Annotated in this window: 46 protein-coding genes and 3 tRNA genes (1 of these 49 running past the window's edge); 36 read left to right on the plus strand and 13 right to left on the minus strand. The window is 60.2% G+C overall.

Going from position 1 to position 57,671, the window contains the following annotated elements; translation table 11 throughout:
- The first annotated feature begins 68 nt into the window (after nucleotides 1–68).
- The 18 genes from RSF91_RS08120 (at nucleotide 69) to recD (ending at nucleotide 27,630) form a co-directional block, all read left to right on the plus strand.
- Nucleotides 69–144: transfer RNA gene (locus RSF91_RS08120), tRNA-Trp, on the plus strand.
- A gap of 88 nt (nucleotides 145–232) precedes the next feature.
- Nucleotides 233–616: a preprotein translocase subunit SecE gene (secE, locus tag RSF91_RS08125; protein ID WP_332567947.1), complete on the plus strand. Its 384-nt coding sequence runs from the start codon at nucleotides 233–235 to the stop codon at nucleotides 614–616.
- Entirely contained in the window at nucleotides 616–1,203 is a 588-nt protein-coding gene (gene nusG / locus RSF91_RS08130) for a transcription termination/antitermination protein NusG (RefSeq protein ID WP_099739920.1), read from the plus strand. Before secE ends, nusG begins: the two co-directional genes overlap by 1 nt.
- A 125-nt stretch (nucleotides 1,204–1,328) precedes the next feature.
- Nucleotides 1,329–1,760 carry a 50S ribosomal protein L11 gene (gene rplK / locus RSF91_RS08135; protein ID WP_012202438.1) on the plus strand — a complete coding sequence of 144 codons (432 nt, stop codon included), beginning with the start codon at nucleotides 1,329–1,331 and terminating at the stop codon, nucleotides 1,758–1,760.
- Nucleotides 1,761–2,456 carry a 50S ribosomal protein L1 gene (gene rplA / locus RSF91_RS08140; protein WP_099739921.1) on the plus strand — a complete coding sequence of 232 codons (696 nt, stop codon included), beginning with the start codon at nucleotides 1,761–1,763 and terminating at the stop codon, nucleotides 2,454–2,456. It abuts the gene before it with no gap.
- 226 nt (nucleotides 2,457–2,682) lie between these two features.
- A complete protein-coding gene (gene rplJ, locus RSF91_RS08145) occupies nucleotides 2,683–3,207 on the plus strand; it encodes a 50S ribosomal protein L10 (RefSeq protein WP_099739922.1) in 525 nt (174 codons plus the stop codon).
- Nucleotides 3,208–3,245: 38 nt separating this feature from the next.
- Entirely contained in the window at nucleotides 3,246–3,623 is a 378-nt protein-coding gene (rplL, locus tag RSF91_RS08150; protein WP_099739923.1) for a 50S ribosomal protein L7/L12, read from the plus strand.
- A 276-nt stretch (nucleotides 3,624–3,899) separates the two neighbouring features.
- Entirely contained in the window at nucleotides 3,900–8,012 is a 4,113-nt protein-coding gene (gene rpoB, locus RSF91_RS08155; RefSeq protein ID WP_099739924.1) for a DNA-directed RNA polymerase subunit beta, read from the plus strand.
- Nucleotides 8,013–8,134: 122 nt separating this feature from the next.
- Complete coding sequence (rpoC, locus tag RSF91_RS08160; RefSeq protein WP_099740094.1) at nucleotides 8,135–12,361, plus strand: DNA-directed RNA polymerase subunit beta'; 4,227 nt, start codon at nucleotides 8,135–8,137, stop codon at nucleotides 12,359–12,361.
- 121 nt (nucleotides 12,362–12,482) lie between these two features.
- Nucleotides 12,483–13,868 (plus strand): 16S rRNA (cytosine(967)-C(5))-methyltransferase RsmB, encoded by a 1,386-nt coding sequence (gene rsmB / locus RSF91_RS08165; protein WP_332567948.1) that lies wholly within the window; start codon nucleotides 12,483–12,485, stop codon nucleotides 13,866–13,868.
- A gap of 25 nt (nucleotides 13,869–13,893) precedes the next feature.
- Nucleotides 13,894–14,478, plus strand: coding sequence for a DUF4390 domain-containing protein (locus RSF91_RS08170; protein ID WP_332567949.1), 585 nt, complete (start codon nucleotides 13,894–13,896; stop codon nucleotides 14,476–14,478).
- Entirely contained in the window at nucleotides 14,478–16,802 is a 2,325-nt protein-coding gene (locus tag RSF91_RS08175) for a sensor histidine kinase (RefSeq protein ID WP_332567950.1), read from the plus strand. The genes RSF91_RS08170 and RSF91_RS08175 overlap by 1 nt, the downstream gene beginning before the upstream one ends.
- A gap of 40 nt (nucleotides 16,803–16,842) precedes the next feature.
- The gene (locus tag RSF91_RS08180) at nucleotides 16,843–17,508 is read left to right on the plus strand and encodes a response regulator (protein ID WP_332567951.1); all 666 of its coding nucleotides are present in this window, start codon (nucleotides 16,843–16,845) and stop codon (nucleotides 17,506–17,508) included.
- An 84-nt stretch (nucleotides 17,509–17,592) separates the two neighbouring features.
- Nucleotides 17,593–17,668, plus strand: a tRNA-Phe gene (locus RSF91_RS08185).
- A gap of 168 nt (nucleotides 17,669–17,836) precedes the next feature.
- Nucleotides 17,837–17,912, plus strand: a tRNA-Phe gene (locus tag RSF91_RS08190).
- Nucleotides 17,913–18,188: 276 nt separating this feature from the next.
- Nucleotides 18,189–21,743, plus strand: coding sequence for an exodeoxyribonuclease V subunit gamma (gene recC, locus RSF91_RS08195; RefSeq protein ID WP_332567952.1), 3,555 nt, complete (start codon nucleotides 18,189–18,191; stop codon nucleotides 21,741–21,743).
- Nucleotides 21,740–25,525, plus strand: a complete 3,786-nt coding sequence (gene recB, locus RSF91_RS08200) for an exodeoxyribonuclease V subunit beta (RefSeq protein ID WP_332567953.1) — start codon at nucleotides 21,740–21,742, stop codon at nucleotides 25,523–25,525. The genes recC and recB overlap by 4 nt, the downstream gene beginning before the upstream one ends.
- The gene (recD, locus tag RSF91_RS08205) at nucleotides 25,522–27,630 is read left to right on the plus strand and encodes an exodeoxyribonuclease V subunit alpha (protein WP_332567954.1); all 2,109 of its coding nucleotides are present in this window, start codon (nucleotides 25,522–25,524) and stop codon (nucleotides 27,628–27,630) included. The genes recB and recD overlap by 4 nt, the downstream gene beginning before the upstream one ends.
- 40 nt (nucleotides 27,631–27,670) lie before the next feature.
- Here the strand turns inward: recD and RSF91_RS08210 are convergent, their stop codons facing one another.
- From RSF91_RS08210 to RSF91_RS08220, 3 genes are read right to left on the minus strand one after another with little or no spacing between them, the layout of a single operon-like run.
- Complete coding sequence (locus tag RSF91_RS08210) at nucleotides 27,671–27,904, minus strand: ATP-binding protein (RefSeq protein WP_332567955.1); 234 nt, start codon at nucleotides 27,902–27,904, stop codon at nucleotides 27,671–27,673.
- Between the two features lie 42 nt (nucleotides 27,905–27,946).
- Nucleotides 27,947–28,360, minus strand: coding sequence for a VOC family protein (locus RSF91_RS08215; protein WP_332567956.1), 414 nt, complete (start codon nucleotides 28,358–28,360; stop codon nucleotides 27,947–27,949).
- Nucleotides 28,361–28,403: 43 nt separating this feature from the next.
- Nucleotides 28,404–29,063 (minus strand): glutathione S-transferase, encoded by a 660-nt coding sequence (locus RSF91_RS08220; protein WP_332567957.1) that lies wholly within the window; start codon nucleotides 29,061–29,063, stop codon nucleotides 28,404–28,406.
- Nucleotides 29,064–29,165: 102 nt separating this feature from the next.
- On the opposite strand from RSF91_RS08220, the gene RSF91_RS08225 reads away from it, so the two are divergent.
- The 4 genes from RSF91_RS08225 to RSF91_RS08240 all read left to right on the plus strand — a co-directional run bounded on the left by RSF91_RS08225 (nucleotide 29,166) and on the right by RSF91_RS08240 (nucleotide 32,536).
- Complete coding sequence (locus RSF91_RS08225) at nucleotides 29,166–29,570, plus strand: hypothetical protein (protein WP_332567958.1); 405 nt, start codon at nucleotides 29,166–29,168, stop codon at nucleotides 29,568–29,570.
- 51 nt (nucleotides 29,571–29,621) lie between these two features.
- Complete coding sequence (locus RSF91_RS08230) at nucleotides 29,622–30,143, plus strand: copper chaperone PCu(A)C (RefSeq protein ID WP_332567959.1); 522 nt, start codon at nucleotides 29,622–29,624, stop codon at nucleotides 30,141–30,143.
- Nucleotides 30,144–30,268: 125 nt separating this feature from the next.
- The gene (locus RSF91_RS08235; protein ID WP_332567960.1) at nucleotides 30,269–31,195 is read left to right on the plus strand and encodes a PhaM family polyhydroxyalkanoate granule multifunctional regulatory protein; all 927 of its coding nucleotides are present in this window, start codon (nucleotides 30,269–30,271) and stop codon (nucleotides 31,193–31,195) included.
- A 72-nt stretch (nucleotides 31,196–31,267) separates the two neighbouring features.
- Complete coding sequence (locus RSF91_RS08240) at nucleotides 31,268–32,536, plus strand: FIST signal transduction protein (RefSeq protein WP_332567961.1); 1,269 nt, start codon at nucleotides 31,268–31,270, stop codon at nucleotides 32,534–32,536.
- A 220-nt stretch (nucleotides 32,537–32,756) separates the two neighbouring features.
- Here RSF91_RS08240 and RSF91_RS08245 read toward each other — a convergent pair whose 3' ends face one another.
- The 5 genes from RSF91_RS08245 to RSF91_RS08265 form a co-directional block, all read right to left on the minus strand.
- A complete protein-coding gene (locus RSF91_RS08245) occupies nucleotides 32,757–33,923 on the minus strand; it encodes a CMD domain-containing protein (protein WP_332567962.1) in 1,167 nt (388 codons plus the stop codon).
- A gap of 10 nt (nucleotides 33,924–33,933) precedes the next feature.
- On the minus strand, nucleotides 33,934–35,397 hold the full coding sequence (locus RSF91_RS08250; RefSeq protein WP_332567963.1) for an NAD(P)-binding domain-containing protein: 1,464 nt from the start codon (nucleotides 35,395–35,397) through the stop codon (nucleotides 33,934–33,936).
- A gap of 194 nt (nucleotides 35,398–35,591) precedes the next feature.
- Nucleotides 35,592–36,608, minus strand: a complete 1,017-nt coding sequence (locus tag RSF91_RS08255) for a Bug family tripartite tricarboxylate transporter substrate binding protein (protein ID WP_332567964.1) — start codon at nucleotides 36,606–36,608, stop codon at nucleotides 35,592–35,594.
- A gap of 198 nt (nucleotides 36,609–36,806) precedes the next feature.
- Complete coding sequence (locus tag RSF91_RS08260) at nucleotides 36,807–37,211, minus strand: YXWGXW repeat-containing protein (protein WP_332567965.1); 405 nt, start codon at nucleotides 37,209–37,211, stop codon at nucleotides 36,807–36,809.
- Between the two features lie 206 nt (nucleotides 37,212–37,417).
- Nucleotides 37,418–38,149 (minus strand): helix-turn-helix domain-containing protein, encoded by a 732-nt coding sequence (locus tag RSF91_RS08265; RefSeq protein ID WP_332567966.1) that lies wholly within the window; start codon nucleotides 38,147–38,149, stop codon nucleotides 37,418–37,420.
- Nucleotides 38,150–38,266: 117 nt separating this feature from the next.
- On the opposite strand from RSF91_RS08265, the gene RSF91_RS08270 reads away from it, so the two are divergent.
- Together RSF91_RS08270 and RSF91_RS08275 are read left to right on the plus strand one after the other, a co-directional pair.
- Nucleotides 38,267–39,073 (plus strand): hypothetical protein, encoded by an 807-nt coding sequence (locus RSF91_RS08270; RefSeq protein WP_332567967.1) that lies wholly within the window; start codon nucleotides 38,267–38,269, stop codon nucleotides 39,071–39,073.
- A gap of 113 nt (nucleotides 39,074–39,186) precedes the next feature.
- On the plus strand, nucleotides 39,187–41,154 hold the full coding sequence (locus RSF91_RS08275) for an MFS transporter (protein ID WP_332567968.1): 1,968 nt from the start codon (nucleotides 39,187–39,189) through the stop codon (nucleotides 41,152–41,154).
- Between the two features lie 13 nt (nucleotides 41,155–41,167).
- Here RSF91_RS08275 and RSF91_RS08280 read toward each other — a convergent pair whose 3' ends face one another.
- Nucleotides 41,168–41,932, minus strand: a complete 765-nt coding sequence (locus RSF91_RS08280) for a DUF3047 domain-containing protein (RefSeq protein ID WP_332567969.1) — start codon at nucleotides 41,930–41,932, stop codon at nucleotides 41,168–41,170.
- Nucleotides 41,933–42,106: 174 nt separating this feature from the next.
- On the opposite strand from RSF91_RS08280, the gene RSF91_RS08285 reads away from it, so the two are divergent.
- The 3 genes from RSF91_RS08285 (at nucleotide 42,107) to RSF91_RS08295 (ending at nucleotide 44,713) form a co-directional block, all read left to right on the plus strand.
- A complete protein-coding gene (locus RSF91_RS08285) occupies nucleotides 42,107–42,631 on the plus strand; it encodes a hypothetical protein (RefSeq protein WP_442878826.1) in 525 nt (174 codons plus the stop codon).
- 22 nt (nucleotides 42,632–42,653) lie between these two features.
- Complete coding sequence (locus tag RSF91_RS08290; RefSeq protein ID WP_332567971.1) at nucleotides 42,654–43,511, plus strand: DUF2145 domain-containing protein; 858 nt, start codon at nucleotides 42,654–42,656, stop codon at nucleotides 43,509–43,511.
- Nucleotides 43,512–43,582: 71 nt separating this feature from the next.
- A complete protein-coding gene (locus tag RSF91_RS08295; protein ID WP_332567972.1) occupies nucleotides 43,583–44,713 on the plus strand; it encodes a serine endopeptidase in 1,131 nt (376 codons plus the stop codon).
- 21 nt (nucleotides 44,714–44,734) lie between these two features.
- Here the strand turns inward: RSF91_RS08295 and RSF91_RS08300 are convergent, their stop codons facing one another.
- Nucleotides 44,735–46,129, minus strand: coding sequence for a GGDEF domain-containing protein (locus tag RSF91_RS08300; protein ID WP_332567973.1), 1,395 nt, complete (start codon nucleotides 46,127–46,129; stop codon nucleotides 44,735–44,737).
- A gap of 321 nt (nucleotides 46,130–46,450) precedes the next feature.
- The gene (gene tgt, locus RSF91_RS08305) at nucleotides 46,451–47,623 is read right to left on the minus strand and encodes a tRNA guanosine(34) transglycosylase Tgt (protein ID WP_332567974.1); all 1,173 of its coding nucleotides are present in this window, start codon (nucleotides 47,621–47,623) and stop codon (nucleotides 46,451–46,453) included.
- 121 nt (nucleotides 47,624–47,744) lie between these two features.
- On the opposite strand from tgt, the gene RSF91_RS08310 reads away from it, so the two are divergent.
- Nucleotides 47,745–48,221, plus strand: coding sequence for a universal stress protein (locus RSF91_RS08310; protein ID WP_332567975.1), 477 nt, complete (start codon nucleotides 47,745–47,747; stop codon nucleotides 48,219–48,221).
- Nucleotides 48,222–48,271: 50 nt separating this feature from the next.
- On the opposite strand, the gene RSF91_RS08315 is transcribed toward RSF91_RS08310, so the two are convergent.
- Together RSF91_RS08315 and RSF91_RS08320 are read right to left on the minus strand one after the other, a co-directional pair.
- Nucleotides 48,272–48,694 carry a hypothetical protein gene (locus tag RSF91_RS08315; RefSeq protein ID WP_332568054.1) on the minus strand — a complete coding sequence of 141 codons (423 nt, stop codon included), beginning with the start codon at nucleotides 48,692–48,694 and terminating at the stop codon, nucleotides 48,272–48,274.
- 105 nt (nucleotides 48,695–48,799) lie between these two features.
- Entirely contained in the window at nucleotides 48,800–49,324 is a 525-nt protein-coding gene (locus RSF91_RS08320; RefSeq protein ID WP_442878829.1) for a MarR family winged helix-turn-helix transcriptional regulator, read from the minus strand.
- Between the two features lie 117 nt (nucleotides 49,325–49,441).
- On the opposite strand from RSF91_RS08320, the gene RSF91_RS08325 reads away from it, so the two are divergent.
- The 8 genes from RSF91_RS08325 to RSF91_RS08360 form a co-directional block, all read left to right on the plus strand.
- A complete protein-coding gene (locus RSF91_RS08325; protein WP_332567977.1) occupies nucleotides 49,442–51,754 on the plus strand; it encodes a bifunctional salicylyl-CoA 5-hydroxylase/oxidoreductase in 2,313 nt (770 codons plus the stop codon).
- Nucleotides 51,751–52,521 (plus strand): SDR family NAD(P)-dependent oxidoreductase, encoded by a 771-nt coding sequence (locus tag RSF91_RS08330; protein ID WP_332567978.1) that lies wholly within the window; start codon nucleotides 51,751–51,753, stop codon nucleotides 52,519–52,521. The genes RSF91_RS08325 and RSF91_RS08330 overlap by 4 nt, the downstream gene beginning before the upstream one ends.
- A gap of 22 nt (nucleotides 52,522–52,543) precedes the next feature.
- Nucleotides 52,544–53,398: an enoyl-CoA hydratase family protein gene (locus RSF91_RS08335; RefSeq protein ID WP_332567979.1), complete on the plus strand. Its 855-nt coding sequence runs from the start codon at nucleotides 52,544–52,546 to the stop codon at nucleotides 53,396–53,398.
- Between the two features lies 1 nt (nucleotide 53,399).
- Nucleotides 53,400–54,563 (plus strand): acyl-CoA dehydrogenase family protein, encoded by a 1,164-nt coding sequence (locus RSF91_RS08340; RefSeq protein ID WP_332567980.1) that lies wholly within the window; start codon nucleotides 53,400–53,402, stop codon nucleotides 54,561–54,563.
- 53 nt (nucleotides 54,564–54,616) lie between these two features.
- A complete protein-coding gene (locus RSF91_RS08345) occupies nucleotides 54,617–56,239 on the plus strand; it encodes a benzoate-CoA ligase family protein (protein WP_332567981.1) in 1,623 nt (540 codons plus the stop codon).
- A 76-nt stretch (nucleotides 56,240–56,315) separates the two neighbouring features.
- Complete coding sequence (locus tag RSF91_RS08350) at nucleotides 56,316–56,777, plus strand: acyl-CoA thioesterase (protein WP_332567982.1); 462 nt, start codon at nucleotides 56,316–56,318, stop codon at nucleotides 56,775–56,777.
- Between the two features lie 2 nt (nucleotides 56,778–56,779).
- A complete protein-coding gene (locus RSF91_RS08355) occupies nucleotides 56,780–57,172 on the plus strand; it encodes a RidA family protein (protein ID WP_332567983.1) in 393 nt (130 codons plus the stop codon).
- A 176-nt stretch (nucleotides 57,173–57,348) separates the two neighbouring features.
- Nucleotides 57,349–57,671, plus strand: the 5' end (the start) of a protein-coding gene (locus RSF91_RS08360) for a GDSL-type esterase/lipase family protein (RefSeq protein WP_332567984.1). 349 nt of this gene lie beyond the right edge of the window; the window shows 323 of its 672 coding nt (coding positions 1–323); the start codon lies at nucleotides 57,349–57,351; the stop codon falls past the right edge of the window.

Consider the following 57,671-nt stretch of genomic DNA (forward strand, 5'->3'; position numbering starts at 1 on the left):
CTATCCGCGAAGGTGGTCGTACTGTTGGCGCCGGTGTGGTTGCCAAGATCATTGCATAATAGATTTGTAGGGGTATAGCTCAATTGGCAGAGCGTCGGTCTCCAAAACCGAAGGTTGTAGGTTCGATTCCTACTGCCCCTGCCACCTCTTAATGGTGGAATCAACGAGAGCCCGCCTTTGGCGGGCTTTTGTGTCTTGAAATTGCACAAGTTTTGTGCATTTGAAACGAAATATGGCCACTACTCAGGTTGAAACAGTCAGCTCCATTGCTGACAAAGCAAAAATTGCCGCAGTTGCGGCTTTAGTTGTTGCTTCTATTGCTGGCTTTTATCTGCTGAGCAAGCAAGGTGCACTGGTGCAATGGTCGGCCTTGATCGTTGGTCTGGTGTTGTCTGCATTCGTTTTTCTGATCTCTGAGCCAGGTAAGCGCTTCATCGGCTTCGCCCGTGATGCTTGGCGTGAAGTGAAGAAGGTCGTCTGGCCAACCCGCAAAGAAACGATGCAAATGACTTTGTATGTCTTTGCCTTTGTAGTGGTGATGGCCTTGTTCTTGTGGTTCACCGATAAGACGCTTGAATGGGTCTTGTACGACCTGATTTTGGGCTGGAGGAAGTAATGGCTGATACTGTCGAAACAGATGTGAATGGTGGGGCAGCGGCATCCGCCAATCCCGATCTTCGCTGGTATATCGTCCATGCCTATTCAGGTATGGAGAAGGCTGTCGAGCGTAATATTACCGAGCGCATTGCGCGTTCGGGCATGCAGTCCAAGTTTGGCCGCATTCTGGTGCCTTCTGAAGAAGTGGTGGAAATGCGTAATGGCGTGCGCCGCACTACAGATCGCCGATTGTTCCCAGGCTATGTATTTGTCGAGATGGTCATGGAAGATGACACTTGGCACTTGGTCAAGCACACCAGCAAGGTGACTGGCTTTGTGGGTGGTGCCAAGAATCGTCCTGCGCCCATCTCTGAAGAAGAAATCCGCAAGATCGTCGACCAGATGCAGGAAGGTACTGAAAAGCCGCGTCACAAGGTCGAGTTCATGGTTGGTGAATTGATTCGCGTCAAGGAAGGTCCGTTCGCAGACTTCAATGGCTCGGTTGAAGAAGTCAACTACGAGAAGAATCGTTTGCGCGTATCGGTCACCATCTTTGGCCGAGCAACTCCTGTGGAATTGGAATTCTCTCAAGTTGAGAAAACTTGAGATTCGCAATAGAATCTAGGGCTTCGCGTTTTTTGACTCGACGCGAAGCTTTTTTATAGAGTCAGAAACCTCGGGGAGCTGCTTGCACAGGTTGCAAGTGGCGTTATACCCGTAAGGAGCTCAACATGGCGAAAAAAATCGTCGGCTTCATCAAGCTGCAAGTGCCAGCTGGTAAGGCCAACCCTTCCCCTCCCATCGGTCCTGCGCTGGGTCAGCGTGGCCTCAACATCATGGAATTCTGCAAGGCGTTCAACGCCCAGACCCAAGGTGTCGAGCCAGGTCTGCCTTTGCCTGTGGTGATCACGGCTTTTGCTGATAAGAGCTTCACGTTCATCATCAAGACGCCTCCCGCAACTGTTCTGATCAAGAAGGCTATCAAGCTGGACAAGGGTTCTTCGAATCCTCTGAAGAACAAGGTCGGCAAGATCACACGTGCTCAGCTGGAAGAAATTGCTAACACCAAGCTGAAGGACATGAACGCCGCTGACGTCGACGCTGCTGTGCGTACGCTGGCTGGCTCTGCCCGTTCGATGGGCGTGATTGTGGAGGGCGTGTAAATGGCCAAGTTGACCAAGAAGCAAAAAGCTCTCCAGGGCAAGGTTGATTCCAACAAGCTGTACGCTTTCGCTGACGCTGTGGCGCTGGTGAAGGAAGCTGCAACTGCCAAGTTCGATGAATCCATCGACGTGGCTGTGCAACTGGGCGTGGATGCTAAGAAGTCGGACCAAGTGGTTCGCGGCGCTGTTGTGCTGCCTCACGGTACTGGTAAGACTGCTCGCGTGGCTGTGTTCGCACAAGGCGCCAAGGCTGAAGAAGCCAAGGCTGCTGGCGCTGACGTGGTCGGTATGGACGACCTGGCCGCTATGGTCAAGGCCGGTGACATGCCCTTCGACGTGGTGATCGCTGCTCCTGACGCGATGCGCGTTGTGGGTCAGCTGGGTCAGATCCTGGGCCCACGTGGCCTGATGCCTAACCCCAAGGTTGGCACTGTGACTCCTGACGTCGCTACGGCTGTGAAGAACGCCAAGGCTGGTCAAGTGCAGTTCCGCGTGGACAAGGCCGGTATCATTCACGGCACCATCGGCCGTCGCTCGTTCGACTCCGACAAGCTGCAGGGTAACCTGGCTGCTCTGATCGATGCCCTGAACAAGGCTAAGCCTGCTACCAGCAAGGGTCAGTACCTGCGCAAGGTGGCAGTGTCGTCGACTATGGGTGTGGGCGTTCGCGTCGATACACAATCCATCTCGGCGTAATTGCTAGAAATCGTCAGATGAGCCTAGCTCATCTGGTGTGGTGGGCTGCGAGAGTTGTTGCTCTTGCAGGTCATCCAAGACCGTTGGTGTGATTGGATCACTTAATCACGAAGGCCAACGCAGATGGCGATCCCGCTGCAGATGGAATTCTTTCCTAAACAGTTGGTCGCTGCAACAAGAGCGCGCATGAGGGACTTGTCCTGAGTGTGCATTTAAGGAGTAGACCTTGAGTCTTAATCGCAGTGAGAAAGAAGCGGTCATCAATGAAGTGACCAGCCTCGCCGCTAAAGCTCAAACGCTTGTGATCGCGGAATACCGTGGCATCACGGTCGCCGACATGACCAAACTGCGTGCTGATGCTCGCAGCAAGGGTGTGAGCCTGAGCGTGTTGAAGAACACCCTGGCCCGCCGTGCTGTCGCCGGTAGCGCGTTTGACGTGGTGGCTGACCAGATGACTGGTCCTCTGATCTATGGCTTCTCTGAAGACGCAGTGGCTGCCGCTAAGGTGGTGGCCGACTTCGCGAAGACCAACGACAAGTTGGTGATTCGCGGTGGCGCTTTCGGTGGCAAAGCCCTGGACGTGGACGGTGTGAAGCAACTGGCTAGCATTCCTTCCAAGGAAGTTCTGCTGGCACAAGTGTGCGGCTTGCTTATGTCCCCCATGTCGCGTACAGCCGTTGTGCTGGGCGCTCTGGCGGCAAAGAAGAGCGAAGGCTCTGCCGAAGTGGCAGCCGAAACAGCCGAAGCCTAAGCGCTCGGCAAGTAACCAACAAATTTTAGGAAATCAAAATGGCATTCGATAAAGACGCATTCTTGACCGCCCTGGACAGCATGACTGTTCTGGAACTGAACGACCTGGTCAAGGCTATTGAAGAGAAGTTTGGCGTGTCCGCCGCTGCTATGGCTGCTCCCGCTGCTGGCGGCGCTGCTGGCGGCGCTGCTGCTGCTGAAGAAAAGACTGAGTTCAACGTCATGCTGCTGGAAGCTGGCGCGAACAAGGTTTCCGTGATTAAGGCTGTGCGTGAAATCACTGGCCTGGGTCTGAAGGAAGCTAAGGATCTGGTTGACGGCGCTCCTAAGGCTGTCAAGGAAGCTGTTGCCAAGGCTGACGCTGAAGCTGCTGTGAAGAAGCTGATCGAAGCCGGTGCTAAGGCTGAACTGAAGTAATTCAGTAAAATCAAGGGCTGGAGACTCTTAAAAGGGTCTCCAGCCTTTGGCGCTTGTGGAACGCGCTGAAAGAACACACCAGAAAGCAGGTTTCTTTGGGAGTCTGCTTTTTAGTGTCTTCTGACAATCCGACAGCAGAAGATGCCTTGGTTCGGGCGGTGTGCAACGCATCGCCGTCAGCCATGGTTGGTAGTGGCCAACCGCCAAGCCCGCAGGGTGATCCCCTGTGGGGCAGTCGTCGCAGACCCAGGACTCATGTCTTTGCCCGGAGATCTCATGGCCTATTCTTACACCGAACGCAAGCGAATTCGCAAAAGCTTCGGGAGCCGCGATAGCGTGCTCGAAGTGCCTTATCTGCTGCAGATGCAAAAAGATGCCTATACAGCATTCCTGCAGGCAGATGTAGCCCCCAAAAAACGCACCATTGATGGCCTGCAAGCGGCCTTCAATTCCGCTTTCCCTATCGTCTCTCACAATGGTTTTGTGGAGATGAAGTTTGTCGAGTACAACCTCGCCAAACCCGCTTTCGACGTTCGTGAATGTCAGACCCGTGGTCTGACCTTTGCTTCCGCTGTGCGCGCCAAGGTTCAGCTGATCATTTATGACCGTGAGTCTTCGACATCACAGTCCAAGGTGGTCAAGGAAGTGAAGGAACAAGAGGTCTACATGGGCGAAGTGCCCCTGATGACCGAAAAGGGTTCGTTCATCATCAACGGTACTGAGCGCGTGATCGTGTCTCAGCTGCACCGTTCGCCTGGCGTGTTCTTTGAACACGACAAGGGCAAGACCCATAGCTCGGGCAAGCTGCTGTTCTCGGCACGCATCATCCCTTACCGCGGCTCCTGGTTGGACTTCGAGTTCGATCCCAAGGACTTGCTGTACTTCCGTGTTGACCGTCGTCGCAAGATGCCTGTCTCCATTCTGCTCAAGGCTATTGGCCTGACACCTGAAACCATCCTGGCGACGTTCTTCGTGAACGACAACTTCCGCCTGATGGACAGCGGTGCGCAGATGGAATTTGTGGCTGATCGTCTGAAGGGCGAAGTCGCTCGTTTCGACATCACCGACAAGGCTGGCAAGGTTGTCGTCGCTAAGGACAAGCGCATCACTGCGCGTCACACTCGCGAACTGGAGCAATCTGGCACCAAGTTCGTCAGCGTGCCTGAGGACTTCCTGCTGGGCCGCGTGCTGGCCAAGAACATCGTTGATCCTGACACTGGCGAAATCATTGCCAAGGCCAACGAAGAGTTGACCGAAGCGCTGCTCAAGAAGCTGCGCAGCGCTGGTGTGCAAGATGTTCAGTGCATCTACACCAACGAACTGGACCAAGGCGCTTACATCTCGCAGACTCTGCGTACCGATGAAACCGTGGACGAGTTCGCTGCCCGCGTTGCCATCTACCGCATGATGCGCCCCGGCGAGCCGCCAACCGAAGATGCAGTGCAGGCTCTGTTCCAGCGCCTGTTCTACAACGCTGACACGTACGACCTGTCGCGCGTGGGCCGCATGAAGTTCAACGCCAAGATTGGCCGCGAAGGCGCGACCGGTCCCATGGTGCTGTCCAACGAAGACATCCTGGCTGTGGTCAAGATTCTGGTGGACCTGCGCAATGGCCGCGGCGAAGTCGATGACATCGACCACCTGGGCAACCGCCGCGTGCGTTGCGTGGGCGAACTGGCCGAAAACCAGTACCGCACTGGTCTGGCGCGTATCGAAAAGGCTGTGAAGGAACGTCTGGGTCAGGCTGAGCAAGAGCCCCTGATGCCTCACGACCTGATCAACTCCAAGCCCATCTCGGCTGCTCTGAAGGAGTTCTTCGGTGCGTCGCAGCTGTCGCAGTTCATGGACCAGACCAACCCTCTGGCAGAAATCACGCACAAGCGTCGTGTTTCCGCTCTGGGCCCAGGCGGTCTGACTCGCGAACGTGCAGGCTTTGAAGTGCGTGACGTGCACGTGACCCACTACGGTCGCGTTTGCCCTATCGAAACGCCTGAAGGTCCAAACATTGGTCTGATCAACTCGCTGGCTCTGTACGCCCGCCTGAACGAGTACGGTTTCATTGAAACCCCGTACCGTCGCGTGGTGGATGGCAAGGTCACGATGGACATCGACTACCTGTCGGCCATCGAAGAAGGCAAGTACGTGATCGCCCAGGCGAATGCCGAGCTGGATGCCGCTGGCAATCTGGTGGGTGATCTGGTGTCGGCCCGTGAAAAGGGTGACTCCACACTGGTGTCGGCCGAACGCGTTCAGTACATGGACGTGTCGCCTGCGCAGATCGTGTCGGTGGCTGCTTCGCTGATTCCTTTCCTGGAACACGATGACGCGAACCGTGCCTTGATGGGCGCCAACATGTCGCGTCAGGCCGTGCCTGTGCTGCGCCCTGAAAAGCCCATGGTCGGTACCGGTATCGAGCGCGTTGCTGCGGTTGACTCCGGCACTGTGGTGACGGCCAAGCGTGGCGGTATCGTTGACTACGTCGACGCGACCCGTATCGTGATCCGTGTGAACGACGACGAAGCCGTTGCTGGCGAAGTTGGCGTGGACATCTACAACCTGATCAAGTATCAGCGTTCCAACCAGAACACCAACATTCACCAGCGTCCTATCGTCAGCCGTGGCGATAAGCTGGCCAAGGGTGATGTGCTGGCTGACGGCGCTTCGACCGATCTGGGTGAAATCGCTATCGGCCAGAACATGCTGATCGCGTTCATGCCCTGGAACGGCTACAACTACGAAGACTCGGTGATGATCAACGAGCGCATCGTGGCTGACGATCGCTATACCTCGATCCACATCGAAGAACTCGTTGTGATGGCTCGCGACACCAAGCTGGGTGCCGAAGAAATCACACGCGACATTCCCAACCTGTCCGAGCAGCAACTGAACCGCATGGACGAGTCGGGCATTATCTACGTGGGTGCAGAAGTGCAACCCGGCGATGTGCTGGTGGGCAAGGTCACTCCTAAGGGTGAAACCACGCTGACGCCTGAAGAGAAGCTGCTGCGCGCCATCTTCGGCGAGAAGGCTTCCGACGTGAAGGACACTTCTTTGCGTGTGGATCAGGGCTCTTCGGGCACCGTGATCGACGTGCAAGTGTTCACGCGTGAAGGCATCCAGCGCGACAAGCGTGCTCAGCAAATTATTGATGATGAGCTCAAGCGCTTCCGTCTGGACCTGAACGACCAGCTACGTATTGTTGAGGCTGATGCTTTTGACCGTATCGAGAAGCTGCTGACTGGCCGCGTGGCCAACGGCGGTCCTCAGAAACTGTCCAAGGGTGCCAAGATCGACAAGGCGTATCTGGACGGCGTGGAGAAGTTCCACTGGTTCGATATTCGTCCTGCAGAAGACGATGTGGCCGCTCAGCTGGAGTCCATCAAGAACTCCATCGAGCAGCAGCGTCACACGTTTGATCTGGCGTTCGAAGAAAAGCGCAAGAAGCTCACGCAAGGCGATGAGTTGCCAGCTGGCGTGCTGAAGATGGTCAAGGTGTACCTGGCCGTCAAGCGTCGTCTGCAGCCTGGTGACAAGATGGCCGGTCGTCACGGTAACAAGGGTGTGGTCTCCAAGATCACTCCCGTGGAAGACATGCCTTTCCTGGCTGATGGCTCCACTGCCGACATCGTGCTGAACCCGCTGGGCGTGCCTTCGCGTATGAACATCGGTCAGGTGCTGGAAGTGCACTTGGGCTGGGCCGGCAAGGGTCTGGGCCAGCGCATCGGTGACATGCTGCAAAAGGAAGCCCGTGCTGCTGAAGTGCGCGCCTTCCTGGAAGAGATCTACAACCGCAGCGGTCGCAAGGAAGAGCTGTCTCACCTCGACGACGGCGAAGTCATGTCCATGGCCAAGGAATTGACCACTGGCGTGCCTTTCGCAACCCCTGTGTTTGATGGTGCTTCTGAAGCCGAAATCAAGGACATGCTGCAACTGGCCTATCCTGAGGACGTCGCAAAGGCCAAGGGCCTGACCGAACCCCGCACTCAGGCCTACCTGTATGACGGCCGTACTGGCGAGCGCTTTGAGCGTCCGACCACCATCGGCTACATGCACTACCTGAAGCTGCACCACTTGGTCGACGACAAGATGCACGCCCGCTCCACAGGTCCTTACTCGCTGGTTACGCAGCAACCTCTGGGCGGTAAAGCTCAGTTCGGTGGCCAGCGTTTCGGTGAAATGGAAGTGTGGGCGCTGGAAGCTTACGGCGCCGCATATGTGCTGCAGGAAATGCTGACTGTGAAGTCCGATGACGTGGTGGGTCGTACCAAGGTGTACGAGTCCATCGTCAAGGGCGAGCACTCGATCGAAGCGGGCATGCCCGAATCGTTCAACGTGCTGGTCAAGGAAATCCGCTCTCTGGGCTTGGATATCGAGCTCGAGCGTTCTTAACGCCTATTAAACAGAGAGCTGCAACCGCTTGAAAACAAAGGATTTGCGCTTGGTTCTTTCCTCAAACCAAGGCAAATCCAGCGGTGGCTGCAATGATTTTTGACGAAAAGGGAAAGAGTTACATGAAATCGCTACTCGACCTGTTCAAGCAATTTACGCCTGACGACCATTTTGATGCGATCAAAATTGGTCTGGCTTCTCCCGAAAAGATCCGTTCGTGGTCTTTTGGTGAAGTGAAGAAGCCTGAAACGATTAACTACCGTACCTTCAAGCCTGAGCGTGATGGTCTGTTTTGCGCCAAGATCTTTGGCCCAATCAAGGACTACGAATGCCTGTGCGGTAAGTACAAGCGCCTGAAGCACCGCGGTGTGATCTGTGAGAAGTGCGGCGTTGAAGTCACACAGACCAAGGTTCGCCGTGAACGCATGGGTCACATCGACCTGGCTGCGCCTTGCGCTCACATCTGGTTCCTGAAGTCCCTGCCTTCGCGCCTGGGCCTGGTTCTGGACATGACGCTGCGTGACATCGAGCGCGTGCTGTACTTTGAAGCCTACGTGGTGACCGACCCCGGCATGACTCCGCTGAAGAAGTTCAGCATCATGACCGAGGACGACTACGACGCTAAGCAGATCGAATACGGCTACGACGAATTCACCGCCAAGATGGGCGCTGAAGGCATCAAGGACCTGCTGGAAGGCATCGATATCGACATCGAAATCGAACGCCTGCGCAACGACTTGACCGGCTCTGAAGTCAAGGTCAAGAAGAATGCAAAGCGCCTGAAGCTGCTGGAAGCGTTTAAGAAGTCTGGTATCAAGCCCGGCTGGATGGTGATGGAAGTGCTGCCTGTGCTGCCTCCCGATCTGCGTCCTCTGGTGCCTCTGGACGGCGGTCGCTTTGCGACTTCCGACCTGAACGACCTGTACCGCCGCGTTATTAACCGTAACTCGCGTCTGCGCCGCCTGCTGGAGCTGAAGGCTCCGGAAATCATTGCTCGCAATGAAAAGCGCATGTTGCAAGAAGCGGTTGACTCGCTGCTGGACAACGGTCGTCGCGGTAAGGCTATGACGGGCGCCAACAAGCGTGCCCTGAAGTCCCTGGCCGACATGATCAAGGGTAAGAGCGGTCGTTTCCGTCAGAACTTGCTGGGCAAGCGCGTGGACTACTCCGGTCGTTCCGTGATTACCGTGGGTCCTTACCTCAAGCTGCACCAGTGCGGTCTGCCCAAGCTGATGGCGCTGGAGCTGTTCAAGCCCTTCATCTTTGCGCAGCTCGAGCAGCGCGGCATTGCCACGACCATCAAGGCTGCCAAGAAGGAAGTGGAAGCCGGTACGCCCGTGGTGTGGGACATCCTTGAAGAAGTCATCAAGGAACACCCCATCATGCTCAACCGTGCGCCTACGCTGCACCGTCTGGGTATCCAGGCGTTTGAGCCCATCCTGATCGAAGGCAAGGCCCTGCAACTGCACCCGCTGGTTTGCGCTGCGTTCAACGCCGACTTCGACGGTGACCAGATGGCTGTTCACGTGCCTTTGTCTGTGGAAGCACAGATGGAAGCCCGCGTTCTGATGCTGGCCTCGAACAACGTGCTGTTCCCCGCTTCGGGCGAACCCTCCATCGTTCCTTCTCAGGACGTGGTGCTGGGTCTGTATCACGCCACGCGTGAAAAGATCAACGGCAAGGGCGAAGGCATGGTGTTTGCCGACCTGATGGAGCTGCAACGCGCTCTGGACGCCGGTGAGACCGAACTGCACGCCAAGATCAGCGTTCGCTTGACCGAGTGGAGCAAGAACAAGGAATCGGGCGAATTCGAGCCCGTGACCTCGCTCGTGGAAACCACTGTGGGTCGTGCTCTGATGTCTGAAATCCTGCCCAAGGGCCTGGCTTTCAGCAACATGAACAAGGCGCTGAAGAAGAAGGAAATCTCCAAGCTGATCAATGCCTCCTTCCGCAAGTGCGGTCTGAAGGCAACGGTTGTGTTTGCGGACAAGCTGCTGCAAAACGGTTTCCGTCTGTCCACCCACGCTGGTATCTCGATCTCCATCGATGACATGCTGGTGCCTCCACAAAAGGCCGACATCCTGGCACGCGCCGAAGGCGAAGTGAAGGAAATCGAACAGCAGTACGTTTCGGGTCTGGTGACCTCCGGTGAGCGCTACAACAAGGTTGTGGACATCTGGGGCAAGGCCGGTGACGACGTGTCCAAGGTGATGATGGACCAGCTGAAGGTTGAAAAGACCACTGACCGTCACGGCAACGTGGTGGACCAGGAATCGTTCAACGCCATTTACATGATGGCTGACTCCGGCGCCCGAGGCTCCGCAGCTCAGATTCGTCAGCTGGCCGGTATGCGTGGTCTGATGGCCAAGCCTGATGGCTCGATTATTGAGACGCCTATTACCGCGAACTTCCGCGAAGGCCTCAACGTGCTGCAGTACTTCATCTCCACCCACGGTGCTCGTAAGGGTCTGGCGGATACGGCGTTGAAGACAGCGAACTCGGGTTACCTGACTCGTCGTCTGGTGGACGTGACGCAAGACTTGGTCGTGAACGAACAAGACTGCGGTACCTCCAACGGTTACCTGATGCGCGCCATCGTCGAAGGCGGTGAAGTGATCGAGTCCCTGCGCGACCGCGTGCTGGGCCGTACCACTGCTGAAGAAGTGCTGCATCCAGAAAACCGTTCCGTGCTGCTGCCTGCTGGCACCTTGCTGGACGAAGACCTGCTGGAAGAGCTGGAAACCCATGGCGTGGACGAGATCAAGGTGCGTACCGCTTTGACCTGCGAAACCCGCTTTGGTCTGTGCGCAACCTGCTACGGTCGTGACTTGGGTCGCGGCGGCATGATCAACCTCGGCGAAGCCGTGGGTGTGATTGCTGCTCAGTCCATCGGTGAACCCGGTACACAGCTGACCATGCGTACGTTCCACATTGGTGGTGCGGCTTCGCGTGCGGCTATCGCTTCGAGCGTGGAAGCCAAGTCCAATGGTTCCATCGGCTTCAACAGCACGATGCGCTATGTGTCCAACACCAAGGGCGAGCTGGTGGTGATTTCCCGTTCCGGCGAAATCGTGATCAGCGAAAACGGCCGTGAGCGTGAGCGTCACAAAGTGCCTTATGGCGCCATCCTGACGATCAAGCCTGATGAAGCCATCAAGGCTGGCAAGATCCTGGCTAACTGGGATCCTCTGACTCGACCCATCATTACGGAATACGCCGGTCGCGTGAATTTCGAAAATGTGGAAGAAGGTCTGACGGTTGCCAAGCAGGTCGACGAAGTGACCGGTCTGTCCACTCTGGTGGTGATCGATCCCAAGCGCCGCGGCTCTGCCAAGGTGGTTCGTCCTCAGGTCAAGCTGATCGACGCCAACAACCAGGAAGTCAAGATCCCCGGTACCGATCACTCGGTGACGATTGGCTTCCAGGTTGGCGCGCTGATTCAAGTGCGTGACGGCCAGGAAGTGGGCCCAGGCGAAGTGCTGGCCCGTATCCCTGTTGAAGGTCAGAAGACCCGAGACATTACCGGTGGTCTGCCACGTGTGGCCGAGCTGTTCGAAGCCCGTACGCCTAAGGACAAGGGTACTCTGGCCGAGATGACCGGTACCGTGTCGTTCGGTAAGGAAACCAAGGGCAAGATCCGCCTGCAGATCACTGATCTGGAAGGCAAGGTCTCTGAAGAGCTGGTGCCTAAGGAACGCAACATTCTGGTCCACGAAGGCCAGGTGGTGAACAAGGGCGAATCGATTGTGGACGGCCCAGCCGACCCACAAGACATCCTGCGTTTGCTGGGTATCGAAGAACTGGCTCGTTACATCGTTGACGAAGTGCAGGACGTGTACCGCTTGCAGGGCGTGAAGATTAACGACAAGCACATCGAGGTGATCGTTCGCCAGATGCTGCGTCGCGTGATCATCGAGAACTCTGGCGATACCACCTACATCCAGGGTGAACAGGTCGAGCGTTCCGAGGTGCTCAACACCAACGAAGCCATGCAACGCGAAGGCAAGATCCCTGCTACGTACTCCAACGTGCTGCTGGGTATTACCAAGGCGTCGCTGTCGACCGACTCGTTCATCTCTGCGGCTTCCTTCCAGGAAACCACACGTGTTCTGACCGAAGCTGCCATCATGGGCAAGCGCGACGAACTGCGTGGTCTGAAGGAAAACGTGATCGTGGGTCGTCTGATTCCTGCCGGTACCGGTCTGGCTTACCACCAGGCTCGCAAGGCCAAGGACGAAATGGACGACGCCGAGCGCCGCGCCATTGCCGAGGCTGAAGAAGCTGAGCTGGCCGGTGTTCTGTCCGACGACGCTGAAGTTGCTCCTGCGGGCAACGCATCGGCTGAGTAAGCAAAGCCCTGATCTGAAGCTGACAACGGCTTCAGATCACTGCTGATGCACCGCGCTCCCGCTCTGCCTTGTGCAGACGGGAGCGTTTTTCATTGATTCAAAATTTTCAGGCCTGCATTTCATGACTTCCACGCCGTCCAAACCCAAGAACGCCAGCCAAGGTGCTGCCACGCCCAATGCGCCTGCCCTGTGGCAACAGCTGGATGCGGTGGCCAAGGCCCTGCACGGCATTCTGGGTGGCCAGTCCAGCAAGACCGTGCTGGCACAGGTGCCGCAGCGTTTGCGTCCGGGTGTGCAGGCTTTGCTGTTTCAGGTGCTGCGCAATCTGGGCCGTGCCCAGGCGCTGCAAAAACAGCTGGTGTCGCGTGCGCCCGCACCCAAGGTCAGCGCTTTGCTGAGCACGGCTCTGGCACTGGCATGGGATGAAGCCCATGCGCCTTACCCGCCGTTCACGCTGGTCAATCAGGCCGTTGAAGCCGCCAAGAACGGTGCCGCCCGTGCGCAATCTGGCTTTATCAACGCCTGCTTGCGCCGTTTCTTGCGTGAGCGCGATGAACTGGTCTCGGTCACGGAAAACGATCCGGTTGCGGTGTGGAACCATCCCGCCTGGTGGATTGCACGCCTCAAGAAAGACCATCCTCAGGATTGGCAGGCCATTCTGGCGGCCAATAACGATCAGCCGCCCATGACCTTGCGTGTGAATACGCAAAAATGCACTCCAGCGCAATACCAGTCAGCGCTGGAAGCTATGAATTTGAAGGCGAAGGCCGTTGCTGAATCAGGCCTTCAGCTGGAGCATGCCGCTCCCGTGCAAGAGCTGCCGCACTTTGAAGAAGGCTGGGCCTCGGTACAAGACGGTGCAGCCCAAGCTGCTGCGCCTTTGCTGCTGAACGGACTGGCATTGCCCGAAGGCCGCCCCCTGCGTGTGCTGGACGCCTGTGCCGCCCCCGGTGGCAAGACCGCTCACCTGCTGGAGCACGCCGCGCCCGGCAGCATTGAGGTGACAGCGCTGGAAATTGACCCCGAGCGCGCCCGCCGTATTGGCGAGACGCTGGCTCGTCTGGGTCTGCAAGCCAAGGTGGTGGTGGCCGATGCCTCTAAGCCTCAAGACTGGCTTGAGTCGCAATGCGGTGGCCTGCCTTTTGATGCCATTTTGCTGGATGCGCCATGCACGGCCTCGGGCATTGTTCGCCGCCAGCCCGATGTGCGCTGGTTGCGCCGCGAAAGCGATGTGGCCCAGCTCGCCGCCATCCAGTCCAAGCTGCTCGATACGCTGTGGCCGCTGCTGCAGCCAGGCGGTCGCATGGTCTATTGCACCTGCTCCGTTTTCAAGTCCGAAGGCGATGTGCAGATGCAAGCGTTTCTTACACGCAACACTACTGTGACCAGCTTGCCTGCTCCGGGGCATTTATTGCCCGGTAATTCGGCAAAAGACGGCTCTGTGTCTGACAATCCCTTAGGTGACCACGACGGCTTTTTTTACGCTCTGCTGGAAAAATCGCGCTAACGCTGCGGCGAGGGCTGTGCGCTGTATGGTCTGGGTCTGTCTTACAGCGCTGCTGCTGTGGGGCAGCCTGTCACAGGCACATGCAGATACCGTGGTTCCGGACATCAGCTCCATGCAGGTCACCCGCACTGATGAAGGCGTCTTCCTCTCTGCCACCTTGCAATTCGAGCTGCCCGGTCAAGTGGAAGATGCTCTGCGTCAGGGCATCCCCATGTATTTTGTTGCTGATGCGCAGGTGCAGCGTGAGCGCTGGTACTGGTCTGATCAGCAGCTGGGCGTGGCAACGCGGTACTTCCGCCTCACGCACCAGCCGCTCACACGCCGCTGGCGCCTGCATATCTCCAATACGGCCTTTACCAGCTCCGGAACGGGGCTGGCGCTGGGGCAGACTTATGAACAACTGGAAGACGCTGTGGCTGCCATTCAGCGCATTAATCGCTGGAAGATTCTGGAGCCTGGGCAGCTCAGCTCGACCTCTGGAGTTTCCGTGCAACTGCGCTTTCGAGTCGATCTCTCTTCGCTGCCCAGACCCTTGCAGATAGGCGCTCTGGGCCGCTCGGGCTGGAATTTGCAGCTCTCTCGCACCCAGGCTCTGGAGGCTGCGCCCTGATGGCCGAGTTTCAGCATCTGGATGCGGAAAGCCGCACGGCAACTGCAGGGCGCTGGTCACGCACCACGCGCTGGGCCGTGGGGACGGGCGTGGTCCTGATGGTGGTGGTCGGCGTTTTGCTGCTGTTCTTGCTGACCATGGCGACCAACAACCGCCTGGCTTATGAGCGCAATTACAACTGGCTGTTTGCCGCCAATGTGGTGGCTGCAGGTCTGCTGCTGCTGGTGCTGCTGTGGGGCGGCCTGCGGCTGGCGCTGCGGCTCAAGCGCGGGCGCTTTGGCAGCCGGTTGCTGCTCAAGCTGGCAGGCATCTTCATGCTGGTGGGCTTGCTGCCGGGTTTGCTTATTTATGTGGTGTCTTACCAGTTTGTCTCGCGCTCCATTGAGAGCTGGTTTGATGTCAAGGTTGAAGGTGCACTGTCTGCGGGCGTGAGCCTGGCCAGCTCAACGCTGGATACGGTGGCCAACGATATGGCCAACAACACCCGCACTGCGGGCATGCAGCTGTCCCAGACTTCGGATGCAGGCGCAGCTTTGATGCTGGAACGCATTCGTGACCAGATTGGTGCGACGGATGTGGTGCTTTGGAATGCATCGGGTAAAGCCATTGCCAGCGCCGGTCAATCGCAATTCAGTTTGGCACCCGATCGCCCCACTCCCCAGCAGCTACGCATCTTGCGTGAACAAGGCGGTCAGCGTGCCGTTGCCAGCATCGAAGGGCTGGATGACGCAGGGGATGCGCCCGCCGAAAAAACCGCTATCAATGCCAAGGTGCGCACGCTGGCGCTGGTCCCCAGCTCCACGGTAAATCTGCTGGAAGAGGCTCGTTATCTGCAGGCCATGATCCCGCTGCCAGAGGCACTGGTCATCAATGCACTGGCCGTACAAGACGCTAATCGCGAGTATCAGGAGCGAGCGCTTGCTCGCGCTGGATTGCAGCGCATGTATATCGGCACGCTTACGCTGGCGCTGTTTTTGGCCGTGTTTGGCGCGGTGGTGCTGGCGGTGGTGCTGGGTAATCAACTGGCCAAGCCGTTGCTGCTGCTGGCGCAGGGCATGCGTGATGTGGCGCGCGGTGATTTGCGACCCAAACCAGCGCTGCAAACCGGAGATGAAATTGGTGGGCTAACGCGCTCTTTTGCTGTCATGACGCAGCAGCTGGCCGATGCCCGTTCTGATGCCAACCGCAACTTGCTCCAGCTCGATGCTGCACGCAGCAATCTGCAGACCATTCTGGATAACCTCACATCGGGCGTCATCGTGCTCGATAAAAACTGGCGTATTGTGCTCAGCAATCCGGGTGCCACACGCATTCTGCGAGCGCCTATGGCGGTGTTTCAGGGCAAGCGCCTGCGCGATGTTTCTGGTCTGCAAGACTTTGCCCGCGTGGTGCAGGAGCAGTTCGATATCTTTCTTGGCGATGTCTCTGGCGAGCAGGGCCGTGACCGCTGGCAGCAGGTCTATGAGCTTGATGGCGGCAGCGGCAATGGCGATGTGGTGCACAACACCACAAGCCTCGTCATGCGTGGTGCAGAGCTGCCCGATGACCAGCGCCTGCTGGTGTTTGACGATATTTCAGAAATTGTCTCGGCCCAGCGTGCACAGGCATGGGGCGAAGTGGCCCGCCGCGTCGCCCATGAAATCAAGAATCCGCTGACCCCAATTCAGCTGTCTGCCGAGCGCATGGCCATGAAGCTGACTGACAAGCTCCAGCCCACAGAGCAGGCACTGCTGGCCAAGTCCGTCAAAACCATCGTCGATCAGGTTGCCGCCATGAAGCGGCTGGTCGATGAGTTCCGCGAATACGCGCGACTGCCCGCCGCCAACTTGCAGCCGCTAGACCTGAATGCACTGGTTGCAGATGTTTTGCAGCTCTACGGTGAAGAGAATGCGACGGTGCGTGTGGACGTGTCGCTGGACGAAACCTGCCCTTTGATTCAAGGCGACAGCCAGCAATTGCGCCAAGTCATCCACAATCTTTTGCAAAATGCACAAGATGCGACTGCGCAGAGAGCCCAGGAAACAGGGCAGACTCCGGGCTCCGTCACAATCGAAACCCGCTGGAACGATGCGGCTCAGCGCGTGCGCCTGAGCATCAGCGACAGTGGCACGGGTTTTGCACCTAATATTTTGCAAAGAGCTTTCGAGCCCTACGTCACAACCAAGACTCGCGGAACGGGTCTTGGCTTGGCTGTCGTCAAGAAAATTGCAGATGAACACGGCGCAAGAGTAGACCTGGGTAATCGAGAGGAAGACGGGGTAGTTCAAGGCGCGCGAGTGTCGCTATCATTTGTACCCAACGATCGCACAGAGGCGGACGCTTGATTGCGCCTCTGGACAATGCACAGCAATAGGCTTTAGACACATGGCAAACATACTGGTGGTCGACGACGAACTGGGGATCCGGGATTTGTTGTCGGAAATCCTCAACGACGAAGGTCATAGTGTGGACGTGGCAGAAAACGCCACGCAGGCACGCGTATCCAGAGCAACCCATAACTACGACCTGGTCCTGCTCGACATCTGGATGCCCGATACGGACGGCGTTACTCTGCTTAAAGAGTGGGCGACCGCAGGCCAGCTCACCATGCCCGTCATCATGATGAGTGGCCACGCCACCATTGAAACGGCGGTCGAGGCAACACGCATCGGAGCACTCTCCTTCCTCGAAAAGCCCATCACCATGCAAAAGCTGCTCAAGGCAGTGGAGCAGGGTCTGGCCCGCAGCACAGCAAGCCAGAATGCGGAGGCCGCGTCTTCAAGCAGCAACGGCGCAGTACCTTCAGCCACCGCAAGCATTACCGCACAGGCCGCTGAAGACAACTTGCCCAACTCTCACCAAGGCTTTGACCTGGACCGCCCGCTGCGCGAGGCACGTGATGGTTTTGAAAAGGCCTACTTTGAATTTCACCTGGCGCGCGAAGGTGGCTCCATGACGCGTGTGGCCGAGAAAACAGGTCTTGAGCGTACCCACCTCTATCGCAAACTGCGACAGCTGGGTGTGGACCTCGGTCGCAACCGCCGAGGATAATTTTCAAAAAAATCGCGAGTTTCGATTTGAGGCTGAAAAGTATGCCTATAATCGTGGCTTCAGTACTCAAGGGTGCTGAAAAAAGGCCCGGTAGCTCAGTCGGTAGAGCAGAGGATTGAAAATCCTTGTGTCGGCGGTTCGATTCCGTCCCAGGCCACCAAATTCAAAGCCTCAGTACTGTAAAGTTCTGAGGCTTTTCTGCATCTCAGGCCGGATTTTTCTGCACAAGCGGTGTGATGAGCTGGGTGCACCTGCCCGGGTCGGAATTGAGACCGAAAAATATGCCTATAATCATGGCTTCAGCGAACACATGCGCTGAATAGAAAAAGGCCCGGTAGCTCAGTCGGTAGAGCAGAGGATTGAAAATCCTTGTGTCGGCGGTTCGATTCCGTCCCAGGCCACCAGATTTAAAGCCCCAGATCAGCAATGGTCTGGGGCTTTTCTCATGGCGCGTGCGCTTGTTCTCGATAAGTCACTAGCGCGCTTCGAGTAAGAGCGATATTCAAAAATCAGAGCGCTTATCGCATACGGATAGGCGTATTTTTAGGATATTCGCTGTGTACTCAAGAGCTGACAGGTGCGAGCAGCTTTTCTTTTGATAGCGAATCAGTGACGCCTCCCATCAGTCGGCAGCCGTTAAGCTTGCAGCTTCATCGGCACAGACAAGCACAGGAGCGTGTGTGGCAGCACAGCAGCAATCAATAGCGCCAAGTCACTGGCAGCCGGGCCTGATCGCCCTGCACGGCAATCAAACCGAGGCGCTGGCTGACACGGTCATGGCCTGGCTGGCTGCCCACCCGCTGCAGGCGCTAGAGCCCGAAATCGTGCTGGTGCAGAGCAACGGCATGGCCGAGTGGTTCAAGATGCGCATGGCCGAAGAGCAAGGCGTGTGCGCAGCCGCGCAGGTGGAACTGCCCGCGCGTTTTGTGTGGCGTAGCTACCGGCAGATTCTGGGCAAGCACGAGGTGCCCCGTGAATCGCCGCTGGACAAGACGCCCATGATCTGGCGGCTGATGCGCCTGCTGCCGCTGTGTCTGGAAGAGGCTGAATTCACCCCCATTGCCAATTTTCTGCGCCCTGGTGAGCCGCAGCGTCTGCTGCAGTTGGCCGAAAAACTGGCCGACTTGTTTGACCAGTACCAGATCTACCGCGCTGACTGGCTGGCCGCCTGGGAGCAAGGAGACAACGTACTGCGCACCCCTGGTCGCCCCGATGTACCGGTGCCCGAAGGGCAGTTGTGGCAGCCCTTGCTGTGGCGCAAGGTGCTGGCCGAGCTGAATGACACAGAGCGCGCAGCCACCCGCCCCGCCTTGCTGGCACGCATTCTGGCTGCGCTGCAAAGCGGCCAGCCGCCGGTGACGCCGCTGGCGCGCCGCGTGGTGGTGTTTGGTATGAGTCAGATGCCGCTGTCGCTGATGCAATTTTTGAGCGGCATTGCCCAACACAGTCAGGTGCTGATTGCCGTGCCCAACCCCTGCCGTTTTCACTGGGCCGATGCGATCGATGGGCGTGAGCTGCTGCGTCAGCAGCGTCGCCGCCATGTCAACAAAGGTGGGCAGGACCTGGCGCAGATTCCACTTGAAGCCATGCACGCCCACGCCCACCCGCTGCTGGCTGCCTGGGGCCGCCAGAGCCGCGATTACGTGCGCCAGCTGGATGCCTTCGACACCACCAGCGACACCGCTGTGCAATGGAACTGGCCGCGCGTGGATGTGTATGACGAGGCCGATGCCAGCGATCTGGCGGATGCGCCGCTGCTGGTGCAGGTGCAGCAGCGCATTCGTGACCTGGTCCCCATGTCGGAGCATCCGCCATTGCAGATTGCGGCAGACGACCAGTCCATCGTCTTCCACCAGACCCATGGCCTGGTGCGCGAGCTGGAAGTACTGCACGACCAGTTGCTGCACTGGCTGGCTCAGCCTGCAGCGCCGGGTCAGGCGGCGCTGGCACCGCGCGAAGTCGTGGTGATGCTGCCAGCCATTGAAGAGGCAGCACCCGCTATCCGCGCTGTGTTTGGCCAGTATGGCCGTCACGATGCGCGTCATATCCCCTTCGATATTGCCGACGTGGGTGCGCGCGCCAGCAGCCCGCTGGTGACGGCGCTGCAATGGCTGCTGAAGCTGCCGCAGCAGCGCTGCCGCTTGAGCGAGCTGTGTGACTTGCTGGACGTACCCGCCGTGGCGGCGCGGGTGGGGCTGGACGCCAATGATTTGCCCCAGCTCACGCACTGGATGGCAGGTGCGGGCATTCGCTGGGGGCTCAACCATGCACAGCGTGCGCAGCTGGGTCTGGCCGCTTGTGGAGACCCGAACAGCGCCTGGTTTGGTTTGCGCCGCATGCTGCTGGGCTACGCCAGCGGCCCGGCGGTGGGCGTCGACGGCGAGGCCGGCGTGCAGACCTTTGCGGGCATGGAGCCGTATGACGAAGTGGGTGGCCTGACGGCCGATTTGGCGGGCTCACTGGCCAGCTTGCTGGCGCGCATGCTGCAGTGGTGGCAAGCGGCGGGCGTTGCCGCAGCGCCGGATGTGTGGGCGCAGCGCTTTCGTGCGCTGCTGGACGATTTTTTTGTGGCGCAGACCGATGAAGACCAGGCGCTGGTGTCCGCACTGGATGCGGCTCTGGTCAGCTGGCAGAGCGCCTGCGAGCAAGCCGGGTTTGATGCCGATATTCCGCTGGAAGTGGCGCAAGAAGCCTGGCTGCAAGCGCTGTCTGAGCCAGCGCTCAACCAGCGTTTTCGTGCCGGTGGTGTGACCTTTTGCACGCTGATGCCCATGCGCGCTATTCCGTTTGAGGTGGTCTGCTTGCTGGGCATGAACGACGGGGACTACCCGCGCCGTGCCACGCGCGTGGACTTTGACCTGATGGCGCAACCGGGCCAGCAACGCCCCGGCGACCGCGCGCGCCGCGATGATGACCGCCAGCTGATGCTGGATGCGTTGCTCTCCGCGCGCTGCAGGCTCTACATCAGCTGGGCGGGCCGCCATGTGCGCGACAACAGCGTGCAGCCGCCTTCGGTGCTGGTCTCGCAGCTGCGCGACTATCTGGCGCAGGGCTGGCAAGGCGAGGGTGGTGGCAGCCTGCTCGCCCAGCGCACGCAGCAGCACCCGCTGCAGCCCTTCAGTCGTCGTTATTTTGAGCAAGCCTCGGGTCTCTCGACCTTCGCTCGCGAATGGTATGGAGCCTATGCGCAGAGCGAAGTGCAGGCCGTGCCCGCCGTGCCTGCGTTCGAGCCCGATCCCGAAGTACCGTTGACGCTGGCGCGCCTGACCGATTTTTTGCGCAACCCTGCACGCAGCTTTTTGCGCAATCGCCTGTTGGTGCGCTTTGAGCAAGAAGACGAAGTGGTGGACGACGACGAGCTGTTCACCGTCGACGGGCTGACTGCATACGGCCTGATTCAGCAATTGCAGCAAGGCGTGCGCACGCAGCTGGCCCAAAGCACGCAGGTCGATGTGAGCGCGCAAGTGCACAGCCAGGTGCAGCGCCTGGCCCGTGCAGGCGCGCTGCCGTTGGCTGGGCTGGGTGTGCGTGAGGCCGAGGCCTTGCAGGCGCAGACCACGCCCTCGCTGCTGGCCTGGCAGGCGCAAATGCAACAGTGGCCGCAGGCCGCACCGCGCCAGCGTTTGCGGCTGGAGCAAGGCGGACTGTTGCTGGATGACTGGATCGATGGCCTGCAAGAGCGGGGCGAGGATGCGGCAGGCGATCAGGGCGACCGCTTTGCCCGCTGCTGGCTGGCGCTGGAACCACGTACTTTGCTCAACCGCAAGGGCGAGTTGCAGGCCGCCAAGCTTCTGCCCGTGTATGTGCGCAGCCTGGCGCTGTCCGCCACCGGTCAAGACACGCTGATGGGCGTGGTGGCACGCGACACCATTGTCTGGGTGCAGCCGCTGGAGGCCGAAGAAGCCCGCACCCGCTTGCTGGCGCTGATGGCCTTGTGGCTGGAGGGGCAGAACGCCCCACTGCCACTGCCTTTGAAAAGCGCGATGGCGGCAGGCAAGGATGACTTGCTGGCCGCCACGCAAGCCTATGAAGGCGGCTACATGGTGACGGGTGAACGCGAAGACCCCAGCTGGGCGCGCTGCTACCAGGGCTGGGAAGCGCTGACGGAGGATTTGCGCTTCCATGGGCTGGCCAAGGCTGTTTATGGCCCTCTGCATGACTGGCTGGCCAGTCAAGTGCAAACCGAGGCCCTGCCTGCCGTCACTACGACCGAACACGAAGGAGAGCAGGCATGAGCGCCCATCAATCGAGCGGCCATGTGCTGCAACCGTTGCACTTCCCGCTTTGGGGCTCGCGCTTGATCGAGGCGAGTGCGGGCACGGGCAAGACCTGGACCATTGCAGCGCTCTACTTGCGGTTGGTGCTGGGTCATGGTGAAGCAGAAGGCTTTACCCGACCGCTGATGCCGCCCGATATTCTGGTCATGACCTTCACGCGCGCCGCCACGCGTGAGCTGTCAGACCGTATTCGTGCCCGCTTGATTGAGGCCGTGCAGTGTTTTCGTGGCGAGGCCGAACCGGCTGTGCACGATAGCTTCTTGCGTAACCTGCGCGATGCCTACCCCGAAGGCAAGGCGCGCGACACCGCCGCATGGCGACTCGACATGGCTGCGCAGTGCATGGACGATGCAGCCATTCACACCATCGACGCCTGGTGCCAGCGCATGCTGCGCGAACACGCTTTTGACAGCGGCAACCTGTTTGATGAAGCGCTGGAGGCCGATGAAAGTCAGCGCCAGACCGAGGCCGCGCAGGACTACTGGCGCCAGCAGTGCTACCCGCTGTCTGGCGAGGTGCTGGAAGCTGCGCTGAACGTCTGGCCCGACGTGCACGCGCTGGTCAAAGACATGCAGGCGCTGCTGCGCGAAACCGTGCCAGCTGCTGCAGGTGCGGGCTCACTGGCTGACTGCATTGAGCAGGCGCAAGCACAGCGGACGCAGACGTTGCAAGGCTTAGCCGATGGCTGGGTGGGCAAGGCAGAGCGCCTGCTGCACTGGGTGGAAGCAGAGATGGATGGCCGCGGTGCGCTGTGGGACAAGCGCAAGCTGCAAGCGCGTTACTACACAGACTGGTTCGCCCGCATTACCGCGTGGGCACAAGACCCGCTGAACCAGCCGTTGGAGTTGAGCGATTCCGCCCGCAAGCGCCTGTGCCCCGAAGGCATGGCCGAGGCCTTCAAAGGCTCGACCATGGACTTGCTGCTGCCCACCGAATTTGCGGAGCTGGCGCAGTTGCTGCAAGCGCTGGATTCCTTGCCTGCCACCAGCGTGACGCTGCGCCTGCATGCAGCAGTCCATGTGCAGCAACGCCTGCTGTGGCTCAAGCGCCAGGCCGGTACCTTTGGCTTTGCCGACATGCTGCAGCGGCTGGATGCCGCGCTGGCAGGCGACAACGGCCCGGCCTTGCGCGCCAGCATTCTGGCCCAGTATCCGGTGGCATTGATTGACGAATTTCAAGACACTTCGCCGCTGCAATACCGCTTGTTTGATCAGATTTATCAGACGGCAGACAACAGCCAGGAAAGCGCCTTGCTGCTGATTGGTGACCCCAAGCAATCCATCTATGGTTTTCGCGGTGCGGACATTTACAGCTACCTGCAGGCCCGCACGGCGACCGAAGGCCGGCACTATGTTCTGGACACCAACTTCCGCTCTACACAGGCGCTGGTCGATGCCGTCAACCAGTGGTTTGTGCAGGCCGAAGAGCGGGATGGCGAAGGTGCCTTCATGTTCTGCGCCGGGCAGAGCAATCCGCTGCCGTTCGAGCCCGTCAAAGCCAATGGCCGCAAAGAGCGGCTGATGCAAGGCAGCCAGCCCATGGCCGCGTTGACGGTGGCGTGGGATGAAGGCGCCGAGGAACCCAGAGCCGCACTCAGCAACGACGACATCCGCCGCCGTGGGGCGGAGTTTTGCGCCAGCCAGATCGTGCAGTGGCTGATGGACGAAGGCACGGGCTTTGCCGAAGACGGTCAGCCGCTGCAGCCCATGCGCCCGGCCGATATTGCCGTGCTGGTGCGCACCGGCAAAGAAGCTGCCGCCATGCGCCGCGCACTGGCCAGGCGCAATGTGGCGTCGGTCTATCTGTCCGATCAGGATTCGGTGTTTGCCAGCGACGAAGCGCAGGACTTGTTGCTGTGGTTGCGTGCCGTGGCCACGCCGCTGGACGGCCTGGCCGCCCGCGCTGGTCTTGCAACGCCAATGATGGGCTTGTCGTTTGATGAGCTGGCATGGCTCGCCAGCGATGACGAAGCTTTTGATGCGCGCAGCGAGCAGTTGAAAGAGCTGCACAGCCTCTGGCTGCGGCTGGGTGTGCTGGCCATGCTGCGCCAGACGCTGTACCGGTTTGAATTGCCCGCGCGCTGGCTGCAGGGCATGGGCGGCGAGCGCCGCCTGACCAACTACCTGCACCTGGCCGAGCTGCTGCAAAGCGCCAGCGCCCAGCTGGAGGGAGAGCAAGCGCTGATCCGCTGGCTGGCCACGCAGATCGAAACGCCGGGCGCAACGGGCGATGCGCAAATTGTGAGGCTTGAATCGGACGCCGATCTGGTCAAGGTCGTCACCGTGCACAAGAGCAAGGGACTGGAATATCCGGTGGTCTGCCTGCCGTTTGGGGGCAGCTTTCGACCTGTGGATGGTAAGGCGGCTTACCTGTCGCTGCCCGTGCTGGTGGACGGCGCTCCAGCGCGTGACCTGGTGCTGGACTACGACAGCGCGCAGCTGGCGCAGGCCGACAAGGAGCGCCTGCGGGAAGACCTGCGCCTGCTGTATGTGGCGCTGACCCGCCCGCGCCATGCGCTGTGGATGGGGCTGGCGCCCATGAAGCGCGGTAGCAGCAAGAGTTGTGTGAACGAACAGGGCGCAGCGGGCTACCTGCTTGCGGGTGGTGCTTCACAATCCATCGCAGGCTGGCGGGCCAGCGTGCAGCAGTTAAGCGACAGCTGCCCGCACATTGCGGTGGTCGATTTGCCAGCCGATCTGCCCGTGCCCACCCGCTATGTGCCCGCGCAGGCATTACCTGCATTGGTCGATGCCCCTTTGTACGACGCACAGTTTGACCGCCGCTGGGGCATTGGCAGCTTTTCGTCGCTGACGCGCGCCATGGCTGCGCCCAGCTTGCCGGTGTTGCCCGTGGCCGCACAAAACCCGGCCGAAGATGAGCGCGCCTTGCAGGCCGATAACGCAGGCGACGGTGCGCTGGATTTGAGCGCCATCACAGCTATGCCTTTGACCGCTGGAGCCCGCAGCGATGCAGCCGTGTGGCACCGTTTTATGCGTGGCCCCGTGGTGGGCAATTTTCTGCACGACCAGATGGAATGGCTGGCGGGCGAAGACTTTGCACTGCAAGCCGAGGAGGACCCCGAGGCCAGCGAACCCTTGGCCGCGCGCCTGCTGCGCCGCTGCGAACGAGCGGGCCGCAAAGAGCAGGCGGCAGACACTTTGCAGTGGCTGCGCGCTGCGGTGCACCAGCCTCTGGCGCCCATTGGCGTATCGCTAGCCGAACTGGGGCAGGGCGACGCCTTGCTGCCCGAGATGGAGTTTTGGCTGCCCGCGCAGCGCCTGTCTGCCCAGCGCATTGATGCCCTGTGCCGCCAGTACATCTTGCCGGGCCAGCCGCGCCCCACCTTGCCTGAGCGTGAGCTGCACGGCATGCTGATGGGCTTTGCCGACCTGGTCTTCAGCCACGGTGGGCGCTACTGGGTACTGGATTACAAAACTAACCACCTGGGCAACGACGGTGCGGCCTATGCGCCCGACGCACTGGCCCGCGCCATGCTGGAGCACCGCTACGACGTGCAGGCCGCGCTCTATTTGCTGGCGCTGCACCGCCTGCTGCAAAGCCGTTTGGGTGATGGCTACGACCCCGCCCAGCAGCTGGGCGGCGCGCTCTATTTTTTCATGCGTGGGCTGGATGGCGAAGCCGCCGGCATGCATGTGCTGGCACCGCCGCTGGCGCTGCTCGACGGCCTGAACGCGTTGCTCAGTGACGAGGCCCAACACCCCGAGGAGGTGCAGCCATGAAGGGCCGCCGCAAAGCCGATCTGCAAACGCTGGACTTGTTTGCAACCGCCACACCTATCACTGGATTTACGACCGCCCCCGAAGACGGCGACACGATCACCCTGACGACCGCCGGACTGCTGGCTGCGCTTGAGCGCTTGGCCGATGCCGGCCTGCTGCGCCGGCTGGACAGCGCCTTGGCCGCCTTTGTGGCCGAGCAAGATACCGACGCCGAACCTGCGCTGCTGATCGCCACTGCCGTGCTGGCGCAGATGGAAGGGCGGGGCCACAGCTGCCTGCCGCTGCAGGCGCTGGCGCACAATCCCAATGAAATCCTGGGATGGCCCAAAGAGGCTATGCCTGTGCAGCTATCACTGTGGGAGCAACTGCCCTCCAAGCTGAATGACTGGTTACAGGCCCTGCGCCGCAGCCCGGTGGTGCGCGTGGTGATGCAGGGTGAACCGTCCGAGGATCAAGGCCAGCCGCTGGTATTGCTCGATGGCCCGGCGCCGCTGCTCTATCTGCGCCGCTACTGGGATTACGAACGCAATGTGGCGGCGCACATCGCCCAGCGCACGGCAACGGCTGGCACCGAAGTGAACGAGCCGCTGGTGAGCAACTGGCTGAACCGCCTTTTTCATGCTTCTGCTGACGCGGTGGACTGGCAAAAGCTGGCCTGCGCGCTGGCGTTGCGCGGGCGGCTGTCCGTCATCACCGGCGGGCCGGGCACGGGCAAAACCTATACCGCAGCCCGCTTGCTGGCGCTGCTGTTTGCCACCGCGCCCGATGCCGCGCAGCTGCGTGTGGCGCTGGCTGCGCCCACGGGCAAGGCGGCGGCGCGGCTCAAGCAATCCATCGACAGTTCGCTGTTGGAGCTGAAGGGCGCGGTGGGCCAAGACCTGAATCTGGAGGCGTTGGTCAAGCGCATGGGCGCAGCGCGCACGCTGCACTCTCTGCTGGGGGCTAGGCCCGATACGCGGCGCTTTGCCCATCATGCGGGCAACCCGCTGGATGTGGACGTGCTCATCGTCGATGAGGCATCCATGATCCATCTGGAGATGATGGCCGCGCTGCTGCAAGCCCTGCCGCCCACGGCACGCTTGATTTTGCTGGGGGACAAAGACCAGCTCGCCTCGGTCGAGGCCGGAGCCGTGCTGGGCGACCTGTGCCGCGATGCCCAGCAAGGCCACTACACGGCAGACACGCTGGCCTATGCCGAACGCGTATCGGGCCAAGTCCTGCCCGCACCATTCAAGGCCCGCGCGGCGGCGCTGCCGCTGGCCCAGCACACCGTCATGCTGCGTGAAAGCCGCCGTTTTGGTGGCCCCATCGGCCAGTTGGCACTGGCCGTGAATGCGGGCGATGCCCCCGGTGCTTCGGCGTTGTTGAATGCGCAAACCCAGTCGGGCCTGAACGCCGAGCTGTGGGCGCGCGAAGGCGGATCGGTGGAGGCAGTGGTGCGCAGCGCCGTGCAAGGCCGTGGCAACGCTGCCAGCTATGCGCTGTATACCGAGGTGCTGGCGCAGGGCCGGGGCCTGCATTTTGCTTCTGAAGCGGAGCACCAGAATTGGGTAAAGGCGGTGCTGACCGCTTTTGATCGCTATCGCCTGCTGTGCGCTGTGCGAGAGGGTGAGTGGGGCGTGGCCGGCCTGAACCGCGCCATAGAGGCGCTATTACATCAACGCGGCTCCATTCGCAAAGATGGCGAGTGGTACATGGGCCGCCCAGTGATGGTGACACGCAACGATGCGCAGCTGGGCGTGTTCAACGGCGACATTGGCATGGCGCTGTCCAGCTTTGCTGACCCGGCGCGGTTGCGCGTGTACTTTTTGCAGGGCGACCAGCTGCACCATGTCAGCACCGCACGCCTGGCGCATGTGGAAACTGCGTTTGCGCTGACGGTACATAAAAGCCAGGGCTCGGAGTTTGAACACACGGCGCTGGTGCTGTCCAAGCAAGGCGGCAGCGTGCTGAGTCGCGAGCTGGTCTACACCGGCATCACGCGGGCGCGCAAGGCGTTTTCGCTGTGGTCAGAAGTGCCAGGCTTGCTGGGCTCGGCCATGGGTAGCCCTACGCAGCGCAGCAGTGGATTGCTGGGGTTTCTGGAGGGCGCTGCTTTCCATTAAGGCGAGGACAGGTCCAGCTGCCACCAGCATTTTCTGCCCGCTAAAGTTTGGCGATTTTCACCATCTGAATGGCATCAAACGGGCCGCGCACGGCACACAGCGCGCAACCTGTGCAGCCGGGCGCATCGTGCAGGGTGGAGCGCTTGGGGCCGAAGCCGGTAGGCGTTTGAGTCTGAAGCGACAGCACATGCGGCGGGCACACGCCTATGCACCAGCCGCAGCCCGTGCAGCGCTGCGGATCAATGTCTGGAAGTGCTTTGCGGGGAGCGGCCATGGGCTTCAGCGGTTGAGTGAAGGTTTGTGCTGGCACATGACCTCAGTGCTCGTACACCGCTTCCCAGTTGGCAAAGCCCTTGACCTCAATCGGATTGCCGCTGGGGTCGGTAAAAAACATCGTCCACTGCTCGCCGGGCTCACCCTCAAAGCGCACCTGAGGCGCCAGAATGAACGGGGTGTTGGCAGCCTTCAGGCGTTCGGCCAGGGCCAGCCAGTCGGGCTTGAGCAGGATCACGCCCAGGTGGGGCATGGGCACCATATGGTTGCCGACCTTGCCGGTGTTGGCTACGGCGAAGGGCTGGCCCAGGTGCAGGGAGATCTGGTGACCGAAGAAGTCGAAGTCGACCCAGGTGTCGGTGCTGCGGCCTTCGCGGCAGCCGAGGATGCCGCCGTAGAAGCTGCGGGCTTCGTTCAGGTCGGTGACGTGATAGGCGAGATGAAACAGGCTTTGCATAGTGCTTGTAAGCGTAGCATTGCCTGCTTCAGATTCTCGGCAATCAGCGTGCCGACTGGGCCTTGACGCGCTCCATCAGCTCGATCGTGTTGGCTTTGCGGTCGGCGTTGACTTTTTGCACCGTGGGGCGTTCGCTCATGCGGGCCAGATAGTCGGCTACGGGCAGCTCGGCCAGCAGGTCGGTGCCGCCCATGATCTTGCTGGCGTTGCTGATGAGGGGCAGGTGCACGATGGCGCTGCAGTCGGCAATGCTGAAGGTGTCGCCAGCGATAAAGGGCGTATCAAAGCGGGCCAGCTGGGCAAAGCCGGCAATGTTCTTTTTCAGCTGTTCCAGCGTCTTGTCGCGCGTGGCATCGCTGATCTTGCCTCCGAAGAAGGCCTGCGGGTAGAGGTTGCGGGCGACCAGTTCCAGGTGCAGGTTCAGGTATACGCACAGCTCGCGTACCTTGGCTGCGGCAAAGGGGTCTGCGGGTATCAGCGGCACGTTGGAGGACAGTGTCTCCACATATTCAATGATGGCCTCGGATTCGCTGATAGCTCCATGCTGGGTGCGCAGATAGGGCACCTTGCCCAGTGGCGATTCAGCGGGGTTGGTCTTGCCAAGCCAGGCCAGTTCTTCGGCAAAGGGAATCTGCTTTTCCATCAAAGCCAGCTTGACTTTGTTGTAGTAGTTGCTGGCCGAAAAGCCGCAGAGAGTCAGCATGCTTGTCTCCTGAAATAGGTGGTTGGAACTCCCATGGTAGAGGCAAGTGCCGCCAGACTAGCGTCACCAAGCGGATACCGGGGCGGCTTCTACAATCGCTGCATGCATTGGCGCACCTTCCATCATCCGCAGAACGCTGCGGGGCCGCTCACTCGCTGGGTACTGGCGGCCTGGCTGTGCGTGCTGCTGACCAGCGTGGCGGCGCCGTTTGCCAGAGCCACGCCGCCAGCGGGCTGGGAGGCGCTATGTAGCGCCGTAGGTTCCACGCACTGGGTGCCCAGCCCTGCCAGCGACGAAGCATCTGCCTTGCCGCATGGCCTCGATTGCGCGCTGTGCCTGCCGCTGCTGGCCCCGCCGCCAGCGCACCAGCAGCGTCTGAGCTGGCTCGGTGCGAGCTTGACTGCGCCGCAGTGGGCGCCAGCCGTCAGCCGGGTCTTTGTTCGCCTTTTGCCACCTGTGCGTGCACCGCCGTTTGAAACTCTCAGAACCATAGCTGCAAGCGCTTGATTGATAAGCGCTGCAGCCTGATTTATCTTGAATTTGAATGGAGAAGATTTCATGAATATGCGTCGTTTTACCGTGCTGGCTCTGGGTTCCCTCGTGGGTTCGTTGATGGTTTCCGGGGCTGCCTTTGCCCATGCCGATGCAGCCCATGTCAAGGCTGACAACGTCTGGGCTCGCGCCAGCGTGCAGGGGCAGCAGGCTTCGGGTGTCTTCATGCGCCTGACGGCCCAAGAGCCGCTCAAGCTGGTGGGTGTGGAAACGCCTGCTGCCGCAGTGGCCGAGGTGCATGAGATGAAGATGGACGGCGATGTGATGCGCATGCGTGCCATTGAGGCTCTGGATTTGCCCAAGGGCGTGGCGGTGGATCTCAAGCCCGGCGGCTACCACCTGATGCTGCAGCAGCTGAAGGCGCCGCTGGTCAAAGATACGCAAGTGCCCATCACGCTGGTGTTCAAAAATGCCAAGGGCGCTGTCTCGCGCCTGAGCCTGCAGGTGCCGGTGCGCATGGCAGCACCAGCCGGTGCTGCGGGTGCAGGTGGGCATTCGCACGCCGGGCATGGCGACCATCAGCATTAATGTCTGGACTGGGGCGCGGCCTGCTCCTTTGTTTGCAGCAAGCAGTGCAAGTGCAGTAAGCTAGTCCCGTATCCAGAGAGGTCTGGATACGGAGATTGGTACCCATCCCTGCAGTGGAGAGCACTATGAGCGGCGACGCATCGGCATTTGGTTTTGGCAAGTTCATTCCGGGCTTTGATTTTCTGCAGGGGCTGGCGCAAAGCGCTGGCACTGCATCCAGTCCCATGGGCCGTGTGCCGCAATGGGTGGCCCCCACTGTGAGCGTGGAAGAGGTGGACAAACGCATTGCCGAGCTGAAAGCCGTGCAGTTCTGGCTGGAGCAAAACGGCCGTGCGCTCAATGCCACCATTCAGGCGCTGGAAGTACAGCGCATGACGCTTTCAACCCTTAAGGACATGAACGTCAGCATGAGCGAGCTGGCCAAGTCCTTTCCCTTCCCGGGCGCGGCGGCTGCTGAAGCCGCGAAGGCTGCCAGCGCAACCAGCCATGGCGGCTGGCCCATGTGGGGCGGTAGCGCCAAGACGGAGCCTGAGCCCGCACCCAAGGTCGAGCCGCAGCCCGAACCTGAACCTCAGGCCGCACCGCAACATGAGCAAAAGGCACAGACCGCTGATGAGCCAGCCAGCGGTCAGACTGGACAAGCCTCTCAGGCGGCCATTGGTCAGGCCATGCAATGGTGGGGTGCGCTGACGCAGCAGTTTCAGCAGATCGCCGCCAAGGCCATGGCCGAGCCTGTGGCGCCCCAGACCATGGCCGCCGCACAGCGCGCGACCGAGGCAGCCAGTGGTTTTGCCAAGACCGCCATGGAAAAGGTAATGGCGCAGGCCAGCCAGTTTGGCGCGGGCGCTGCAGCAGATTCCGCAGGTGCGGCAGAGGCTGCCGCCAAGCCTGATGCAGCAGCTGCGAAAAAGCCGGCACCCAAGAGTGCAGCGCGCAAAACAACGGCCGCAGCTCCTGCGGCTAAAAAGACCGCCACCAAGGCAGCAGCACCCAAGAGCCCTGCAGCCAAAAAAACGTCAGCTAAAGCCTCTGCATCACCGCGTAAGTCTTGACCCGTTAGAGGGCAAGAGGGGTGAAAATCGTGGTGCAAGCGCGCATCCACGCCAGCAAGGACAGGAGGGCTTATGTCATTGTTTCCCGTCGGTCATGCCAGTGACCCGAACTGGCGCTCTGCCGTAGAGCAAGTCGTGCAGCAGCTGCGTGGCCAGTTGCTGCGCCTGTCGCCGCAGCAAAAGCAGCAGCCTTACCGGCTGGGGCTGGCTTATGTTTCGCAAAAGCTGGCGCCTCACGCTCAGCAGTTGCTGGCGCTGCTGGCACGCGAGTTGCCGCAGGTCACGGACTGGGCGGGTGGCTCGGGCCATGCGGTGCTGGCCATGGAGCATGAATACACCGAGGACTCATCGCTGGCTGTCATGCTGCTGGATGTGCCTGCCGCGCATTACCGCGTTTACTCCGGCGTGGCGCCGCTGGCCATGCTGGGCGCAGAGGCGGGGTTTGAGGCGCATTCGGCGCTGGTGCATTCCAGCATCGACCAGACCGATCTGGCCGAGCTGCTGCTTGAACTGTCTGAGCGCACGACCTCTGGCAATCTTTTTGGCGCATTGGGTGCAGAGGATGGAGTGCAGTTCGCCTGCCGCGCTGAAGACCTGCCGCGCCTGCGTGCAGAAGCGGCGGTAGGCGTCTTTCATGCAGGCTTCTCTGGCGTGGCTTTTGATAGCGATGTGGGCTGCTTTTCGCGCATGGCGCAGGGCTGCGCACCACTGGGTGCCGGAATCGAGATTACCGAAGCCAGGGGCCCGATGCTGCTGGAGCTGGAGGGCGAACCCGCCCTGCCGCGCTTGCTGCAGTTGCTGGATGTGGAAGCTAGCTCCAGCGCTGGCGGGGGCTGGCAGGCTGCGTTGTCAGAGCTGCGCAAGACACTGGCCGCTATTGCCCCGCTGGGGCGAGGGCTGGAGCGCGGTGCGCTGACCGATGAGGCGCAGGTGTTGCATATCGTGGGACTTGATCCGGTGCGTCAGGGTGTGGCGCTGTCCGCATCGGTAGAGCCGGATAACACGGTGATCTTCTGCCAGCGCCAGAGTCATGCGGCCCGCCATGAACTGATGCAGATGGGCGCGGCCCTGAAAGATGCGCTGCAACCCGATTTTGCCGATGCAGCCCCCGAAACAGTGACCGAGCAGCAAGCGCCGCTGTACATTCGCGGCGCGATTTACATGAGCAGCAAAGGCCGGGGAAGCGAGCTGTTTGGTGGCGACGATGCCGAGCTGAAGCTGCTGCGCCACGCACTAGGCCCCGTGCCGCTGATCGGCCTGGTGACAGAGGCGCAGTTGATGGATGCGCGTGTGCATCAACTGGCTGGAGTGCTCACGGTCTTTACCGGAAAGCAGCCTTGAACTTGATAGCTCATAGCGCTTGATTTCAAAGAGTTTCAGCGCATATTTGCCATCAATCCAAGGATTGAAAGGCGCAAGCAGCTATCAAAAAAGAAAGCGCCAGCTAAAAAACTGGCGCACTCCAAGCAAGGGACAGCGAGCAAGCGCCGCCGCGCAGCGAGGCTGTCGTCCCCCTCCCGTAGCGCGAAGCGCGTAGAGAGAGGGGAAGCGGCAAAACCGCTCAGGGGGAGACGTAAATCTCTACGCCCAGGTTCAGCATCAAGCGGTTGGCCCAGCCAAACAGCGCTGCCGAGTGCAGCATGTCCAGGATTTCCAGATCGCTCAGGCCCGCATCGCGCAGCGGCTGCACGTTCTGCACACCAAAGCTGCCGGGCGCACGGGTCAGCACCAGTGAGGACTGAATGATGGCGCGCTCGCGGGCGTTGGTGCCTGCGGTGTCGGGGTCGTCAAACATCTGAGCCATCACATCATTGCGCTTGGCCAGTTGTTCAAAGCGCTGAGCGTGGACAGATGCGCAATACACGCAGCCGTTGGATCGCGACACGGCAGTTGCAGCCACTTCACGTTCGGCACGCGACAGGCCGCCGGGCGCATACATGATGGCGTTAAAGGCCTGTGAGCGTTCCAGCAGCACCTGTGGCTGGCGGGCCAGCACCAGGTAAAAGTCCATGGTCTTGGCCTTGGGGTGGCTGACCTCCAGCACATGCTGCTGCTCGGGCGTGGCGGTGTCGGGGTTGAGTACTTCCAGCCAGGCCTTCCAGTCCAGCGTTTCGCTGGTAAAGCCGTTGCGGCGCAGCGGCTCGCCGGGGGGCGGCAGATTGGCAGGGTGCACAAACGGTGCGGTGGCCACAGGTTCGGCCGCCGGGGTATCGGCCACGCCACCCATATCGCTCATGGCTTTGACGCCGACCAGCAGGCGGGCCTGATAGGCCACAAAGCCAATCAGCTGAGCCAGCAGCACGGTGTCGTTGAGTGACAGGCCTGCGGCAGGAATGGCCAGCAGCGCGGCCTGATCGCTTTCGGCGGGGTTCAGCGCCAGCGTGCGCACAAAGTGCAGCATGGCATCCATGCGGGCGTTGCCGGTCTGGGCGCTTGGCTGGTCGAGGATGGTGCGCAGCTCGGGGGTGATGGCATCGCTCAGCGCCTCGGCGCGGGCGCGGTAGTCGGCCTCCAGCGCGGCAACGCCGCTGACGCGGGCCTGCTCTGCGGCCAGCACCAGACGCTCGGCCTGGGTCAGGGCGCTGTCCAGCTGATTGCCCAGCAGCAGGTCTTCGCAGGCCTGTGTGGCCAGAGCCACTTTTTCGCGTTCGTGGCGGGTGGTGAAGCTGGGGTTACCTTCGGCAAGGCCAGCCAGACGGTCGATCGTGTCTGTAGTGGTGTCTGTCATGTGCGGTCTTTTATTGTTGAAGTTGGCGAATGCGCGCGGCGCTGTCGGCGGCAGTCCATTCGGTGCCGTCCAGCTCGGGCTCTGCATAGGCTTGCAGCTTGGCAAAGTGCTGCTCAATATCGTCGCGGTAGATGACGGAGGCCAGGCCTTGGGCCAGCTTGCGCGCCCCATCGCTGATGGCGGGAATATCGCCAGACACCGTGCCGTGCGAGAGTGCGGCGGGGTAGCAGAAGCAGTGAATGTGATCGAGGCCGGGCAGATCGCCCTGAAACTCGAACAGCGCACCCAGATCGGGTGAGGCCGACAGCTCGGCATCTTCGTCCCCTGCTTCGGGGGTGAAGCGGCTGTTCCACAGCTTCACATGCGGGGCGATGTCGGAAAACTCGGGACGCAGCTTCCAGTCCACGGCAAAGCCGGTGGAGATGATGAGAAAGTCCAGCACAAACACACCGCTGCTTGTCTGCACATGCAGCTTGCTGCCCACTTGCTCAACACCTTGTACGGCGCTGCCCAAGTTGAAGAAGGCATTGCTGTGGCGCGATACGCGCAGCGTGCTGCCATGGGGCGGCGGCACTTGCTGGGCGTTGATGTAGTGGCGAATGCGCCATTTCCACGCGTCGGGCAGCAGGTACTGGCCGTGGGTCAGGCCGGGCACGCCCGAGCCTTTGGATTTGTTGATCTGCGGCAGCTGGCTGCGGCGAATCAGCATGTCAACGCTGGCGGCACCGCTCTCAAGCGCCGTCGCAGCACTGTCCATGGCCGATGCACCGGCACCCACCACGCCCACATGCTTGCCGGCCAGCGTGGCGTAGTCCATCTCGTCGGATGAATGCGCCCACAGTTTTTTGTCCACACCCTGCATAAAGGCGGGAATGGTGGCGCCGCCCAGACCATCGCGGCCTGTGGCCAGCACAAGACGCCGGGCCTGCCAGGTGGCGACGACGTTGTTGGCCTTGACATCGACTTCCACCACACCATCGGCCTGCGGGCGCACGGCGATGACTTGGTGGCCGTTGCGTACATCGGCATTCGTCACGCGGCGGTACCAGCGCAGGTAGTCCATCCACTGTAGGCGGGGAATCTTGTCCAGCGCCGTCCATGCATCCCTGCCGAACTGGGCGATGAACCATGCGCGGAAGGACAGGGATGGAATGCCCATGGCCGGGCCGGTCAGCTCCTTGGGGGAGCGCAGCGTCTCCATGCGCGCCGTGGTGGCCCACGGGCCTTCAAAGTCCAGCGGGGATTGGTCCAGCAGCACTGGCTTGATGCCGACTTGCTGCAGTGCCATGCTAAGAGCCAACCCGGCTTGCCCTGCGCCAATGACGATCACGTCATGCACGGGGCGGTCATTGCGTGTGGCGGGAGAAATCCAGGCCTTGGCAGGCCAGCCCAGCGTGAGCAGATCATCGCGCAGGCGTTCTTCCAGCGCTGCAAGTCCCGCAGCGGAGGTCGCCGTAGAAGGAGAAATTGACATAGCTAAAACCCAAAAGCGCCTGCGGCTTGGGGCAGCAGGCGCATCAAACGAATACCAAGAACTTAACACCGAAACAAACTGTACCTAAAACTGTTTCGGCTTAAAACTGGCGCACTACAAGCCAGAGCACCGAGCAAGAGCCGCCTCGCGGCGAAGGTGCAGTCCCCCTCTGCGGAGCAGAGAGGGGGTGTTAATCAATCGATCGTTATTTTGGCGTCCTTCACCACCTTGGCCCACTTGATGCGGTCGTCGTGCACGGTCTTCTTGAACTGTTCTGGCGTTTCCTCGCGGATGGTGTTGCCCTGAGAGACAAAGCGCTCGCGCACTTCGGGCTGGTTCAGCACATCGTTGACGGCATGGTTGAGCTTTTTGATGATGACCGGGTCTGTGCCCTTGGGCGCAAAGATGCCGAACCAGATGGAGCTGTTAAAGCCCTTGGTGCCGGGCAGACCGCTGGCGGCAATGGTGGGCACTTCCTTGACGGCTTCCACGGGCTTGGCCGTGGTCACGCCCAGCAGGCGCACCTTGCCAGCCTTGTAGTGGCTCAACACGGTCTGCACCTGATTCATGATGCAGCAGGTCTCGCCGCGCAGCACGGAGGTAATGGCTTCAGGGCCGCCCTTGTAGGGCACGTGCACCATGTTCAGGCCCAGGCGCGAGTTGAACTCGGCAAACGCCATATGCGTGCCTGCGCCGTTGCCGGTGGAGGCGTAGTTGTACTTGCCGGGGTTGGCCTTGATCTCGTCAACAAACTCTTTGAGGTTCTTGACGTTGATGACATTGGGGTTGATGGTCAGCACATTGGCCACGTCCACCAGCGGGGCGACGGGCACAAAGTCGGCTTCCACATCAAAGGGCAGCTTTTTGTACAGCGATGCATTGCTGCCGTGGGTGGCGGCGGTGCCGAAGTAGATGGTGTAGCCATCTGGCTTGGCGCGGGCCACGTACTCGCTGCCGATATTGCCGGCCGCGCCGGTCTTGTAGTCAATGATGATGGGCTGGCCCAGCAGCTTGCCAAGCGGCTCTTGCGCCACGCGGCCGATCACGTCCACACCCGAGCCGGCGTTAAAGCCCATGATCATGGTGATGGGCTGGTGTGGATAGTTTGCTGCGCCGTGGTCTGCCGCTTGGCTGGCCAGAGGGATCAGGGCAGCGATGGCAGCGGTTGCCAGAACGCGGGAACCAGTAAAAGAGCGAGGCAGCAAGCGCATGGTGAGTGATGACCAGATGAACGATGGAATGCGCTTATTGTGAATGCTGTTTAATGCCTCGCTTGTATATGCTTATGCGGCATGAAGCCTGTGTGGGTAAACGAAAAAAAGCCTGCACCAAGACGGTACAGGCCTGAAATCTGCTGATACCAGATGACTCGAATCCGGGGGCGTCAGCAGAGGAGGGACAGAGTCAATTTAGCGGCGGTGGGGGTTGTTGGGGTTGCGGTCGTGGCGGTTTGGCACGCCGTCGCCATCACGGTCCCAGCGGCTGCCCTGGTAATCCCAGCGGTTGCCGTGATGGTTCCAGGCGGGCTGACGGTACACATAGCCGGGGCGAGACTGCACCCAGTGACCTGCACGCCAGACATGGCGGTGGCCGCGTGGTTCCCAGTAACCGGGTGCCCAGACATGACCGCGGCGGGGTGCGGGAACGGCTTCATACCGGGGAGCGGGCGGTGCATTGAATTGCGCGTTGACATAAGAGCCCTGGCTGGCAGGAGCCCAGTGAGGGCTCTGAGCCTGTGCCGTGCCGACCAGACCCAGCAGGGCCATTGCGCTGGCGCCGAGGATGGTTTGAACAGTGGTGCGAATTGACAGCATGCTTGCCTCCTTCATGGGTAGTTGGGGTGCCGGTTCAGGCATCCCTTGGGCTCAATGATGGAAGGCCAGCGTCAACCGTCGGTTGCCACTGTGCGAAGTCTTGCAATCTTGTGTGTCTGCTCGGTGAAGTTTGTATGCAATTGGCCTGCAGCGCTTTGTTTGTAAGTGCTGGTAGCTATGAAATCAGTAGTTTTTGCGTCCGCTGCTTAGCGGCGCAGCGTGGCAAAGGCGGGCAGCTCCCATTTGCGCATGCCCAGCACCAGCGTGTAGCCATCCAGCTTGTTGGGCCCAAGGCGCTGGTCTTGCAGGTGCTGCTGAGAGAAGTCCTGACCGATGCGCTGTATGCGCTCCACAAATGCGGGGGCGTTACCGGGGGTGATGGAGCCGTGCACCAGCAGCATGGTTTCGTCTTCGCCCGCAAACGTGCCGCCAAAGTAGTCGAGCACGGCGTTCTCGCGGAAGAAGTCCATCACCGGGCCATTGGTCTGCCAGCGGAAGGTCTTGGCCAGGCGCAGCTTGTAGCGGTTGCCGGGGCGCAGCTCGATGATGCCAATGCGGTCCAGCTGCGCTAGGTAGCCAATGCCTTCGGGCTCGCTGATGCGGTAGGTGGCGACGATCTGCTCCAGGGTCCACTGGCTGAGCACGCAGATGGCGGTAAGCAGCAGCTTGCGGTCAGCCACTACGGCGACTTCCTGCTCGCGGGTGATTTTCTGCAGCAGCGGGCGGCTGTCGGCCACGCTGCGCGCCAGATCGGCAAAGTCCAGATGCAGGGCGCGGCAGATTTCGTCGATGCGCGACAGCGGCATATCGCCCTTGGCCAGCATGCGCTTGACGCTGGACTCCGCCATATCAATGGCTTTGGCCAGATCGGCATAGGTCATCTGGGCGGCCTTGAGTTCCTTTTTGATGGCGGTAACGAGGTCGGCAGTCGTGCTCATAGTATCGATTGGTAGTACTGCTGGTGCAGCAGTGTAGGGCAAGTGTAGAAGATCGATGCTGTTTGAGTGGCTGATTTTCATACTGCGTGGCAGTCAACACGAACAAGGAGCCGCGCCATGCGCCTGCACCCCTCAACCGCCGCCGTGGTGGAGATCACCGCCTCTGAAGCCTCAGGCTCGCTGGAGCAGCGCTTTGCGCTGTTTGGCGGCATGGCCTTTTTGCTCACGATGGCGCTGCTCATGCCCGGCATGGCGCAGTCAGAGAATTACCACGCGTTTGCCGATCAGCGCGGGTTGGCGGGCCTGCCCCATGCGGCGAATGTGCTGAGTAATCTGGGCTTTCTGGCTGCAGGGCTGGCCGGTTTTACCCTGCTGTGGCGTGCCGACTATCAGCGCCTGAACGGCACGGCTCGCGCCCTGTGTGCGCTGTTTTTTGCGGGGCTGCTGTGCTCTAGCGCAGGCTCTGCCCTTTATCACTGGGCGCCGCAGAACACGACGCTGGTCTGGGACCGTCTGGGTATGAGCGTGGCCTTTGCGGGTCTGCTGGGCCTGGCGGTTCAGATCCGGATGGACGACATCAGCGCCCGCGTAACGGCGGTGCTGATGCTGCTGGCAGCACCCATCAGTGTGGCTGTCTGGGTGCAAACCAGTAATCTCTTGCCATGGGTGCTGGTGCAGGCGGGCGGCATGCTCATTATTTTTGGGCTGGCCTTTATGGCTCCGCGCCGCAATGCGCTGCCGGTGGAGCTGGGCTGGGTGATTGGGCTCTATGCCGTGGCCAAGCTGCTGGAGGTGTCGGACAGCGATGTGTTTGATGTCACGGCGAACTGGGTGTCGGGCCACAGCCTCAAGCACTGGGTGGCGGCAGCTGCGGCACTGCCGGTGCTGCGTGCTTTGCACCTGTGGCGCGAGAGCATTCGTTGAAACAATGATTTTCATAGCGGCTTGCGCATGTTCATCAAGCGCTTACGGCATAAAACCTACAAAAAAATCTGAGCAAATAGGCACAATGCCTGCAGCGCAAAAGGGAGAGATGCATGAATTCCACGCCGACCGGTGAGCAGGCCGCCACCGCAGATCAACACTCAGACCCGCAGGCACACCCCAATCAGTTTGCCTTGCTGGGCCAGCGCCGCTTTGCGCCGTTTTTCTGGACGCAGTTTGCCGGTGCGGGCAATGACAATCTGTTCAAGTTCGCCTTCACGGTGATGGTGACCTACCAGCTCAGTGTCTCCTGGCTGCCGCCCGCCATGGCGGGGCTGGTGATTGGGGCGCTGTTCACGCTGCCGTACTTGCTGTTCTCTGCTACCTCGGGGCAGCTGACCGACAAGTGGGACAAGACGCGCATGTTCCGCCTCGTCAAAAACCTTGAGATCGGCATCATGCTGATCGCCGCCTGGGGTTTTGTCGAAGCGAATGTGCCTGTACTACTGCTGTGCGTGTTTCTCATGGGTCTGCACTCCACGCTGTTTGGCCCCGTCAAATTTGCCTATCTGCCCCAGGTGCTGAACGACCGTGAGCTGACCGGCGGCAATGGCATGGTGGAGATGGGCACTTTCGTCGCCATCTTGCTGGGGCAAGTCGCTGGTGGCTTGCTGATTGCCGTGCCTGAAGTGGGGCATATGCAGGTGGCCATAGCCTGCGTGGCCTTGGCCGTGGTGGGCCGCATCTGCGCGCAGTTCATCCCTCATGCGCCGGCCACCGATCCTGGTTTGGTCATCAACTGGAACCCCATAACCGAGACATGGCGCAACCTCAAGCTGGCGCATGGCAATGTGGTGGTGTTTCGTTCACTGCTGGGCATCAGCTGGATGTGGTTCTTTGGCGCTGTGTTTCTCTCGCAGTTCCCCAGCTTTGCCAAAGAAGTGCTGCATGGCGACGAGCATGTCGCATCGCTGCTGCTGGTGATTTTTTCGGTAGGTATTGGCATTGGTTCGCTGCTGTGCGAGGTCTTCAGCCGCCGTCAGGTCGAGATTGGTCTGGTGCCGCTGGGTGCCATTGGCATGAGCGTTTTTGCCATTGATTTGTACTTTGCCACCCGCGCGCTGCCGCCGTCAGAACTGATGGGGGTTGGTGCCTTTTTTGCCCAGCATAAAAACTGGCGCGTGATGGTGGACCTGGGCATGCTGGCACTGTCTGCCGGCATTTACAGCGTGCCCATGTATGCGCTGATTCAGATGCGCAGCCTGCCCACGCACCGTGCACGCATCATTGCGGCCAACAACATCCTGAATGCGCTGTTCATGATTGCCTCTGCCGTGCTGGCAGGTGGGTTGCTGGCAGCGGGCTGCACCATTCCGCAGGTGTTCCTGATGACTGGCATTGCCAATGCCATCGTGGCGCTCTATGTGTTCTTGCTGGTGCCTGAATATCTGCTGCGCTTTGTAGCCTGGGTCATCACGCACTTTGTCTATCGCTTCAAGGTCCGCGGCGAGCAGAATATTCCGCGTGAAGGCGCGGCCCTGCTGGTCTGCAACCATGTGAGTTTTGTCGATGCCATCTTGCTCATGGCGGCCAGCCCGCGCCCCATTCACTTTGTGATGGACCACCGCATCTTTCAGGCGCCCGTGCTGGGCTGGTTGTTCAAGCTGGCCAAGGCCATTCCTATTGCGCCGCACAAGGAAGACCCTGCGACCTATGAAGCCGCGTTTGCCCGTGCTGCCGAGGTGCTGCGAGAGGGGGACTTGCTGGCCATCTTTCCAGAGGGCGGTATCACCTCCAATGGCGAGCTGCAGCCTTTCAAGGGCGGCATCATGAAGATTCTGGAACACGCCAAGGCTGAAGGTCTGGATGTGCCCATCGTCCCCATGGCGCTGACCAACCTCTGGGGTTCGTACTTCAGCCGTATTGAGCTGCGCGGCGGCAAAAATGTGGCCATGGTCAAACCCATGCGCCGCGGCCTGTTCAACCGCGTGGGGCTGGAGGTGGGCGAGCCGGTACCTGCTGCCGGGGTCAGCCCCGGTTTGCTGCAGCAGCGCGTGGCCGATTTGCTGCAGCGCGGCTGATCAGGGGGTGAAATCAGGGGCGCAGACGGATATCACCCATGTACGCGAGTCCCTCGCTATGGGTGTTGTCCGAGTCGGCCGAGACGGTGATGCCAATCACCATGGGCATGGCCTGTGATTCATCGCCAAAGGCCTGCTGGTAATCAGCCTCAAGGTGGCGCTGTTCCGTCATCCATTGGCCCTTATGGGCGCTGCCACTTTGCAGCACGATAAAGCGCATGCGGTGGGTAAAGGCGTTATGCAACACCGTGCCCACAGGCTGCTTGTTGTCCCAGATATAGCAGAGCGTCTCGGCCGGTATGTCCTCGCCGGTGCTGATCTTGCCCAGCCTCAGCTTGGAGCGTTCGCCAAAGCTCAGCTGGGATTTGTCGAAGTCGAATGACACGCACAGCTTGAGAGCGGCGTCGTCACCCGATCGGGTTTTGATATCGGCCTTGTCTATCAGCTGATCTACGCGCCAGCGCCACTGCAACTGCAGGCTGGGTGTCGGTGTCTGGTGCAAGGTGTGCACCATATTGCCGTAGGCATCATGGGTGCTGATGCGCAGCACATGCTCTCCATCCTTTTCCACCACGCTGTATTGCGTGGGGCTCTTGTTGGGGAGGGTGGCAAAGTGCCAGGGGGCACCCAAAGGGCCGATGGGCGTCTGCGAGAAAGCGGCGATGGCATCGCCCTGAGCATGACCGATGCCCGGTAGTGCAAGCGCAGCCGAACAAAGTGCGGCCAGATACCGTGGCTTGAGCCAATAACTGCGCACTGCGCATTGTCTGGAGTCCATTCGCATGATGTGCCTGATGATTTTTAAAAGTTGTGGGCGCGGGAACAGGGCAAGATGCAGTGCCGGATTCGGTCACATGGGCTGAATGCGGGAAGAAGTATCGATTGGCGATACTGCTAGATCTGCAACACGCTTATTTTGACAAATTGGCCAGCGAATTCTGTCGGCTTAGAGATGATTCGTCCGTCGCAGCAAAAAGCGGCGGCATATTGCAACAACACCCAGGAGCACTCTGTGATCAACGCCTTGACCTTTATCCGTCCTCTTCGCAACAGCCTTTGCGCACTGGGCGCTGCCTTTGCTCTGTTGGGCGGTGGCGTGGCCCACGCCCAGAGCGAAGCCTCTCTGGTGCTGTCGGCCCTGCCTGTGGCATCGGTGGTTGCAGCGGTATCCGGTGGTGCTTCGGAGGAAGTCGTGGCAATTCCCCTGTTTCTGTCGGCAGCCGGCGCATCCGTGGTGATCGAGGCGGTAGAGAGCAGCGCCACGGGCGTGACCTATGTGCTCAAAAACGTGGCTGACGGCACTTCAGCCGTGGTCAAGGTCTCGGGGCAGGCTGCCGGTGCGCTGTCGGTTGGCGTGGGCACAGTGGTGCAGACCAGTGCCACGGCTGCGGGCGTGATCTTGTCTGCCGCTGGCAAGGTGCTGGCCTTTATCCCCAATGAAATCGGCAAGTCGCTGATGCACAACGAGCGTCTGTAAACCAGCCTGACCGGAGACTCGCATGACAGAAGAAAACACCAGCATCGTGCAGGCCATGGCCCCCATGCAGAGCACCAGCTCGCATATTCCTAACCCACTGATACTGGCGCTGGGCGCGGCGCTCATCGCATGGGCAGGCTCGGCAGAGGCTGGGCGCAGCTGCGAAAATCGTCCACTGACGCCCGAGGTCATGGCCAAGGGCCTCAATCTGGCGGCGCGCACATCCAAGGCGCTGGATGCCGAGTTTCAGAAAAACGGCACACAGGTGGTGCTGCTGGCCAGACAGGGGCAGGATTTGAGCAAGTACGACCTCAAGTACTCGCACTATGGCTGGGCCTACAAAACGCCCGCAGGCCCATGGCGTGTGGCGCATAAGCTCAACGAATGCGGTACGGCGGGCGGGCATGTGTACCGGCAGGGTCTGGGTGAGTTCTTCCTCGACGATATGTGGCGTTATGAAGCCGTCATTCAGGTGCCTGTGCCTGCGGTGCAGCAGGCGCTGCTCAATTTTTTGACTGCGCCTTCAGTGCTGCGCTTGCAAAGTGAGCCTTACAGCATGGTCAGCTATGCCTGGGGTATGAAGTACCAGCAGTCCAACCAGTGGGCGACAGAGACATTGGCCGCGGCTCTGGACCCCAATGCCATTCAAAACCGTGCACAGGCGCAGGCATGGTTGCAGGCAAAGGGCTATGAGCCCAGCTCGCTCATCATCCGCGCTATTTCGCGACTGGGTGGCCGCATGACGGCCGCCAATATCGCGTTTGATGATCACCCAAATGACAAGCGCTATGCCAGCCGTATCGAGACCGTGACGGTAGATTCCGTCACCCAGTGGCTGCAGCGCACGCAGATGGCCGCTGCGGTTCGTGTGGTGCAATAAATTCAAGACAAATAGATTGCTAGCCCTTTTCTGTATTGCGTTAGCAGCTATTGATTGAGGAGTGACTTGTCATGAGTAAATCTCTGCGTTTGCCTGAAAAATGGTTTCGCCGCGGCCTGTGGCTGGTCGCGCTGGCGTTTGCCTTTTTTCTGATCGGCCTTGGCGGACTGGTGGTTGGCAATTTGCCGCAACCCAATCATTCGCTGGAAGTCGAATCCTTTATTCCGCAGGCCGATGTGCAGCGGGTGCAGGCTGAAATCGACAAGGCGCAAAAGCTGTCCAGTGCGGCGTCCAAAGCGCAGGACAAAGCACAGCTCAAATACGACGCAGAGCGCTCACGCTATCAATCGGCGCGCGAGACGTTTGACAACTGGATCGCCACTCGCCGAGCCACGGAGCGCCCCGAGCAAGATGCCGAACTGATTGCGCGCACCAAGGCACTGGATGAGCTCAAGCAAAGCGAGAGCAAGGCTCGCCAAGTGCTTGAGCAGGAATCGATGAAAAGTCTGGAGGCCTCGCAGGCGCTCTCGGCTGCCGAGTCTGAGATGAGCGGCCTGCGCGATCAGGCCTACCCTGAATATCAGGCCGCCGCCCGCGCCAGCGAGCTGCGCGTTTTCCTCTTCCGTCTGGCCATTACCTTGCCCTTGCTGGTGCTGGCGGGCTGGTTGTTTGCCAAAAAGCGCAAGAGCACCTGGTGGCCGTTTGTCTGGGGCTTTATCTTTTTTGCACTGTTTGCCTTCTTTGTCGAGCTGGTGCCTTATCTGCCCGACTACGGCGGCTATGTGCGCTACATCGTGGGGATTCTGGTCACGGTGTTGCTGGGGCGCTATGCCATCGTGGCGCTGAATCGCTACCTTGAAAAGCAAAAGCTGCAGGAAGCCTTGCCCGAAGTGCAGCGCCGCGAAGAGCTGAGCTACGACGTGGCGCTGGAGCGACTGGCCAAGAGCGTGTGCCCGGGCTGTGAGCGCCCTGTGGATCTCAAAAACACCGAGATCGACTTCTGCCCCCATTGCGGCATTGGCCTGTTTGACCACTGCGCCCACTGCCACACCCGCAAGAGCGCATTTGCCCGCTTTTGCCATAGCTGCGGCACCTCTGCCAGCAAGATGTTTACTGATCTGACTGCGCAGCCTGCCGTTGAAACTCAGGCGACCGCTGACAGCAAACCAGACGGTGCAGCTTCAGGCGCAGGAGCTGGCTGAAAACAGAAGTGAGAGCGCGGCTTACCAGAGCCGCGCCTCGACGCGATCACGGCCTGCTGCCTTGGCGTCATACAGAGCCTGATCGGCGTGCTGCAGCAGCATGCCCAGATCCTGGTGCTCTCCCGGCTTGGCGATATGCACCAGCCCAATGCTGACGGTGGCGGTGATGATCTTGTCGCCAGAGGGCACGCGCAGTTCCCTGGTGGCTTGATTAATGCGCTCGGCAATCTCCAGCGCTGTCTTGCTGTCCACATGGGGCAGAACCACGGCAAATTCCTCTCCGCCCATGCGACCCACAATGTCTTGCCCACGCAGCACCTGAGTCAGCGTATGGCTGAAGCTGCGCAGCAATTGGTCGCCACCGGCATGGCCGTAGCGGTCGTTGACCTGCTTGAAGTGATCAAGGTCCAGCATGAAGATGGCGACGGACTGGTGGTCATGCCTGCAGCGCTCCAGAATGCGCTGGCCTTGCTTCAAGAAGGCGCCACGCGCCAGCATGTCGGTCAGAAAGTCGTGATTGACGGCATGGCGCAGCTGGCGCATCAGTTCGGTGCGCGCCATGTGTGAACCGGCCACGGCCAGCGGGCCCAGCACCAGCATACTCAGCCCCATGCGGAACGACACAGTCTCCAGAAAGTGCGCGGGCGTAAAGTCAAACTCGCCCAGCGAGATGGCCGCCATCTTGCTCAGGCACAACGCGGCAGTAATCACCGTCAGGGTGAAGATTCGGTAGCTCAGTGCGCACCACAGCAGCGCGGGCAGAGAAAAGGCCAGAGCGCCCGGGCCGCCCAGCCAGTAGCTGATGAGTTCAAGCGCAATGACCGCGAGCACCGGCATGGCGCGCAGCAGCGGGTGCAGCTGGTCTGAGGCAGGGCCGCGCAGCTTGCGTGTGGGCCAGCCCAGAATCATGGGCAGAAAGATCATGTAGTTCAGCCACTCACCGCCAAACCACATCGAAAACGCCTGCAGGGGCGGAGTGTTGAAGGATGCCGTCAGTACCGGCCCGCCAATGGCGGCAGAGGTCAGTGCGCCTAGCCCTGCACCTATGAACAGCAACAGGGCCGAGGACTGGCGCTGCATGAACAAGGTGGCACCGGCCTGCTTGTGCATCAGCGCCCATGCCGCACCGACACCGGCCATATTGGCGAGGCTGAGCAGCACGGCGACTTCAGGGCGGCTGCCTGTGATCAGGTCGGCAGATATGTAACCGATGGCGACGCCCACAGCAGAGCCCGGGCGCACCCATTCGGGCTTGTGCAGCAGCAGCCCCAGCAGCAAGGCGTTGGCAGGCCAGATGGCGGAGAGAAAACCGATAGGGCGGCCCCAGATGCCCAGCCACGCCGCCGCAAATACCATGCCGCCCAAAGCGCAGGCGGCAGTCCACGTGCTTGTGCTTGAGGCTTTGGGCGACGTCATGGTTTGTGGTGGAGATGAAGAAGCGTCAGTCATACAAATGCGGCGGGCTATCTGGAATCTATGAACAAGGTCTGCATTCGGGTCTTGTGACTGGCCATGGGTGTGATTTGGTTACACGGAGTGTGACCATGTTTCAATAAAAATCATGTCGGCCTGCAGGCTGACATAGGGCATTTAAAGGCTTTATTGACTATTAATTTCAATCGATACCATTAATGACTCTTAAAGTCGGTAGAAACCTGAGGGCGAAAAAAAGCCAGAGACTGGCTCTGGCTTTTTGGAAGGTGTTGCAGCAGATGGAGGGTTGAAGCCCTTAAGCCTTTAAACCCCGCGTGCGCGGTCTGCCTTGAATTGGGCGCGGAACTGGGAAAACGTGCCTGCGTCCAGTGCGTTGCGCACTTCCTGCATCAGGTTCAGGTAGTAGTGCAGGTTGTGGATGGTGGTCAGCATGGGGCCGAGCATTTCGCCGCAGCGGTCTAGGTGGTGCAGGTAGGCGCGGCTGAAGCCTTCGCGGCCACCATCGTCCCAGCTCACGCCGCTGGTGCCCGCGCAGGCGTGGCAGGTGCAGGTGGTGTCGATGGGCTGGTGATCGGTCTTGTGGCGGGCGTTGCGCATCTTCAGATCGCCGTAGCGGGTGAAGATGGTGCCGTTGCGCGCGTTGCGGGTCGGCATCACGCAGTCAAACATGTCCACGCCATCGGCCACGCCCTGCACCAGATCTTCTGGCGTGCCCACGCCCATCAGGTAGCGGGGCTTGTTGGCGGGCAGCAGGTGTGGCGTGTGGGCCATGATTTCCAGCATCTCGTCCTTGGGCTCACCCACGGAGACGCCGCCGACGGCATAGCCGGGAAAGTCGAGTTCCAGCAAGCCTTGCAGCGATTCTTCGCGCAGGTTGAGGAACATGCCGCCTTGCACGATACCGAACAGTGCGTTGGGGTTCTCAAGGCGCTGAAACTCTTCTTTGGAGCGCTTGGCCCAGCGGCGGCTCATCTCCATGGACTTGCGCGCTTCGGCTTCAGTGGTTTTTTTGCCGTTGGTTTCGTAGGGCGTGCATTCGTCCAGCTGCATGACGATGTCCGAATTCAGAATCGTCTGAATCTGCATGCTGACTTCGGGCGACATGAACAGCTTGTCGCCGTTGACGGGGCTCTGAAAGTGCACACCTTCTTCGGTGATCTTGCGCATGGAGCCCAGCGACCAGACCTGAAAGCCGCCCGAGTCGGTCAGGATGGGCTTGTCCCACTTCTCAAAGTCGTGCAGGCCGCCAAAGCTCTTCATGATGTCGAGGCCGGGGCGCATCCACAGGTGGAAGGTGTTGCCCAGAATGATCTGAGCGCCCATTTCTTCCAGGCTGCGCGGCATCACGCCCTTGACGGTGCCATAGGTGCCCACGGGCATGAAGATGGGGGTCTGCACCTTGCCGTGGTTGAGGGTGAGTGTGCCGCGGCGCGCATGGCTGCTCGGGTCGGTCTTGAGGAGGTCAAACTGCAACATAGCCTGCTATTTTCCCAGATGCCCGGGCGGGCTGCTGCAATAGCCGCTGCTTGCCCCAGATTCGCAACCCGTTTTTGTTGCCTGCGCCTACACTGGGGCTTACTTCGAACAGGAGAAAGCCATGCTCAAAATCATGATTGCGGTTGACGGGTCGGATGTTTCGATTGAGGCGGTACGCCAAGGCATCAAGCTTTTGAAGAATGGGCTGGACGCTCACTTTGTCATAGCTCATGTGCAAAAAGAAGCAACGCTGCTGGAGCTGGCGACGACGGACTCTGACCTGATTGCCAATGCAAGCATCGATGCAGGCATGGACCTGGTAGCTCCCGCTCAGGAGTTGCTCAGAGCGGCTGGTGCCTCTTATGAAGTCGAGATCAGTCTGGGTGAAGAGGCCAACACCCTGATCGACATTGCCACGAGTACCGAGTGCGAGCTGATTCTTATCGGCGCCACGGGCAAGGGGGGGTTGGGCAGCATTCTGATCGGCTCGGTCTCACGCGAGGTAGCGCGCCATAGCGGCTTGCCGGTGATGATCGTCAAAATGCCGGAAGAGCAGGATGCCGAGGAAGACATCGGGGAAGATGAAGTCCTGATTTGATAGCTGTCTGCGCTTTATGAGTAAGCGCTTGAGACTTGTTTTTTGCTTAATCAGGCCGCGCGGCGCTGCTGGCTTGATTCGCGTCTTTGCCAGCTGCTGCGGTTGGCGTTGCGGTGGGCATTCAACTTGCCATGCGGCATGCTGGCAAGGCGCATCAGCATCCAGCGGCAGTAGCCCTGCACGCGCAGGCATTTGTTGATTTCTTCTTCAGGCAGTGGGCCTGACACCACAACCAGCCGGTCTGCAGCGTCCCAGTCGCCCGCCATGCGCAGGCGGCGCTGTGCCCCCATGGCCCATGAATTGATGCGGGTGGGCGGGCCGTGCTGGTGCACGCGGCCCGTGATGCGGTCAAAAGCAATGGCTACCAGCTCGGTCTTGAGGCGGTAAGGGCGCTCACCCGTGATGGCATTGGGCGCATCACGCATGTCGTAGAGATAGTAGTGCCCCGATCTGAGCTGATACATCAGATGCAGAAAATCCATGAAGCATGCCCTCAAGCCTGTGGCGCGCAAGACTGCGTGCAGGGATTCTCTACGAAATCGCCTGAAAGAGGGTGTTTTTCGGCCTTGGTGCGAGTTTCAGCTGTTTTCCGGGACGCTCAGCACCTGCCTCAAGCGCCCCAGCTGCTCGTACAGCGCATGGGTGTTCTTGCTGCCCAGTGGGGCCAGCAACTGTTCAAGCCATTGCTCATGGGCGGCGGCCATGGTTTTGAATTGCTTTTTCCCTGTCCGCGTCAGTCGCACCGTCATGGAGCGGCGATCTTCTTCATCGGCCACGCGCTCCACCCAGCCTTCGGCGACCAGCTGGTCTGTCAGACCCGTCACATTGCCGCCAGTCACCATCAGGTATTCAGACAGCGTTTTCATGCGCAGCCCTTTGGGGAAGCGGCTGAGCTGCGCCAGATAGTCAAAGCGCGGCAAGGTGGTGCCGAATTCATTGCGCAGCTGCGTGCGAATGAGTTGCTCGATCTGTGTGCTGCAAGTCAGCAGGCGAAGCCAAAGGCGCACGGCCTGATGGTCGTCATGCGACAGACCGGCTTCGCGCCCTAAGGCTTCGGGTGTGGAGATAGATGTATCCAAGTTTTTCTGGGCCATGGATGGCATGGTGCTCATGCTGAGATTTTTGTGATTCAGGGTTTGGCCTGATTTTAGTGAAAAATTCAAACATCAATAATTTAGACATAAAGTAATTTTTCAACGTGTCAGGAGCGGATGGCTGTCATGAAAATTGTCTGCATAGGTGGCGGCCCCGCTGGCCTTTACTTCGCACTGCTGATGAAGCAGATGAACCCCGCACACGACATCACAGTGGTGGAGCGCAACAAGCCCTATGACACCTTTGGCTGGGGCGTGGTGTTCTCTGATGCCACCATGGACAATATGCGCGACTGGGACCCCGTCACCGCTGCGCAGGTGGAGCAGGCGTTCAACCACTGGGACGACATCGAGCTGTTGTTCAAGGGGCGCAAGATTCGCTCTGGCGGCCATGGTTTTGTGGGTATTGGGCGCAAGCACCTGCTCAACATCCTGCAAGCGCGTTGTGAGCAGCTCGACGTCAAGCTCGTCTTCGAGACGGATGCGCAAAGCGATGAAGACTATGCGGATGCCGACCTCATCATTGCCAGCGATGGCGTGAACTCGCGTATCCGCACGCTGCACGCCGACATTTTCAAGCCCGATATCGTCACCCGCCCCAACCGCTTTATCTGGCTGGGCACCAAGAAGGTGTACGAGGCGTTCACGTTTGACTTTGTACGCACCGAGCACGGCTGGTTTCAGGCGCATATCTACAAGTTTGACGACGAGACGTCGACTTTCATCGTCGAGACCACGGAAGAAACCTGGAAGGCCAGCGGCCTTGATACCGCTGACCAAGAGCAGTCCATCGCCTTCTGCGAAAAGCTGTTTGCAGACAATCTGCAGGGCGAAAAGCTGATGACCAATGCCCGCCATTTGCGTGGCTCGGCGTGGATCAACTTTCAGCGCGTGGTGTGCGATCAATGGTGGCTGCGCAATGCCAAGGGCAGCCATGTGGTGCTGATGGGTGATGCGGTACACACGGCGCACTTTGCGATTGGCTCTGGCACCAAACTGGCGATTGAAGATGCCATTGAGCTGGCGCGCCAGTTCAAGCAGATGGGCGATGTGCCGGCACAAATCCCTGCGGTGCTGACCGCTTACCAGGAGGCGCGCCGTGTGGAGACGTTGCGCATCCAGAATGCGGCCTGGAATGCGATGGAATGGTTTGAGGTCTGTGGCGAGCGCTATTGCGATCAGCTGGAACCTGAACAGTTCATGTACTCCATGCTCACGCGCAGCCAGCGCATCAGCCACGAGAACCTCCGTCTGCGCGATGCGCAGTGGCTGGGCGGCTACGAGCAATGGCTGGCCGAAAAGAATGGCGTGCAGACGCAAGGCAAAGCGCCGCCGCCCATGTTTTTGCCCTACCGGCTGCGCAGCCTCACGCTCAAGAACCGCATCGTGGTCTCGCCCATGGCCCAGTACTCAGCGGTAGATGGCGTGCCCGGCGATTTCCATTTGGTCCACTTAGGAGCGAGGGCGATGGGCGGTGCCGGTCTGGTGTTTGCCGAGATGGCCTGTGTCAGCCCCGAGGGCCGCATCACCCCTGGTTGCCCCGGTACCTATTCCGATGAACAAAAGCAAGCCTGGAAGCGCATCAGCGACTGGATTCATGCCAATACCGATGCCAAGTTCGCCATGCAAATCGGCCATGCCGGTGCCAAGGCATCGACCCGGCTGGCATGGGATGGCACCGACTTGCCGCTGGAGCAGGGCAACTGGCCCATCATGGCCGCGTCAGAGCAGCAATATCTGCAAGGCGTCAGCCAGATATCCAAAGCCATGACCCGCACCGATATGGATGAGGTGCTGCAGCAGTTTGTGCAGGGTGCGCAGATGGCAGCTGACATTGGAGTTGACTGGCTGGAGCTGCATTGCGCGCACGGCTATCTGCTGTCGAGCTTTATCTCGCCGCTGACCAATCACCGAAGCGATGAATACGGCGGCAGTCTGGAAAACCGCTTGCGCTACCCGCTGGAGGTGTTCAAGGCTGTGCGAGCCGTGTGGCCGAAAGATAAGCCCATGTCCGTGCGTATCTCGGCCCACGACTGGGTGCCGGGTGGCACCACGCCGAAAGATGCCGTGGACATTGCCAAGGCCTTCAAGGCTGCGGGCGCAGACTTGATCGACTGCTCATCCGGTCAGGTCAGTAAGCTCGAAAAGCCCGTGTTTGGCCGTATGTTCCAAACGCCGTTTGCCGACCGCGTGCGGCAAGAAGCTGGTATTGCCACCATGGCAGTAGGTGCGATCAGCGAGGCCGATCATGCGAACAGCATCATCGCCGCAGGCCGAGCCGATTTGTGCGCCGTGGCCCGACCGCACCTCGCCAACCCAGCGTGGACGCTGACCGAGGCCGCCAAGATTGGCTACACCGCCATCGGCTGGCCCAAGCAGTACTACGCAGGAAAGCGCCAGATGGAAAGCCTGTTCGAGCGTGAGAAGGCTCAGAAATGACGTGCGATTTGAACGATCAACACGCGTTGGTGACCGGTGCTGGCCAAGGCATTGGTGAGGCCATCGCCCGCCAGCTGCTGGCCAGCGGTACACGCGTCACGGTGCTGGGGCGGCGTGCCGAGCCGCTGCAAAAACTGGTGGATGAGTACCACGGTCGCTGCCAGATGGTGCTGGCCGATGTGGCGAATGAATCAGAGGTCAAAGCGGCGTTTGCGCAGGCGGTAAGCGCGCAAGGCGCTATCAATATCTTGGTCAACAACGCAGGCCAAGCCAGCAGCACACCGTTCATGAAGATGGATGCTGCGCACTGGCAGCAGATGCTGGCCGTCAATCTCACCGGCACCATGCTTTGCATGCAGCAAGTGCTGCCCGCTATGGCGGCTGCTGGCTGGGGCCGCATCGTCAACGTGGCTAGCACAGCGGGGCTGGTGGGCTATGCCTATGTGGCGGCCTATGTGGCAGCCAAGCATGGGGTGGTTGGGCTGACGCGCGCGCTGGCGTTGGAGTACGCCAAAAAAGGAATCACCGTGAACGCGGTGTGCCCCGGCTATACCGAAACAGACATTGTCAAAACCAGCATCGAGCGCGTGGTGGAGAAAACCGGCCGCAGCGCCGATGAGGCACTGGCCGAGTTCGTCAAAAGCAACCCGCAAGGTCGGCTGGTCCAGCCGCAAGAGGTGGCTGATGCGGTGCTGTGGCTTTGCGGTAAAGGCGCAGCAAGTATGACGGGGCAGTCCATAGCCGTCGCCGGTGGCGAAGTGATGTAGTACCGAATGGGTGGAGAAACGCATGAGTGAATACCAAATCGATCCGGCGCTGGTCGCTGGCAACCACAAGCCGCTGGCTGGCTATCAGGCCACGCACTTTCAGTGGCAAGTGACGGATGGCGTGGCGACGATTACGCTGAATCGGCCTGAGCGAAAGAACCCGCTGACGTTTGAGTCATACGCCGAGCTGCGCGACCTTTTTTACAACCTCAAGTGGGCGACCGATGTGAAAGCGGTGGTACTGGTGGGCTCGGGCGGTAATTTCTGCTCGGGCGGCGATGTGCATGAAATCATCGGCCCGCTGGTGGCGCTCAAGGCACCTGAGTTGCTGATGTTCACCCGCATGACGGGCGAGCTGGTCAAGATGATGCGTGCCTGCCCGCAGCCCATCATCGCTGCGGTGGATGGTGTGTGCGCCGGTGCGGGTGCCATCATGGCCATGGCGTCAGACATGCGCTTGGGAACGGCACGCAGCAAGACGGCGTTCTTGTTCAACCGCGTGGGGCTGGCGGGCTGCGATATGGGCGCCTGTGCCTTTTTGCCGCGCATCATTGGACAAGGACGGGCCAGCGAGCTGCTCTATACCGGCCGCAGCCTGGGTGGCGAAGAAGGTGAGCGCTGGGGCTTTTTTAACCGTCTGTGCGAGCCCGACAACGTGCTGGCCGAGGCGCAGAAGCTGGCTGCCGATCTGGCCGCAGGCCCAAGCTTTGCCAATGGCATCACCAAGACCATGCTGCACCAGGAATGGTCCATGACGATTGAGCAAGCCATTGAAGCCGAGGCGCAGGCGCAGGCCATCTGCATGCTGACCGAAGATTTCTCGCGGGCGTATCACGCCTTTGTGGCCAAGCAAAAGCCTCAGTTCGAAGGGAATTGACATGGCAGACACCAGCTATCTGAAATGGCCCTTTTTTGAGCCGCACCACGCCCGTCTGGCGCAGTCGCTTGATGCCTGGGCTACGCAGAATATTGCGCATGAACATGGCTCTGATGTGGATGCCGAATGCAAGCAACTGGTCAAGGCGCTGGGTGAGGCTGGCTGGCTCAGGCATGCCGTGGCAGGCCCGGCCTATGGTGGCGCGGGCGAGCAGATTGATACGCGCGCCATTTGCCTGATTCGCGAAACGCTGGCGCGGCACAGTGGGCTGGTCGATTTTGCGTTTGCCATGCAGGGGCTTGGTTCTGGCGCAATCTCGCTGGCAGGCACAGAAGAACAAAAAAAGCGCTACCTGACACGCGTTGCCAAAGGCGATGCGATTGCGGCCTTTGCGTTATCAGAGCCTGATGCAGGGTCGGATGTCGCCGCCATGGCCTGCGAGGCCATGCTGGATGGTGATCACTACGTCATCAACGGCGAGAAGACCTGGATATCCAACGGCGGCATTGCCGATATTTATGTCGTTTTTGTACGCTCGGGCGAGGCACCCGGCGCACGCGGCATATCGGCGCTGATTGTGGAGGCAGGCACGCCCGGGTTTGAAATTGCCGAGCGCATCAATGTGATTGCGCCGCACCCGCTGGCGCGGCTCAAGTTCACTAACTGCCGCGTGCCAGTGAGCCAGCGCGTGGGCGCGGCGGGTGAGGGATTCAAGGTCGCAATGCGCACGCTGGATGTGTTTCGCACCTCCGTCGCCGCCGCATCGCTGGGCTTTGCGCGCAAGGCGATGGACGAGGCCTTGCACCGCGCGACCACGCGCAAGATGTTCAACGGCGTGTTGGCAGATTTTCAGCTGACGCAGGCCAAGATTGCGCAGATGGCGACGCAGATCGACAGCGCCGCGCTGCTGACCTATCGCGCGGCATGGATGCGTGACCAGGGCGAGAACGTGACGCGCGAAGCGGCGATGGCCAAGATGACGGCGACGGAAAACGCCCAGCAGGTGATTGATGCGGCCGTGCAGATCTGGGGTGGGCTGGGCGTGGTCAGCGAGCAGCCGGTGGAGCGCCTGTACCGCGAGATTCGCGCCCTGCGCATCTACGAAGGTGCGACCGAGGTGCAGCAGCTCATTATTGGGCGCGATGTCATCAAAAACCATAGCTGATGCCGCTCGCAGCTAAAGCGCTAGAGCCTGTTTTTGCTTGAAAGGTCGGAGTCATGTCGAACACCGTTTCGTACACCGCGCATATCGATACCTTCGCGGCTGACCATCTGCCGCCGCCTGAGCTGCAGCCAGAGTTCATCTTCGAGCTGCCCGCGCTGCAATTCCCCGAGCGATTGAACTGCGCGGTGGAATTACTCGACAAGCATGTGCGCGAAGGGCGAGGCGAGCGCCTCTGCATTCAGGCCGAAGGCGTGCGCTGGACTTATGCCGACCTGCAGGAAAAGGCCAACCGCATTGCCAATGTGCTGGTGCAGCAAGGCCTGGTGCCGGGCAACCGCGTGCTGCTGTGCGCGCCCAACAACCCGATGATGGTGGCCAGCTGGTTTGGCGTCATTAAAGCCGGTGGTGTGGCAGTGGCGGCCATGCCGCTGCTGCGGGCCAAAGAGCTCTCCACCATTGTCGATATTGCGCAGATCAGCCATGCGCTGTGCGACGAGGCTTTGCGCACCGAGGTAGTGAGTGCCAAAGACAAATGCGCGGTGCTGCAGCATGTGCTGTTCTTCAATAGCAATAACGCTGCCGATGCGCTGGAGCCCTTGATGGAAGCCGCACCGACACAGTTCAACGCCGTCGATACAGCTGCGACGGACACTTGCTTGCTGGGCTTTACCTCGGGCACCACGGGCATTCCCAAAGCCACCATGCACTTTCACCGCGATGTGATGGCGGTGTGCGCCTGCTGGCCGGTTAGCACGCTGCGCGCCAATGCTGACGATGTGTTTATTGGCAGCCCGCCGCTGGCGTTTACCTTTGGGCTGGGCGGGCAAGTGCTGTTCCCCATGGCCATTGGCGCGAGCATGGCCTTGCTGGAAAAAGCCGGCCCCATGCAACTGGTGGATGGGCTGGAAAAATTTGGTGCCACGGTGATGTTTACCGCACCGACTTCGTACCGCGTAATGTCGCAGCAAAGCGAGCGCCTGCGCAGAACCAAGCTGCGCAAATGCGTATCAGCAGGCGAGGCATTGACGGTATCGACACGCGCCTTATGGAAGGCTGCTACGGGCATTGAAATCATCGACGGCCTTGGGTCGACCGAGATGCTGCACATCTTCATCTCGCACCGCGAAGAAGATGCGCACCCCGGCGCCACCGGCAAGGCCGTGCCCGGCTACCACGCCAAGGTGGTGGGTGACGATGGCCATGAGCTTCCCGCAGGCACCGTGGGCAAGCTGGCCGTACAAGGGCCCACGGGCTGCCGCTACTTGAATGACAGCCGCCAGGCCAAATACGTAAGCCGGGGCTGGAACCTGACGGGCGATGCGTATTTGATGGACGAAGACGGCTACTTCATCTACCAGGCGCGCACGGACGACATGATTATTTCGGCGGGCTACAACATCGCCGCACCCGAGGTGGAAGAGGTGCTGATGCAGCACGCCGCAGTGGCTGAATGCGCCGTGATTGGCGTGCCAGACAGCGAGCGCGGCCAGATCGTCAAAGCCTTTGTGGTGCTGCGCGCAGGCTATGCCGCAAGCGATGCCATGGGCATGGAGCTGCAGGACTTTGTGAAGAGCACGGTGGCCCCTTACAAATATCCGCGTGCTGTGCAATTTGTGGCCCAGCTGCCGCGCACGGCCACGGGAAAGCTGCAGCGCTTTCGCCTGCATGAAACCTGATTGCTATGTTTTTAAAAGCTGCATGCGTATGAGTGGTAAGCCATGCAGGCTGTTTTGATTGAAAGAGCTGGTTTTTATGAATGACGTGGCGGTGAATTCAAAGCGCTTTGCGGTGCAGGTGCCGATTCGATTTGCGCACTGCGATCCGGCGGGCATCATCTTCTTTTCGCAGTATCTGGTGCTGTTTAACGGGTTGGTGGAAGACTGGTTCGATCAGGCGCTGGGCGTGAGCTATGCACACATGCTGCAGACCGACAAAGTCGGCCTGCCCATTGTTCATCTGGAGTGCGATTTTCGCGCTGTCACCCGCATGGGTGAGATGGTGAATATGGGCCTGACTATCAGCAAGCTGGGCAACCGTTCATTGACGCTGGCGCTGGACTGCACCGGGCCTGATGGCCAGCTGCGTGTTGCAGCGCAGAAGGTGCTGGTCTTCACCAGTCTGCAGACGCATCAGGCCATCAGTGCTCCATCTCATATACGCCAGGCCATGGAGCGCTGGTTAAGTTCATCCAATCCATCAGAAAACAGGAGCTGAACATGCAAGTACTGCTGCCACCGGGCTGGCCCCGGCCCAAAGGATATGCGAATGGCGTGGCCGTGAGTGGCCGCCAGATTTATGTTGCCGGCATGATCGGCTGGGATGCACACGGGCAGTTCCACACCGATGATCTGGCGGGGCAGGCCCGGCAGGCCATGCAGAACATTGTGGAGGTACTGGCGGCAGGCGGGGGCAAGCCAGAGCACATTGTGCGCATGACCTGGTACATCACCGACAAGAAAGAATATCTGGCCAAGCAGGCCGAAATTGGCAAGGCCTATCGCGAGCTGATTGGCTCCTTCAGCGTGGCAATGACTGCGGTGCAGGTGGCAGCACTGATTGAAGACCGGGCAAAGGTAGAAATTGAAGTGACGGCGGTGGTGCCAGACTGATCCCTCAGCCTGATCTGCATAGCCGCTGGGCCTTGGCTGCAGCGGCTTTTTTATGGCTGATGAAGGGCTGTTTTTCTGTTGTGCAGAAACGCATGCTCTGGGACGTGGGAGCTGGGCTATCCTCGGCGAGAAGGGGCTTTCCTAGTCGCTGCCATTCCATTGTTTTGAGAGATGCCATGAAGCCGATATTTGACCCGTACCGACGCCATGTTCTTCAAGGTTTTCGTGCCGCCGCAGTCGTGGCTGGCAGCGCGATGTTGCTGACTGCCTGCGGTAAAAAAGTGCCTAAAGCAGCGGCTATTTCTGCAGGTTCAACCGTGCTGGCGCTGGGCGATTCTTTGACGCAAGGTGTGGGTGCCAGTGCGGACACGGCCTACCCCAGCGTGCTGGCTGAGCGCACGGGCTGGAAGGTGGTGAATGCCGGTATCTCGGGCGAGACCAGCAGCCAGATTGCAGCGCGTCTGCCCGGTTTGCTTGATGAGCATCAGCCAGCCTTGGT

Source organism: Comamonas sp., from assembly GCF_036643215.1.
Taxonomy (GTDB): Bacteria; Pseudomonadota; Gammaproteobacteria; order Burkholderiales; family Burkholderiaceae_C; genus Comamonas.

Coding starts and splice junctions, on each gene's coding strand:
- secE (WP_332567947.1), top strand. CDS start 233: ATGGCCACTACTCAGGTTGAAACAGTCAGCTCCATTGCTGACAAAGCA.
- nusG (WP_099739920.1), top strand. CDS start 616: ATGGCTGATACTGTCGAAACAGATGTGAATGGTGGGGCAGCGGCATCC.
- rplK (WP_012202438.1), top strand. CDS start 1,329: ATGGCGAAAAAAATCGTCGGCTTCATCAAGCTGCAAGTGCCAGCTGGT.
- rplA (WP_099739921.1), top strand. CDS start 1,761: ATGGCCAAGTTGACCAAGAAGCAAAAAGCTCTCCAGGGCAAGGTTGAT.
- rplL (WP_099739923.1), top strand. CDS start 3,246: ATGGCATTCGATAAAGACGCATTCTTGACCGCCCTGGACAGCATGACT.
- rpoB (WP_099739924.1), top strand. CDS start 3,900: ATGGCCTATTCTTACACCGAACGCAAGCGAATTCGCAAAAGCTTCGGG.
- rpoC (WP_099740094.1), top strand. CDS start 8,135: ATGAAATCGCTACTCGACCTGTTCAAGCAATTTACGCCTGACGACCAT.
- rsmB (WP_332567948.1), top strand. CDS start 12,483: ATGACTTCCACGCCGTCCAAACCCAAGAACGCCAGCCAAGGTGCTGCC.
- RSF91_RS08170 (WP_332567949.1), top strand. CDS start 13,894: ATGGTCTGGGTCTGTCTTACAGCGCTGCTGCTGTGGGGCAGCCTGTCA.
- RSF91_RS08175 (WP_332567950.1), top strand. CDS start 14,478: ATGGCCGAGTTTCAGCATCTGGATGCGGAAAGCCGCACGGCAACTGCA.
- RSF91_RS08180 (WP_332567951.1), top strand. CDS start 16,843: ATGGCAAACATACTGGTGGTCGACGACGAACTGGGGATCCGGGATTTG.
- recB (WP_332567953.1), top strand. CDS start 21,740: ATGAGCGCCCATCAATCGAGCGGCCATGTGCTGCAACCGTTGCACTTC.
- recD (WP_332567954.1), top strand. CDS start 25,522: ATGAAGGGCCGCCGCAAAGCCGATCTGCAAACGCTGGACTTGTTTGCA.
- RSF91_RS08210 (WP_332567955.1), bottom strand. CDS start 27,904: ATGGCCGCTCCCCGCAAAGCACTTCCAGACATTGATCCGCAGCGCTGC.
- RSF91_RS08215 (WP_332567956.1), bottom strand. CDS start 28,360: ATGCAAAGCCTGTTTCATCTCGCCTATCACGTCACCGACCTGAACGAA.
- RSF91_RS08220 (WP_332567957.1), bottom strand. CDS start 29,063: ATGCTGACTCTCTGCGGCTTTTCGGCCAGCAACTACTACAACAAAGTC.
- RSF91_RS08225 (WP_332567958.1), top strand. CDS start 29,166: ATGCATTGGCGCACCTTCCATCATCCGCAGAACGCTGCGGGGCCGCTC.
- RSF91_RS08230 (WP_332567959.1), top strand. CDS start 29,622: ATGAATATGCGTCGTTTTACCGTGCTGGCTCTGGGTTCCCTCGTGGGT.
- RSF91_RS08235 (WP_332567960.1), top strand. CDS start 30,269: ATGAGCGGCGACGCATCGGCATTTGGTTTTGGCAAGTTCATTCCGGGC.
- RSF91_RS08240 (WP_332567961.1), top strand. CDS start 31,268: ATGTCATTGTTTCCCGTCGGTCATGCCAGTGACCCGAACTGGCGCTCT.
- RSF91_RS08245 (WP_332567962.1), bottom strand. CDS start 33,923: ATGACAGACACCACTACAGACACGATCGACCGTCTGGCTGGCCTTGCC.
- RSF91_RS08250 (WP_332567963.1), bottom strand. CDS start 35,397: ATGTCAATTTCTCCTTCTACGGCGACCTCCGCTGCGGGACTTGCAGCG.
- RSF91_RS08255 (WP_332567964.1), bottom strand. CDS start 36,608: ATGCGCTTGCTGCCTCGCTCTTTTACTGGTTCCCGCGTTCTGGCAACC.
- RSF91_RS08260 (WP_332567965.1), bottom strand. CDS start 37,211: ATGCTGTCAATTCGCACCACTGTTCAAACCATCCTCGGCGCCAGCGCA.
- RSF91_RS08265 (WP_332567966.1), bottom strand. CDS start 38,149: ATGAGCACGACTGCCGACCTCGTTACCGCCATCAAAAAGGAACTCAAG.
- RSF91_RS08270 (WP_332567967.1), top strand. CDS start 38,267: ATGCGCCTGCACCCCTCAACCGCCGCCGTGGTGGAGATCACCGCCTCT.
- RSF91_RS08275 (WP_332567968.1), top strand. CDS start 39,187: ATGAATTCCACGCCGACCGGTGAGCAGGCCGCCACCGCAGATCAACAC.
- RSF91_RS08280 (WP_332567969.1), bottom strand. CDS start 41,932: ATGGACTCCAGACAATGCGCAGTGCGCAGTTATTGGCTCAAGCCACGG.
- RSF91_RS08285 (WP_442878826.1), top strand. CDS start 42,107: ATGATTCGTCCGTCGCAGCAAAAAGCGGCGGCATATTGCAACAACACC.
- RSF91_RS08290 (WP_332567971.1), top strand. CDS start 42,654: ATGACAGAAGAAAACACCAGCATCGTGCAGGCCATGGCCCCCATGCAG.
- RSF91_RS08295 (WP_332567972.1), top strand. CDS start 43,583: ATGAGTAAATCTCTGCGTTTGCCTGAAAAATGGTTTCGCCGCGGCCTG.
- RSF91_RS08300 (WP_332567973.1), bottom strand. CDS start 46,129: ATGACGTCGCCCAAAGCCTCAAGCACAAGCACGTGGACTGCCGCCTGC.
- tgt (WP_332567974.1), bottom strand. CDS start 47,623: ATGTTGCAGTTTGACCTCCTCAAGACCGACCCGAGCAGCCATGCGCGC.
- RSF91_RS08310 (WP_332567975.1), top strand. CDS start 47,745: ATGCTCAAAATCATGATTGCGGTTGACGGGTCGGATGTTTCGATTGAG.
- RSF91_RS08320 (WP_442878829.1), bottom strand. CDS start 49,324: ATGCCATCCATGGCCCAGAAAAACTTGGATACATCTATCTCCACACCC.
- RSF91_RS08325 (WP_332567977.1), top strand. CDS start 49,442: ATGAAAATTGTCTGCATAGGTGGCGGCCCCGCTGGCCTTTACTTCGCA.
- RSF91_RS08330 (WP_332567978.1), top strand. CDS start 51,751: ATGACGTGCGATTTGAACGATCAACACGCGTTGGTGACCGGTGCTGGC.
- RSF91_RS08335 (WP_332567979.1), top strand. CDS start 52,544: ATGAGTGAATACCAAATCGATCCGGCGCTGGTCGCTGGCAACCACAAG.
- RSF91_RS08340 (WP_332567980.1), top strand. CDS start 53,400: ATGGCAGACACCAGCTATCTGAAATGGCCCTTTTTTGAGCCGCACCAC.
- RSF91_RS08345 (WP_332567981.1), top strand. CDS start 54,617: ATGTCGAACACCGTTTCGTACACCGCGCATATCGATACCTTCGCGGCT.
- RSF91_RS08350 (WP_332567982.1), top strand. CDS start 56,316: ATGAATGACGTGGCGGTGAATTCAAAGCGCTTTGCGGTGCAGGTGCCG.
- RSF91_RS08355 (WP_332567983.1), top strand. CDS start 56,780: ATGCAAGTACTGCTGCCACCGGGCTGGCCCCGGCCCAAAGGATATGCG.